52 protein-coding genes and 1 tRNA gene (2 of these 53 cut by a window edge) are annotated in these 57,671 nt (G+C 43.8%); 24 read left to right on the plus strand and 29 right to left on the minus strand.

Going from position 1 to position 57,671, the window contains the following annotated elements; translation table 11 throughout:
- A protein-coding gene (locus tag ACT3S4_RS04115) for an autotransporter assembly complex protein TamA (protein WP_444760510.1) crosses the window boundary here: on the minus strand, positions 1 to 1,859 show its 5' portion. 1,726 nt of this gene lie to the left of the window's left edge; only the first 1,859 of its 3,585 coding nucleotides appear in the window; its start codon is at positions 1,857 to 1,859; the stop codon falls past the left edge of the window.
- 464 nt (positions 1,860 to 2,323) lie between these two features.
- Here ACT3S4_RS04115 and ACT3S4_RS04120 point away from each other — a divergent pair, with 464 nt between their 5' ends.
- From ACT3S4_RS04120 to ACT3S4_RS04150, 7 genes are all read left to right on the plus strand, one after another.
- A complete protein-coding gene (locus tag ACT3S4_RS04120; RefSeq protein ID WP_201559860.1) occupies positions 2,324 to 3,655 on the plus strand; it encodes an MFS transporter in 1,332 nt (443 codons plus the stop codon).
- A 198-nt stretch (positions 3,656 to 3,853) separates the two neighbouring features.
- Positions 3,854 to 4,492 (plus strand): 2-polyprenyl-3-methyl-6-methoxy-1,4-benzoquinone monooxygenase, encoded by a 639-nt coding sequence (coq7, locus tag ACT3S4_RS04125; RefSeq protein ID WP_201559974.1) that lies wholly within the window; start codon positions 3,854 to 3,856, stop codon positions 4,490 to 4,492.
- Positions 4,493 to 4,771: 279 nt separating this feature from the next.
- Complete coding sequence (locus tag ACT3S4_RS04130) at positions 4,772 to 5,932, plus strand: tetratricopeptide repeat protein (protein ID WP_201559861.1); 1,161 nt, start codon at positions 4,772 to 4,774, stop codon at positions 5,930 to 5,932.
- Positions 5,933 to 6,252: 320 nt separating this feature from the next.
- Positions 6,253 to 8,727: an esterase/lipase family protein gene (locus ACT3S4_RS04135; protein ID WP_444760511.1), complete on the plus strand. Its 2,475-nt coding sequence runs from the start codon at positions 6,253 to 6,255 to the stop codon at positions 8,725 to 8,727.
- Between the two features lie 503 nt (positions 8,728 to 9,230).
- Entirely contained in the window at positions 9,231 to 10,727 is a 1,497-nt protein-coding gene (locus tag ACT3S4_RS04140) for a cytochrome ubiquinol oxidase subunit I (RefSeq protein ID WP_444760512.1), read from the plus strand.
- A complete protein-coding gene (cydB, locus tag ACT3S4_RS04145) occupies positions 10,727 to 11,743 on the plus strand; it encodes a cytochrome d ubiquinol oxidase subunit II (RefSeq protein WP_087814612.1) in 1,017 nt (338 codons plus the stop codon). Before ACT3S4_RS04140 ends, cydB begins: the two co-directional genes overlap by 1 nt.
- Before the next feature lie 91 nt (positions 11,744 to 11,834).
- Positions 11,835 to 11,951, plus strand: a complete 117-nt coding sequence (locus tag ACT3S4_RS04150; protein WP_372815413.1) for a DUF2474 domain-containing protein — start codon at positions 11,835 to 11,837, stop codon at positions 11,949 to 11,951.
- Between the two features lie 119 nt (positions 11,952 to 12,070).
- Here ACT3S4_RS04150 and murU read toward each other — a convergent pair whose 3' ends face one another.
- Both murU and ACT3S4_RS04160 read right to left on the minus strand, forming a co-directional pair.
- On the minus strand, positions 12,071 to 12,814 hold the full coding sequence (murU, locus tag ACT3S4_RS04155) for an N-acetylmuramate alpha-1-phosphate uridylyltransferase MurU (protein ID WP_444760513.1): 744 nt from the start codon (positions 12,812 to 12,814) through the stop codon (positions 12,071 to 12,073).
- 133 nt (positions 12,815 to 12,947) lie between these two features.
- Positions 12,948 to 14,060, minus strand: a complete 1,113-nt coding sequence (locus ACT3S4_RS04160) for an aminoglycoside phosphotransferase family protein (RefSeq protein WP_444760514.1) — start codon at positions 14,058 to 14,060, stop codon at positions 12,948 to 12,950.
- A 963-nt stretch (positions 14,061 to 15,023) separates the two neighbouring features.
- Between ACT3S4_RS04160 and ACT3S4_RS04165 the strand changes: the two genes are divergently transcribed.
- Together ACT3S4_RS04165 and ACT3S4_RS04170 are read left to right on the plus strand one after the other, a co-directional pair.
- The gene (locus ACT3S4_RS04165; RefSeq protein WP_413786812.1) at positions 15,024 to 17,597 is read left to right on the plus strand and encodes an LPS-assembly protein LptD; all 2,574 of its coding nucleotides are present in this window, start codon (positions 15,024 to 15,026) and stop codon (positions 17,595 to 17,597) included.
- A gap of 150 nt (positions 17,598 to 17,747) precedes the next feature.
- On the plus strand, positions 17,748 to 19,151 hold the full coding sequence (locus tag ACT3S4_RS04170; RefSeq protein ID WP_201559866.1) for a peptidylprolyl isomerase: 1,404 nt from the start codon (positions 17,748 to 17,750) through the stop codon (positions 19,149 to 19,151).
- Between the two features lie 494 nt (positions 19,152 to 19,645).
- Here ACT3S4_RS04170 and ACT3S4_RS04175 read toward each other — a convergent pair whose 3' ends face one another.
- On the minus strand, positions 19,646 to 20,770 hold the full coding sequence (locus ACT3S4_RS04175; RefSeq protein WP_444760515.1) for an endonuclease/exonuclease/phosphatase family protein: 1,125 nt from the start codon (positions 20,768 to 20,770) through the stop codon (positions 19,646 to 19,648).
- A 383-nt stretch (positions 20,771 to 21,153) separates the two neighbouring features.
- Between ACT3S4_RS04175 and asd the strand changes: the two genes are divergently transcribed.
- Positions 21,154 to 22,287: an aspartate-semialdehyde dehydrogenase gene (gene asd, locus ACT3S4_RS04180; protein ID WP_109590430.1), complete on the plus strand. Its 1,134-nt coding sequence runs from the start codon at positions 21,154 to 21,156 to the stop codon at positions 22,285 to 22,287.
- A gap of 163 nt (positions 22,288 to 22,450) precedes the next feature.
- On the opposite strand, the gene ACT3S4_RS04185 is transcribed toward asd, so the two are convergent.
- Positions 22,451 to 23,101 carry an SOUL family heme-binding protein gene (locus tag ACT3S4_RS04185; protein WP_444760516.1) on the minus strand — a complete coding sequence of 217 codons (651 nt, stop codon included), beginning with the start codon at positions 23,099 to 23,101 and terminating at the stop codon, positions 22,451 to 22,453.
- Between the two features lie 236 nt (positions 23,102 to 23,337).
- Between ACT3S4_RS04185 and tgt the strand changes: the two genes are divergently transcribed.
- A complete protein-coding gene (gene tgt / locus ACT3S4_RS04190; protein ID WP_193009500.1) occupies positions 23,338 to 24,489 on the plus strand; it encodes a tRNA guanosine(34) transglycosylase Tgt in 1,152 nt (383 codons plus the stop codon).
- Positions 24,490 to 24,585: 96 nt separating this feature from the next.
- Here tgt and ACT3S4_RS04195 read toward each other — a convergent pair whose 3' ends face one another.
- The 12 genes from ACT3S4_RS04195 to rimO form a co-directional block, all read right to left on the minus strand.
- Positions 24,586 to 25,938: a sodium-dependent transporter gene (locus tag ACT3S4_RS04195; RefSeq protein ID WP_087814621.1), complete on the minus strand. Its 1,353-nt coding sequence runs from the start codon at positions 25,936 to 25,938 to the stop codon at positions 24,586 to 24,588.
- Positions 25,939 to 26,248: 310 nt separating this feature from the next.
- Positions 26,249 to 27,028, minus strand: coding sequence for an acyl-ACP--UDP-N-acetylglucosamine O-acyltransferase (gene lpxA, locus ACT3S4_RS04200; protein ID WP_060490688.1), 780 nt, complete (start codon positions 27,026 to 27,028; stop codon positions 26,249 to 26,251).
- A gap of 202 nt (positions 27,029 to 27,230) precedes the next feature.
- Positions 27,231 to 27,701: a 3-hydroxyacyl-ACP dehydratase FabZ gene (fabZ, locus tag ACT3S4_RS04205; RefSeq protein WP_444760567.1), complete on the minus strand. Its 471-nt coding sequence runs from the start codon at positions 27,699 to 27,701 to the stop codon at positions 27,231 to 27,233.
- Positions 27,702 to 27,812: 111 nt separating this feature from the next.
- Complete coding sequence (gene lpxD, locus ACT3S4_RS04210) at positions 27,813 to 28,829, minus strand: UDP-3-O-(3-hydroxymyristoyl)glucosamine N-acyltransferase (RefSeq protein WP_444760517.1); 1,017 nt, start codon at positions 28,827 to 28,829, stop codon at positions 27,813 to 27,815.
- Positions 28,830 to 28,975: 146 nt separating this feature from the next.
- Positions 28,976 to 31,399 (minus strand): outer membrane protein assembly factor BamA, encoded by a 2,424-nt coding sequence (gene bamA / locus ACT3S4_RS04215; protein ID WP_193216919.1) that lies wholly within the window; start codon positions 31,397 to 31,399, stop codon positions 28,976 to 28,978.
- 262 nt (positions 31,400 to 31,661) lie between these two features.
- Positions 31,662 to 33,038 (minus strand): RIP metalloprotease RseP, encoded by a 1,377-nt coding sequence (rseP, locus tag ACT3S4_RS04220; protein ID WP_444760518.1) that lies wholly within the window; start codon positions 33,036 to 33,038, stop codon positions 31,662 to 31,664.
- A gap of 85 nt (positions 33,039 to 33,123) precedes the next feature.
- Positions 33,124 to 34,332 carry a 1-deoxy-D-xylulose-5-phosphate reductoisomerase gene (ispC, locus tag ACT3S4_RS04225; protein ID WP_444760519.1) on the minus strand — a complete coding sequence of 403 codons (1,209 nt, stop codon included), beginning with the start codon at positions 34,330 to 34,332 and terminating at the stop codon, positions 33,124 to 33,126.
- A gap of 153 nt (positions 34,333 to 34,485) precedes the next feature.
- Positions 34,486 to 35,295 carry a phosphatidate cytidylyltransferase gene (locus ACT3S4_RS04230; RefSeq protein WP_045451791.1) on the minus strand — a complete coding sequence of 270 codons (810 nt, stop codon included), beginning with the start codon at positions 35,293 to 35,295 and terminating at the stop codon, positions 34,486 to 34,488.
- Positions 35,296 to 35,496: 201 nt separating this feature from the next.
- A complete protein-coding gene (uppS, locus tag ACT3S4_RS04235; protein WP_444760520.1) occupies positions 35,497 to 36,255 on the minus strand; it encodes a polyprenyl diphosphate synthase in 759 nt (252 codons plus the stop codon).
- A gap of 316 nt (positions 36,256 to 36,571) precedes the next feature.
- The gene (gene frr / locus ACT3S4_RS04240; RefSeq protein ID WP_045451790.1) at positions 36,572 to 37,126 is read right to left on the minus strand and encodes a ribosome recycling factor; all 555 of its coding nucleotides are present in this window, start codon (positions 37,124 to 37,126) and stop codon (positions 36,572 to 36,574) included.
- A 154-nt stretch (positions 37,127 to 37,280) separates the two neighbouring features.
- Positions 37,281 to 38,006, minus strand: coding sequence for a UMP kinase (gene pyrH / locus ACT3S4_RS04245; RefSeq protein WP_045444979.1), 726 nt, complete (start codon positions 38,004 to 38,006; stop codon positions 37,281 to 37,283).
- A gap of 228 nt (positions 38,007 to 38,234) precedes the next feature.
- Positions 38,235 to 39,842, minus strand: coding sequence for a 30S ribosomal protein S12 methylthiotransferase RimO (rimO, locus tag ACT3S4_RS04250; protein WP_444760521.1), 1,608 nt, complete (start codon positions 39,840 to 39,842; stop codon positions 38,235 to 38,237).
- Between the two features lie 135 nt (positions 39,843 to 39,977).
- Here rimO and ACT3S4_RS04255 point away from each other — a divergent pair, with 135 nt between their 5' ends.
- From ACT3S4_RS04255 to ACT3S4_RS04265, 3 genes are all read left to right on the plus strand, one after another.
- On the plus strand, positions 39,978 to 41,387 hold the full coding sequence (locus ACT3S4_RS04255) for a two-component system sensor histidine kinase NtrB (protein ID WP_444760522.1): 1,410 nt from the start codon (positions 39,978 to 39,980) through the stop codon (positions 41,385 to 41,387).
- 83 nt (positions 41,388 to 41,470) lie between these two features.
- Positions 41,471 to 43,309, plus strand: coding sequence for a sigma 54-interacting transcriptional regulator (locus tag ACT3S4_RS04260; RefSeq protein WP_250163893.1), 1,839 nt, complete (start codon positions 41,471 to 41,473; stop codon positions 43,307 to 43,309).
- 215 nt (positions 43,310 to 43,524) lie between these two features.
- A tRNA-Leu gene (locus tag ACT3S4_RS04265) sits at positions 43,525 to 43,609 on the plus strand.
- A gap of 156 nt (positions 43,610 to 43,765) precedes the next feature.
- Here the strand turns inward: ACT3S4_RS04265 and ACT3S4_RS04270 are convergent.
- The 12 genes from ACT3S4_RS04270 to ACT3S4_RS04325 form a co-directional block, all read right to left on the minus strand.
- A complete protein-coding gene (locus tag ACT3S4_RS04270) occupies positions 43,766 to 44,905 on the minus strand; it encodes a tyrosine-type recombinase/integrase (RefSeq protein ID WP_444760523.1) in 1,140 nt (379 codons plus the stop codon).
- A 168-nt stretch (positions 44,906 to 45,073) separates the two neighbouring features.
- Positions 45,074 to 45,271 (minus strand): hypothetical protein, encoded by a 198-nt coding sequence (locus ACT3S4_RS04275; RefSeq protein WP_444760524.1) that lies wholly within the window; start codon positions 45,269 to 45,271, stop codon positions 45,074 to 45,076.
- A gap of 115 nt (positions 45,272 to 45,386) precedes the next feature.
- Positions 45,387 to 45,587, minus strand: a complete 201-nt coding sequence (locus ACT3S4_RS04280; protein WP_444760525.1) for a TraR/DksA family transcriptional regulator — start codon at positions 45,585 to 45,587, stop codon at positions 45,387 to 45,389.
- A gap of 12 nt (positions 45,588 to 45,599) precedes the next feature.
- Positions 45,600 to 45,746, minus strand: coding sequence for a hypothetical protein (locus ACT3S4_RS04285; RefSeq protein WP_444760526.1), 147 nt, complete (start codon positions 45,744 to 45,746; stop codon positions 45,600 to 45,602).
- Entirely contained in the window at positions 45,747 to 45,977 is a 231-nt protein-coding gene (locus tag ACT3S4_RS04290; protein ID WP_444760527.1) for a hypothetical protein, read from the minus strand.
- Complete coding sequence (locus ACT3S4_RS04295; RefSeq protein WP_444760528.1) at positions 45,949 to 46,161, minus strand: hypothetical protein; 213 nt, start codon at positions 46,159 to 46,161, stop codon at positions 45,949 to 45,951. Before ACT3S4_RS04295 ends, ACT3S4_RS04290 begins: the two co-directional genes overlap by 29 nt.
- Positions 46,154 to 46,405, minus strand: a complete 252-nt coding sequence (locus ACT3S4_RS04300) for a hypothetical protein (protein ID WP_444760529.1) — start codon at positions 46,403 to 46,405, stop codon at positions 46,154 to 46,156. Before ACT3S4_RS04300 ends, ACT3S4_RS04295 begins: the two co-directional genes overlap by 8 nt.
- Positions 46,402 to 46,929, minus strand: coding sequence for a hypothetical protein (locus tag ACT3S4_RS04305; protein WP_444760530.1), 528 nt, complete (start codon positions 46,927 to 46,929; stop codon positions 46,402 to 46,404). Before ACT3S4_RS04305 ends, ACT3S4_RS04300 begins: the two co-directional genes overlap by 4 nt.
- Positions 46,929 to 47,282, minus strand: coding sequence for a hypothetical protein (locus ACT3S4_RS04310; RefSeq protein ID WP_444760531.1), 354 nt, complete (start codon positions 47,280 to 47,282; stop codon positions 46,929 to 46,931). Before ACT3S4_RS04310 ends, ACT3S4_RS04305 begins: the two co-directional genes overlap by 1 nt.
- On the minus strand, positions 47,275 to 48,150 hold the full coding sequence (locus ACT3S4_RS04315) for a hypothetical protein (protein WP_444760532.1): 876 nt from the start codon (positions 48,148 to 48,150) through the stop codon (positions 47,275 to 47,277). The genes ACT3S4_RS04310 and ACT3S4_RS04315 overlap by 8 nt, the downstream gene beginning before the upstream one ends.
- Complete coding sequence (locus ACT3S4_RS04320; RefSeq protein ID WP_443559398.1) at positions 48,147 to 48,383, minus strand: hypothetical protein; 237 nt, start codon at positions 48,381 to 48,383, stop codon at positions 48,147 to 48,149. Before ACT3S4_RS04320 ends, ACT3S4_RS04315 begins: the two co-directional genes overlap by 4 nt.
- Positions 48,384 to 48,537: 154 nt before the next feature.
- On the minus strand, positions 48,538 to 49,284 hold the full coding sequence (locus ACT3S4_RS04325; protein WP_444760533.1) for an XRE family transcriptional regulator: 747 nt from the start codon (positions 49,282 to 49,284) through the stop codon (positions 48,538 to 48,540).
- Positions 49,285 to 49,409: 125 nt separating this feature from the next.
- Between ACT3S4_RS04325 and ACT3S4_RS04330 the strand changes: the two genes are divergently transcribed.
- The 10 genes from ACT3S4_RS04330 to ACT3S4_RS04375 form a co-directional block, all read left to right on the plus strand.
- Entirely contained in the window at positions 49,410 to 49,682 is a 273-nt protein-coding gene (locus tag ACT3S4_RS04330; protein ID WP_444760534.1) for a transcriptional regulator, read from the plus strand.
- A 41-nt stretch (positions 49,683 to 49,723) separates the two neighbouring features.
- Positions 49,724 to 50,224: a phage regulatory CII family protein gene (locus ACT3S4_RS04335; RefSeq protein WP_444760535.1), complete on the plus strand. Its 501-nt coding sequence runs from the start codon at positions 49,724 to 49,726 to the stop codon at positions 50,222 to 50,224.
- Positions 50,214 to 51,230, plus strand: a complete 1,017-nt coding sequence (locus tag ACT3S4_RS04340; RefSeq protein WP_444760536.1) for a primase-helicase zinc-binding domain-containing protein — start codon at positions 50,214 to 50,216, stop codon at positions 51,228 to 51,230. The genes ACT3S4_RS04335 and ACT3S4_RS04340 overlap by 11 nt, the downstream gene beginning before the upstream one ends.
- On the plus strand, positions 51,230 to 52,933 hold the full coding sequence (locus ACT3S4_RS04345; RefSeq protein WP_444760537.1) for a primase-helicase family protein: 1,704 nt from the start codon (positions 51,230 to 51,232) through the stop codon (positions 52,931 to 52,933). The genes ACT3S4_RS04340 and ACT3S4_RS04345 overlap by 1 nt, the downstream gene beginning before the upstream one ends.
- A gap of 348 nt (positions 52,934 to 53,281) precedes the next feature.
- A complete protein-coding gene (locus tag ACT3S4_RS04350) occupies positions 53,282 to 53,686 on the plus strand; it encodes a hypothetical protein (RefSeq protein WP_444760538.1) in 405 nt (134 codons plus the stop codon).
- A gap of 191 nt (positions 53,687 to 53,877) precedes the next feature.
- Positions 53,878 to 54,183 carry an HNH endonuclease gene (locus tag ACT3S4_RS04355; RefSeq protein ID WP_444760539.1) on the plus strand — a complete coding sequence of 102 codons (306 nt, stop codon included), beginning with the start codon at positions 53,878 to 53,880 and terminating at the stop codon, positions 54,181 to 54,183.
- 151 nt (positions 54,184 to 54,334) lie between these two features.
- Positions 54,335 to 54,796: a hypothetical protein gene (locus ACT3S4_RS04360; protein ID WP_444760540.1), complete on the plus strand. Its 462-nt coding sequence runs from the start codon at positions 54,335 to 54,337 to the stop codon at positions 54,794 to 54,796.
- A gap of 9 nt (positions 54,797 to 54,805) precedes the next feature.
- Positions 54,806 to 56,524 (plus strand): terminase large subunit, encoded by a 1,719-nt coding sequence (locus ACT3S4_RS04365; protein ID WP_444760541.1) that lies wholly within the window; start codon positions 54,806 to 54,808, stop codon positions 56,522 to 56,524.
- Between the two features lie 69 nt (positions 56,525 to 56,593).
- Positions 56,594 to 56,998, plus strand: a complete 405-nt coding sequence (locus ACT3S4_RS04370; protein WP_444760542.1) for a surface-adhesin E family protein — start codon at positions 56,594 to 56,596, stop codon at positions 56,996 to 56,998.
- A 548-nt stretch (positions 56,999 to 57,546) separates the two neighbouring features.
- A protein-coding gene (locus ACT3S4_RS04375) for an HK97 family phage prohead protease (RefSeq protein ID WP_444760543.1) crosses the window boundary here: on the plus strand, positions 57,547 to 57,671 show its beginning. Its footprint extends 523 nt past the window's final position; only the first 125 of its 648 coding nucleotides appear in the window; it begins with the start codon at positions 57,547 to 57,549; its stop codon lies beyond the right edge, outside the window.

Below are 57,671 nucleotides of genomic sequence, written 5' to 3' on the forward strand. Positions count from 1 at the left end.
GTGTTGGTTTCTTCATCGTATGTAAAAAACACAACGTCATCAAACTCATAACGATCACCAGTGTTGTAGACCAGCGACACATCCGCTGTATTATCTGGCAAGATAATATCAACGGATTTGTTGAGCCAATATTGATCAAAATAGCCATAAGTATTACTCAGCGACTCAAGGGCCGCCTTGCTATCTTTATAAACACGGTGATTGAAGATATCACCGACTTGTGGCGGCAAGTCTTTTTCAAGTGCTATATATTCTGGTTGTTCACCGCCTTCACCGCGAATCTCAACAATACGGCTATCCACACGTACCGGCTCGCCCAGCTCTTCAATAATGACATCGATCGTATCAGCATTGCGCTGACGTAGGCGTAACGTAATATCATAGTAACCCACTGCTTGGGCTGCCTCTAATGCTGTTTGGCGTAGGCGTGGCAAGGCGGCCGTAAAGTCGGTAACTGACTGAACCGTCGTATCATCAAGGGCAGCCTTGATGTTTTTCATGGGCTGAACGTCATTATCCGCTTTGGTGAGCTTTGGCTTACCATTGACAGTACCTTCAGCGGTCGCCTGCCGTAGATAAATTGTGGTATCTACATGTGGTAATGCCATCACACCTGCATTGAATAAACGGTTATAAAGGCGTTTCACGATATTGCCTTTATTACGCGCCATTGGCTTGGGCTTACTGGCTTGTTCGATACTCTGGTTTATTCCCTGAGAGTCCGCTTGATAGTCTGGCAAGTAGTCATCAGGATTGATGATATCTGACGTTGTACCATCTTCATTGGTCTCATCACTGGCATTGGCAACAATCTCATTATCGAAAGTACCGGTTCCATCCACGCGTCCACTACTGACAGAGTCGCTAACATCGATCGGACGCGACATAACTTCAGCCGTCTGTGCACTTTCAGCAGCGCTCTCATTCCTACCTAATGTCTCAAGATTGTTAGGAGCTGGCAGATTGGTCGCATCCAAATCCACATCTAAACCAATAGGCGGGGTTGCATCATCTAATGTAGCAATTGGCGCATCAAAATCGCGATCGTTATTAACGTTGGTACTATTAACGTCAGTACTGCTATTAACGTCAGTACTGCTATTAACGTCCGTACTATTATTGATGTCATCAATATCTTTGGCATTCTGCATGTCCATCGCAGCCAGCTCACGATCAATCTCCTCAGGCGTCATCATCTGATAACCCTGCTGCTGTATGGCTGCGGCTTGTTGCAACAAGTCATCACTGGCGCTATCGGAAAGATCGAGCTGAGCATCATTTGCGCCAGCCATATTATCCATGGCATTTGCCTGAGCATTAGCCATACCCTGAGGCTGAGCAGCTGGTTTTTTAGCGCTTTTATCTTGCGCATCAGACTTCTTAATGCCTAGGCTTTGTTCGCTGTACTCATCCAATACTGACTGATCGATAATGCCCTGCTCTACTGCCTTTTTTAGGCGCAATGCATCCAAAGCGATATCGAGCTGAGTATCATCATCTGACAGTGTGGTCGATTGAGTGTTTGTTGATTGAGTACTGGTTGGTTGAATATTTGATTGATCGACAGCTATTTGATTGCTCGTAGGTTGTTTAGGAGAACTGATATTATTTGTGGTATCAGCCAATGCAGCAGGTGCCAGACCGAAACCCACCAGGCTGGTCGCTAGCGCAGTGAAAAGTGCTGAACGCGTAAAATGAATGCGCGGCGTATTGCCATGAGTTGCCATAGCTGCTGTACGACGTGTTTTTTGAAAACGGTCACTCTGAAAATCTTGAATTTCAATATCCTCTTGAACATTATCTGTATCACACTGCATCATCGATACATTGCGCGCGAGCGTTGAAGGCTGGTGTTTCATGTGTATTTCCTATCACCTCACGCGGCACAATATTATGAACGATAACAATCGCCTAGTCTTACCGGTGAATAAACTTATAGCAGTTGGCTGAATTATGGTTTACTGTCTTGCTTTGGATAATGACCATTTATAACGCAAACCTTGGTGTCAGATTAGCACCATGTTTTTATCAAAAAATAGACATGCATAAGTGGTAGCAAGCCTTTGCCATTACTCACACCTCGCGACGCAACCATGCAAAATTTACAAATCATAACTTAGATAATTATGAAATCATAGCGTCGAGCGCATGTATTTTTACCAAAGCCTTGCTATTATACGGCTTAATATTGATAAAACCTATGCTATATTTCGATAAGTTTTTGATACTGTTAATAATTATATCGATAATTACTTTCACTTTAAAAGCGGTATTCAGCGCTTTTCTTTGATCTAGCAACCGCGACCCGTCTGTAGGAATGTTCATGGCCAATCAGTTTCAATTATTTAAGCACCGCCGTTTTAGCGCCATGTTTTTTACCCAGTTTTTGGGCGCGTTTAATGACAATATTTTTAAGCAAGCGCTCATACTGGTTTTGACTTACACCGCTGCGAGTCAGTTGGGCATGGAAGTCAGTATTTTGAATAACTTGGCCGCGATGTTGTTTATTTTGCCTTATTTTTTGTTTTCTGCGCTGGCAGGACAAATCGCGGATAAATTCGAAAAATCAAAACTCACACGATTGATTAAGCTGCTTGAGTTCGTAATTATGGTGATTGCGGCAGTAGGGTTCGTGTTTGAATGGTATGCATTGTTATTTGTTGCGTTGTTTCTCATGGGTACTCAATCTACTTTTTTCGGGCCTATTAAATACGCCTACTTACCACAAGCGATGAAAGAAGATGAATTGGTTGGTGCTAATGGTTTGTTTCAAATGGGAACATCGTTAGCGATCTTGCTCGGTATGATTATCGCGGGTGTTTTAACTCAGATAGCGCAGCCGCTCTATTGGATAAGTGTGACCGTATTGGTCATCGCCGTATTGGGTTATTTTGTCGCACGATTGATACCCCACATGCCAGCGATGCAGCCAAACCTAAAAATCAACTGGAACATTGTGACCACTAGTGTGGCGACGGTGCGCTACTTATATTCATTGCCTTTTTTGTTCTTTGTCATCCTTGGTAATAGCTGGTTTTGGTTTTATGGCGCGACGTTTTTGACCCAAACGCCAGAATTCAGCAAGGTCATCTTACATGGTGATGAATCAGTGGTTATTTTCCTATTAACCTTGTTTTCTGTTGGTGTGTCGATTGGCTCATTATTATGCAAATCACTAACCAAAAACCAAGTCAGCTTACGTCTTTTGCCCTTTGGTATCGCCGGCTTAAGTATTTTTGCGATTGACTTATACTTTTCGCTGTCAGGATTGAATATTAACGTTACTAGTGAGGCGTTACTTGGTATTAGCGATTTATTTGGGATGAGTGGCAGCTGGCGCGTGTTTGCTGATTTATTCTTTTTGGGCTTTAGCGGCGGTTTATACATCGTACCGTTGTATGCCTCTATGCAAGCCTATGCACCCAAGAGCCACCGCGCGCGCGTCGTTGGTGCCAACAATATCTTTAACGCGATATTTATGGTCACCTCAGCGATTTTCTCTATCGTGATCTTGAACGCTTTGGGATTCAATTTACCTCAGTTATTTTTGGTGACAGGACTCATAAACATTGCCTTCGGTGCCTTTTTATACAGTAAACTCAATAAACATATTAAAAATGCGGTCATCCAAACGCATGATGAAGTGGCTCCATAAGTAAGATTGACATGCTGCTATAGCAATCGGTGTGTTATCAAATGGATAATATTGGTGCTGATAATTTAGATTGTTTGCTATAGTAATGTCTATGCGTTAATCACTATCATTATTTTAGAAAAACAGACAATGTTTTTAGAAGAACAGATAAGTTTAATTTTTTGATCGTATTTAAGCCATCAGGAGTGAATCATGGCCCTGCGTCCCTTATCCAAAGTCGACCAATTATTACTTGGGGTCGATAAGGCATTACGAGCTGTCGTACCACATTCAAACCCTAGCACTCGTCCACTACCAGTCAGCAGTGACGAGATTCCTGAGCTCACTATCACCGAGGCGCGACATGTCGCAGGATTGATGCGTATCAATCATACTGGTGAAGTATGCGCGCAAGGTCTGTATCATGGTCAAGCATTTGCCGCCAAAGACAGTGGCGTCAAGCAAGCCATGCAGCAATCAGCCGAAGAAGAGGTCGATCATTTGGTCTGGTGCGAGACGCGATTAAACGAGCTTGGCAGTCATGCCAGTGTCTTTACGCCATTATGGTATGGCATGTCTTTCGGTCTTGGCGCAGTCGCGGGTGCCATCTCTAATGAATTTAGTTTGGGATTCGTCGCAGAGACAGAAGCTCAAGTCAGCGAACATTTACAAGACCATATCACCCAATTACCAGAGCACGATAAACGCTCAAAAGAGATACTGGCACAAATGGATATTGAAGAGTTGCATCATCGTGAGCTAGCATTAGCAAATGGCGGCGCAGCGTTATCACCACCTGTACGTCATACTATGCGCTGGATGGCCAATCGCATGAAAGCCACGGCATATCACTTGTAATTGCCATCTTTGATAGCAGATTTTGAGCGATAGGTTGTGATGGTAAGTTCGTTGTGAGGGTAATTACAGTGCGCTTTATTATTGATATTGCTTTCATTTACCCTGCTGTCGCTGGCATGACGTACACGCTATCGCGTTACTATTAACAATCCTACTACTGATAGCGCTCAGTTGAATTTGTTAGGGTATTAAAAATTTGTATGATTTTGCCGCAAAGACATGAGCTAATAACCATTCAATTGCTAAATAACAACTAAATAAATTAAGGTAACGATTTTTATGAAAGCCATCAACCAATCGACTCTCTCTGCCCGTTCGTCTAGCAAGTCGCCTAAACTGGCAACTCTGACAGCACTGGCAACAGCTTGTGCCATGCTATTATCAGCGCCTGTCAATGCGGCTGAAACCAATGCGGCAACAGATGCTGCAAAGACCGATACTACTGCCACATCGGTGCCTAGTGCCATGGATTCTAGCAAACGTGTGATTCGCCTTGCTCGACCGACTGCGGCTAGTACAGCACAAGAGGGTACTTTACCGACTGCGGCGGTGACAGCCAATACTCAACCAACTGACCTTCAAAGCACTAGCGTTCCACAAAGTGCTCCTTTACCAAATAATGCTCAGCCGTATCGTGCGCCAATGAGTACATTGCAACCACAAGATGTTGTACCAGCACCAAAAATACCTGAGTTCACTGGCACCACTCGAGTTTATGAGCCTGGTCCTTTGACCGCTACTGGTGTCGACCTGCGTAGTGGTCAGCTTGCCAATATACCAACGCCGCAAGTGCAATTGTCAGACGTAAGCTTTGTACCGACCGTGTTGATTCCTCAGCAAAACGGTAATAACAACGATCAGCTAGATGTGAGCTTGCTTGATGATTTCATCGAAGACGTCTCACCTAATGCCCGTCATTACCCACCAAACTTCCCTAACCGCTCACAGCGCCATTATACGCGTGAAAAAATCAAAGTATTGGCTGAATGGATACAGCCTTATGCTGAATCACCAAATGCCTCTTATGATGTACTGATTCGTGCTGCTAAACTTAATGGCATGGGACGTAACTTAGATTTGGGGTCAGACTATACGATACGTGGTGGAAAATATGTTGACCGTGCCATTAAACTGCAACCTGATAGCGGCGAAGCCAACTTCTTATATGGCATGATGTTGTCAGAAGGCGGCGGCTTCAAAGAAGGTCAAAAATACCTAGACCGCGCAGTGTCTCTTGGCTATACCGAAGCAGAGCAAAGCTTGGCACAGTCAGACTTGTTAAGTGATCGCCGCGATAACGCACTAGAGCGCTTACGTCGTCTTGAACAGAAAAACCCTAACAATGACATCATTCGTCAGCAAATCAAACTTATTGAAGAGGGTAAATTCTACATTTGGGATATACCTGCGCCTGACATCAATGTTAAGCCTAGTGCTTAACATTGATTAGGTGTTTAAATGTCATTAAGTAAGTTCACCAAATACTATGATTGCTCCATAAGCTAGATTGACTCGACTAAGCCCCTGACTTTATATGGAAATTACTTCAATATAGAGTCAGGGGCTTTTTTATGTCTAGCAAAACTCCATTGAACCCAACTTGCTGTCTACCTTAATTAAATGCGTGTTCGATTCGATTATCCAAGTTTAAACCGTATTTTTGAAATTTAAATAAAATAGTTTAATGCGAAAAGTTACGCTACACTTCTTCTTATAAATTACTGACTCAATCATGCTTTTACGACTAACTGGACTCACCTATGACTTTCGCTAGCCCTATCAAAAATATGGTGACGCATGCTAAGAAAACCCCATTTTCGATCACATCAGTCGCCTTGATAGCCGCGGTAGCATTACTACCTGCGTGCAGTACGGTATCAGTGAATAAGCAAGCGTCAGCGAAGACGATTACTGCGCAGCGCGGTAATATCGTCACCACCAAAAAACTCAGCAGTGACACGGCATCAGCGCTCTTATCGGCAGGGCTCAATGAGCAAGCCTGTATGCAGCAGTTTGATTTATGCCTCACTCAGCTTACTGACAGTATTTTGAATGAACACTACCGTCCTGCTTTGGCAGTTTTTGCAGAGTTACACTACGCAAAAGCGCGACAGCTTTCTGCCTCTCAAGACTGCCGCAATGCGCTGGCTCGCCCGCCACTTGATCCTTATTATGCCAACGCACCTTTAGAAGATACAGAAGCTAAAGTCCAGCAAGAAAACACCAATCGCTGTCTAACAGGTTATCAAGAGCGGCTATTCGATGCTATCAAATCCAGTTATACCTATTTATTTTATGACAGTTTGACGCATGATTTTGAGGGCGCAGATCAAGATAAAAGTCCCTCTCAGGCACAGAACCGTATTCCAAATGACACCGATATTCAAACCCAAGACATCTATAATGCCGCCAGTAATGATGTGATAACCCAGCTTTATAGATCAACCAACGGCTCAAATAAATTGATGGGCGGCACCAAAGTAGATTATTTGCCCACATCCGCTAGTAATCTTAATGACAGTAGCCAAGCCGCGATTGCCAATTATTCACCGCTCAAAGGTAAACCTACTGATCAAGTCAACGTCATGAAAATACAAATTGATGATTATGATCTTGGTGTTTATTTGCCTAATGAAAATAACTATTTGCAAAATGCACATAAGCAGACCTCTGCACTAGCAGACTTGGTTTCCACTTACGAATTACGCCTCTCTGGGCTTAACTCAATTAGCAAACGTCCAGGCTTAGGTATCAGCTTGGTGGCCTCACTAGATGACCGTTATACCACCACGATTCGCCAATTATTAGTGTCATCATTGTCAGGTCGATTGGCCAATGAGAAAGATGGAGACACAGATGAGAGCAAGCCAAGTTCGCGTATCTACCCTACTGGACATTTGCTATTAACAGGATTGATTGAACCAAGCGGCGATAGCGTATTGGATGTACTAAGCAGTCGCAAGCTCGATATTCATTTATACAACCCATACCAAAGCGAAAGCGTCAATATCCTTAATAGTGACTATCCACTGGCGGCTAACTTTTCTGCAGGTTATGGCTTGTGGCTGTCAGAGAACCAACTGGATGGCGTCGGTTATCTCAATTTAATCACTCGCCAGCCAGAGGCCAGACTGCCCAAATCATTCATGCTTGAGCCTTATGATCCCAATAAGCGCGTCCTGATTATGCTGCATGGTTTGGCTTCTAGCCCTGCCACTTGGGTCAATTTAACCAACGATATTCTCAACGACGATAAGTTGCGTGATAACTATCAAGTGTGGCAGATATTCTATCCAACCAATTTGCCCATTTTAGAAAACCGTTATCAAATACAACAGTTAATCAACAGCACCTACCAGCAAACTGATCCTAAAGGACAAAATCGTGCCAGCAAAAACAGCGTGATTATCAGTCATAGTATGGGTGCCATTATCGCCCGCATGATGCTATCTGATGAAAACTTGGTCGATGACCTAGATCGATTAGACGATCAAAATGTGCTGTCTGATAGTGAAAAACGTAAGATTCGTGACGCACTTAAAGCATCATTTGGCGAAGATCAGCTAAAAGAACGCTTTGAGCTAAAAGCCTTACCACAAGTAGATACGGCTGTCTTTTTATCAGCGCCTTTTCGCGGAACTGACTATGCAGATCGCTGGTTCACTCGGGCACTGCGCCGTATTGTCTATTTGCCAGTCGGTTTGGTAAAAACTGTCACGGACAATTTAGCAACTATTGCCACGCAGGGCGATTTGGCACAAAATCCTTTGGGTGCATTATATTTACAAAATGGCGCAAGTCAACTGAGCGACAAATCCTCTTTTATACAGCTGACGAAAGACATCACCATCAATGATCGTGTGACCTATCACTCTATCATTGCCAATAATGATGCCGACATTACCAAAGGACTGGCGCAAATGCAGCCAGCTGGTGCAAAGGTTGATTTGTCACAAGCAGTAGAAGAAGACATTGAAAATGAAACAGTCGGTACCAGTAGCCCTTCTGATAGCTCAAAGCTCTCTGCCCAACCACTGGTTGCAGCCGTCACTGTCAATGAAGATATCAGCCAGGCACTAACTGAACGTTTATCAGATGGTATTGTTCCTTATACCAGCGCTCATCTCGATGGCGCAGCTTCTGAGACGATTATCAGCGGTGGTCATAGCATTCAAACTAACCCGCAAACTATTTTGACATTACGCCAGATTTTACATAAACAATTGCAGGAATAATGATTGCTTATGTCATATAGCACTGCACTGGTCTTTGCACTTTAAAATTAAGAGTAAAGCAGATGGCTTTGCAACTTTGTACTCTGTTGGATATTTGTGCCTATACTAGGACAAAAATAAAACATTACTGTTATTAAGGTAAACTTGATAACACCTTGTTTTCCCAAGCGATTAGTCTGATATATCTGGGTTTATCTCAGCAGTTTTTAATGACTATCAGGTATGCGACCAATCTGTTGCGCAGCTTGCGTGTGTATCGAGGGAAGCGCATAATATATTGACAGCACCTGACAGTAATGTATTAATTTATAGGGATATAAATTACTTAATTCAGCTAAACAGTCGTTAGCTTAGCCGCACTCTATCCCTAAGATTGCTCGCTAATCAACACTGAGCCATTGCCCGTACTACTTTTTACCTTAATCTATAGACGATTGCGGGCAGTTACTTGAGCGTTTTATGGAAGCCAGCGCTATTCAGCTAACAGATAAGGGTAACCGTTTATGTTCGCTACGTTTATGATTGACCAGCTCGATGCGCTGATGCTCGCGCGTATCCAATTCGCTTTTGTTATCTCGTTTCATATTGTTTTTCCCGCCTTTTCTATCGGACTTGCCAGCTGGTTAACGGTGCTTGAATTCCGTTGGCTCAAAACAGGCGAGCCTATCTATGCTGAAGTCTACAAGCATTGGGTCAAAATATTTGCCGTGGTATTCGGTATGGGCGTGGTATCCGGTGTAGTAATGTCCTACCAGTTCGGTACTAACTGGGCGGTCTTTTCTGACAAAGCCGGTAACGTGTTGGGCCCACTACTCGCCTACGAAGTATTGACCGCGTTTTTCTTAGAAGCGTCCTTTTTAGGTATTATGCTATTTGGTTGGGGGCGCGTGAGCAAACGTATGCATTTCGCTTCCACTGCCATTGTCGCCATTGGTACACTGATTTCAGGCTTTTGGATTTTAGCCGCCAACAGCTTTATGCAGACGCCGCAAGGCTTTATGATGGGCGCAGATGGTCTTTTATATCCTACCAACTGGCTTGAGATCATTTTTAGCCCTTCATTCCCTTACCGCTATGCTCACATGATGACAGCGGCATTCTTGACGACTGCCTTTGTCATTGGCGGGGTTGGTGCTTATTATATTCAATCCAAAAAACACACCGAACACCGTCAACATGGTCGTGTCATGCTAGGTATGGCCATGATTATGGCGATATTCGTCGCACCCGCTCAAGTATTGATTGGCGATGAGCATGGTCTAAATACTTTAGAGCATCAGCCAGCCAAAGTCGCAGCGATGGAAGGTATTTGGGAGGATGAGCGCGGTGCAGCGTTACGCCTATTTGCTATTCCTGACCAAGAAAACCAGACCAATAAATATGAGATAAGCATTCCCTATGTTTCAGGCTTGATTCTTACCCATTCGTTAGATGGCGAAGTAAAAGGTCTAAAAAACTGGGCACCTGAAGACCAACCACCGGTCATGATTGTATTCTGGGCATTTCGCATCATGGTTGGTATTGGCATGTTAATGGTGCTGGTCGGCTTATTTAGTCTCTATAAATACTTTAAAAAGCAGCAGTATAATCCCGAAAGTGTCTGGTTCCACCGTGCTTGGATGATGATGACGCCACTTGGCTTTATCGCATTACTGGCGGGCTGGTTTGTGACCGAGACAGGACGTCAACCGTGGACTGTATATGGTGTGATACGAACCGCAGAAAGTATGTCACCGCTTGCAGCACAGCAAGTGGCAACTACGTTGATTGGTTTTATTGTCCTCTATATATTTGTCTTCGGTGCAGGCAGTTTTTATATTCTACGCTTGATCGCTCAGGGGCCAAAACCGTACGAAGATCCTGCCAATGATAATTTCTATGAGCACTCAGTGACCGAAAGCCAAGGTCGTGCGCTCAGTGGCGATAGCAATCCTGCTAAGAGTACTGAAGAAGATATAGATACTCCTGCAAACGACGTCGATGATGGAGGGTTACGCTAATGTTTAACTACGGTGATGTATTAGACTTACCTTTAATTTGGGGCGGACTGATCGCTCTATCCGTCTTTATCTATGTATTGCTTGATGGCTTTGATTTGGGCTGTGGCATTTTGTTTCCCTTTGCTGGCTCAGATAAAAACCGTAGCCGCATTATGAACTCTATTGCCCCGTTTTGGGATGGTAACGAGACTTGGCTAGTATTGGGCGGTGGCGGCTTGTTCGCTGCTTTCCCAGTGGCTTATGGCATCATTATGACGGGGCTTTATCTGCCTGTTACTTTTATGCTATTCGGTCTAATAATGCGCGGTGTGGCATTTGAATTTCGCTTCAAAGCATCGTCACGTCGTCACGTATGGGACACTTTCTTTTTTGTTGGTTCAGTCGTTGCTACATTCTCTCAAGGTATTATGCTTGGGGCGCTTGTACAAGGTCTTGAGGCAAGCAACCGTCTCTATACTGGTGGGCCATTTGACTGGCTCACACCTTTCTCGATTGTCTGCGGCTTTGCCATGATTATCGGTTACGCCTTGCTTGGCTCTACATGGCTCATTATCAAAACTGAGCATACCTTACAAGTCTGGGCACGCAAAGTGTCTGGCTGGATGCTGTCTGCTTTGGTAGTGGCAATGATCGTCGTCACAGCGTTTATGTATTTTTCAGACATTAATGCTCTCGAAGGCTGGTTTGGTTTCCCAGGTCTATTATATCTAGCACCTATGCCAATTATAGTTTTACTATTATTTTTCTTGATGCGTAAAGACTTAGGTGGCGAGCGCGAATATCGTCCTTTCTTGTTGACTGTGGCACTGTTTTTGATGGGCTATATCGGGGTTTGTTTTGCCATGTTCCCATACATCGTACCGTATCAGATGACGATTTATGAGGCAGCCGCAGCTGACACCTCACTATCCTTTATGTTAGTTGGTGCCGTCATAATGCTACCAATTATCCTGAGTTATACCGCTTTTGCCTATTACACCTTTAAGGGTAAAACTGGACATGAGCATATGTACTAAGGGTAAACAAAGGATATAAAAATGTGGCGACTGCAAATATTAGCAGTGGCTACACTTTTTAAAGCGCATTAACACGTAGTAGGAGGCGAGCATGAAGAAGCTCAGTAAGAAACAGTCACAATGGGCATGGTTCATTGGGCTATATATAGCAGGGTTTGCAGTTATTTTTACGATTGCTCAATTGATCAAGTTGGCTATGGGCATCTAGCAATCATTTGCAGCCCACTTAGCCATGGCTATATCACATAAAAAAGCAGCGCCGATTCATCGACGCTGCTTTTTTATGTGATTACTTATATAAGATTAATAAGAATTAGGCATCTTAATCTAAGCGCCTTTATGGTGATCAACACCGTTGCTTTTGATAAATTCATTTACCTGCGCCAAGCGTTCAGGCGTGCCCACATCTATCCAATTATCAGAAATGATTTCAGCCGTGATTTGGAACTTTATCATCGCTTGCTTGAGCAATGGTGCCAACGCCGCTGGCTGACCTGATACCAGCCCATCGACCAATCGTGGTGACATCACACTAATGCCAGCAAAGGTGTCTTTGTCTGCATCACCAATCGGCTGCTCGCTGGCTAAACCATTATTGATGGCAAAATCACCGCCGTTATTATGCTCTGGATTGTCAATCAATAACAGATGTGCGCGCTGATCAGCGCCAAGCTTATAATCTCGCAACTGCGCAAAATCATAGGTCGTCCATACATCTGAGTTCACTAAGATAAATGGCTCGTCGCGCAGCTTGCCAGTTTGTAACGCTTGAAAAATACCGCCTGCGGTCTCTAGAGGCTCATCATCCTCTACTGACCAATGTAATTTAACACCGTATTGACTGCCATCACCCAGTGTATCCATCAGCTTATCAGCCAGCCATGACGCATTAATGGTGATATCAGTGATACCAGCTGCTTGTAGCGCTTTAATGTGCCAGACGATAAGCGGTTGCCCACCCACCTCCACCAGAGGTTTGGGTGTATCCAGTGTTAACGGACGCAGACGCGTGCCCTTACCAGCAGCCAAAATCATTGCTTGGGTAATCATTGCTCGGTCAATCTCAGACATGTGCGCTCCTTTTTTTATTTTATTGGATTATACATTCAGATTAAAATTTGCTAATGTTTTAACGTAACTTATCAAATGAGCATTACTTATCAGATGAGCATTCGCGTCAAATGAAGCTCGCAAGTGATTCACCCTAAATATATTGCTGTACAAACTTACTTTGATAAGCTGGCAGTATATTATCCCTAAGACTCTCATTAAACGGCGCTACTGCTCGTTGCATATGCGGTCTACCGTGCGCCTCTAACCATTCTAACTCGAACATTAAATCACGCATCACCTTAGGAATATCCGCCAAATAGCGGTCTTTGCCATCTCGCTCAGACAAGCGAATAAAAATTCCCAACACTTTTAAATGTCGCTGTACACCCATGACATTCATATCGTTTTCGAGCTGATCTATGCTATCTACCGTAGTCAAGCTCGTCTGCTTTTGCAACTGCCAAAAATCATTAATCCATGCAGAGACTTGACTCTCTGGCCATTCTACATAAGCATCTCGCAGCAATGACACCAAATCATAGGTATAAGAGCCGATGACGGCGTCTTGAAAGTCAATCACGCCTAAGCGCGAGCGATCCGCTTGGTCCTGCATCAAATTGCGACTGTGATAATCACGATGGACGATGACTTGTGGTTGCTGCAAAATCTCTTTTATTAAGGCTTCTTTTAAAGTATTCCATAATGCTTTATCAAGCTCGACACCGATATAAGGTATAAACCAATCGCTGAATAAATCCATCTCACGATCTAATAACTCGGTATCATAATCTGGCAGTTGATGTTGCGACTTGGCTGTTTCAACTGGCACGGTCTGTAGCGCGACCAACGTCTGCATTGCCAACTGATAATGCTCATCTATCTGCGCAGGCGTCGCATCAACGAGCAGATGGGCGAACTCTACCGCACCAAAATCCTGTAACACCAAAAATCCTTTCGTCACGTCTTGCGCGATGAGCGTCGGCACATTGATCGCCGGTGCCATCAGCTTAGTCACATTGATAAACTGGCGCATGGCGTCTTGTTCGTCCGCTGAATCCATGACAATATAATGTGCGACTGTCGTGTCATTACTGTCTGACAGCTGGATTCTATGGTATTGGCGAGCACTTGCGTCACCGGGTAGACTATCGAGTTGGAACGTTTGACCAGCAAATACTTGCTGCAACCAGCTCTCTAATTGTTGTAGACGGCTATTGAGTTTGGTATCGATCATATTAGGCTCTAAAAGTATTTTATCAGTCATAATGGGCATCGCAGGTTAAATATAAGTCATAAACAATTAAAGTAGTGATAAGTCAGGCAAAACCTTGTTAAAATAGCAACGTCTTGAGCCAAAAAAACTGCGATAGCAGGCGTATTGGGATATCATTCGACATCTAGCGCTGAGCATAACCTCAGCAACCATTCAAAAAACAGCTTGGCTATATTATAAATTTTGGTAAATAGTGTAGCTGATTTGGTTTTTTTTGACTATGATTAGTCGTCATTATATGTAAAACAGCCAAATTCTTAAGATAGCATTATCAATCAGTGATTTTTTAGTCGTTTATTAACCGCCATACATGATTAATAATATGGTTACTAAATTCAGTATCGCAATTCAATAGGCTCTGCAATCATAGGTGTGCCCTTGTTATATTCTCCGCTTTACCAAAGCATCCGTTTGATCTTATTTGGTGCCTTAGGCTTGTCCAGCCTAACCGTTAGTGCTGCGCCCAGCAATGCTAACACACAGCAAACTGAGTCGCTAATCACTGACAGTAGCACCCGCTATATCTCTGATGTTACACCTGATGCCAATCGCAGTAGCGTCCAAAAAGACAGCGACTATAATGATATCCGCTATCAAAATAGCAATAATCAAAAGACTGACTTTCAGCGTAATACGTCTCAAAAGGCTGCTACTGATGACAATGCGTCAGACAATAGTTTTGACAATACTTTTAATGAAAGCGCTTTTAATGAAAGCACCTTCAACGACAGCATCTCTAATGAGAATGCTACTAATGAAAGTCCTTTAGACAACCGCCCTCTAGAAATTACCGCCATCAACGAGAGTGATGATAAAGGTTTTGTACCAGCATCAGATACGATTGCGACCACTCAGAACAATAGCACTGCCCAGCTTGCTGAAACCACTGCACCTAAAGCCGCACAGAAGACTGGTAAAGTTGATGTGAGTGATGAAAGTATTCAAGATAGTCTGATGCGTTTAGCAGAATTTTATGAGCTGACACCTGATACAGATGCCTCAACGTTAAACAATGGTGATAATGCTAACCAAAATGTCATTCAAAACGAGCTAACACCTACCCCGCAAACCATTCCAAAAGTGGGTAAAAACTTACAGTTATTACCGAATGCTGTAGATAGCGCCCAACGCTGCGAAGGTCAATGGGTTTATCCAAAGAGCAACCCCAACTATCAACGCGCGGTCAATGAGGCAGGAGCAACCAATGGGCAGCCTGCGCCAAACTTAAATGGTCTCCCGAATAATCAAGCGCCGCTGTTTTCAGAATCAGATTATGGTTATTATGACAATGTCGACTATGCAGAGCTGTCGGGCAATGTCATCATCAATCAGGGTACCCAGCAGATAGAAGCAGAAAAAGTCTTGTTAGATTTGAGCAATGGCGTTGCCGCCGCTCAAGGCAAAGTCATGTTTACTGACCAAGCGACAGGTCAGCAAGTATTACGCAGCAACGCACTAGATAGCAATGCAACAAACCGCTCATCGAATAACCCCCAAGCCAATTTCACTGAGAAAGCATCAAAAGACGGGCTTATTGGGGTCGCCGATAGTTTAAATTATAATACTGAAACTGGACAGTCGACAGCCAATGATGTGGCTTTTGCTAGTGTAGAACTGCAAGCTCATGGTTATGCCAAGCGCTTGAACAGACCGAATGACAGTCAATATGAGCTAGATGACGTCATGTTTAGTACCTGTCCACCAACCAATCGTAAATGGCAGTTTGATGCCAAAAGCATTGATTTGGATACCGATACAGGTCGCGGCGAAGCCTATAACACTACTTTCCGTATCGCTGACGTGCCTGTGTTCTATTTGCCTTATTTCAACTTCCCGATTGATAATCGTCGCACCAGTGGTTTTTTATTGCCGAATGCCAGTATCAGTAGTGAAAGCGGTCTTGAGGTTGATATACCCTACTATTTCAATTTGGCACCCAATTATGATGCCACGCTCAATACCCATATTTATACCGATCGTAATCCTATGGTGTCAGGCGAGTTTCGCTATCTGACCGAAAGTTATGGCGAAGGTATTTTTAATGGTTCATATTTGCCTAATGACAAAGAGTACAATGACGAAGACCGCTCTAGCTTCTTTTATGATCATTATTGGTCATCTAAGAGCATTCCACGCTTAAGCGGTGATGCAAAATACAGCTATGTGTCAGATTCAGATTACCTCAATGATTTTGACACGCTGGGTCTATCAGACAGCACCATAAACTTACCACGCCGTGCGCGTGTCAATTATTATAATGACTATGTTGATGGTGAATTAAAGGTAGAAACCTTTCAAACTCTAGACGCTTTTACCAGTAATGGTAAACCCTTAGAAGACAAAGATAAACCTTATTCAAGATTGCCGCAGCTCAAGCTCGATTATCGACTGCCTTGGGCGAAGAGCTTCGATATCACTGGTGTACATGATTCCGCTTATTTCAAAAAATCCATCGACGATGGCTCTGAGAATGAAAAAAGTGGCGGGCGAATTTATAATAAACTCAGCGCCGTTTATCCAATGGAAAAATCTTGGGGTTATATCAAGCCCAAACTGAGCTTACAACATCTCTATACTTCTTATGACGAGGACAGCTTAGCCGACAACCAGTTGAGTGATAAAGACGGTAGCCAGTCGGTATTTGTACCTCAAGCCAGTATCGATGCAGGTCTGAATTTCTATCAAGCAGGCTCGCCTTTTGGCGCATTCGACGATACCATGGGTGGCTATCGCTTGCTAAGCCCACGATTGAAATACACCTACTCGCCATATGAAGACCAAAACGATATTCCGAACTTTAATACGCGTATTGCCTCTATTAACTATGAACAGCTGTTTTCTGACAGTTGGTTCTTAGGGCATGATCGCTTGCAAGATTTGCATTCGATTACTCCTGGTATCAATTATCGTTACATCGACGCAACGGGTGTGACACGTTTTGATGGTAGCATTGCAGAGCAGTTTTATATCGATAATGGACGTGTTACGCTTGATGATCAGCAACCTGTCTTCACCTCTTCATCTTCAGGGATGGTTTGGGATACCAGCACGCAACCTTACAACAACTTTTGGGTTGATGTTAGTGGCGCACTGACCAATGATTATGATTTAAATTATATTACGACTGAGCTGCGTTATCAGCCGTCTGACAACAGCTTGTTTAATGTTGGATTTGTCAAACGTCAACGTGATGAAAACACCGATCAGCTGCCACTCTCTGCTTTTACCGCATCGGCTGTCTTTCCAATCAATAACAGCTGGCGAATCTTGGCTCAAGGTCAATACGATTACAATCGTGATAAAGTCCTTGATTCGTTGGTCGGCGTTGATTACGAAGATTGCTGCTTTGGTTTTGCAGTTTATGGTCGTCGTTACTATAATGACTTAAATGTCAAAGACAAACCAACGCAAGCTATTATGGCAGAGATTAGATTGAATGGTTTGGGTAGTGGTAGCAGCCGCCTGACTCGCTTACTCTCTGATAAAATCTTGGGCTTTGAACCTGTCCAGACTGCTTGGAAAGATTAAGACCGTGCTTGTATAAATATTTTTGCTATATATTTCATAACCCTGTTTGTAACCCTATTATGGTCAATCCTGTCTAATATTTGACTGTTAAAAGTATTAAACAGTGTTGACCAACTACCATCCGATGCGATGACATTGATGAGGAGCATCATGAGATTTTTTTCTTTACGTCAAACCAGCCGTGCTGTATTGCTAGCTATGAGTGCCAGCCTTGCGCTTACATTGAGCGCCCAAGCTGCCACCGTTAAACCTGCAAAATCACAAGCGCCTCAGGCAAATGCCGTGACCGCGCAGAATAACGTCAATCGTTTGACGCCAGCCAATAGCACCGATGGCATTATTGCTTTAGTCAATGAAAATGCTATCTTAAAGAGCGATTTGATCGATGCTACTACCCAAGCACAAGCACGTGCACAAGCGGCTGGTGAACCAATAGCAAACTCAGCACAACTACAGTCTGAGGTGTTAAATGCGCTCATATTGCGTGAGTTACAACTGTCCATGGTTAAGCGAGTCGGTTTAAACCCTGATGAAGCGGCTATTAATCAACGCCTTGGTCAAATCGCGCAAGCAGAAGGGCTGACGAGCATCTCAGCTTTGCAACAGCGTTTGGACGCAGCAAAACCTGGTAGCTATGCGGCGCTACGTGCGCAATTAATCGAAGACGCAGCCATTCAAGCCTTGCAACAGCGCCAAATCGGTAACCGCGTGCGCATTAGCGAACAAGATATTGATGCATTTTTGGCCTCGCCTGAAGCCAAGCGCTTAAACCAGAGTGAGTATCAAACGATTCATGTACGAGTGCCTTACATGGATGACTACAGCCGACTCTCAGAAGCCCAACGCAATGAGGCTTTAAAGGTAGCAGAAGCTCTGCGTACTCGCCTGCTTGCACCAAACGTTGATGTCGCTGAAGCGGTCGCTGCCAGCCAAGGCAACTATCCTATTCCGCTACAAGGTGGCGATATGGGCTTTCATAAAGCCGCTTCTCTACCTACAGAGCTATCAAGTGAGATTACCAAACTTGAGGTTGGTGCGGTCAGCGCACCACTAATAACGCCTGAAGGCATCGACATCATCAAACTTGCTGACAAAAAAGCCAGCGACACTATGCTGATACCACAGTGGCGTACTCGTCACATATTGGTAAAAGTTGATGAGCTACAGACAGACGCGCTTGCTGAGCAAAAGATTAATGATTTGTATGAACAGCTACGCAGCGGCGCTGATTTTGCTGGTTTAGCATCGACCTATTCAGATGATCCCGGTTCCGCTGGCCGCGGTGGCGATCTTGATTGGGTGAGCGAAGAAGATATGATTGGTCCATTCGAAGCCATGATGAAAAATACGGCGGTTGGTGACTACTCTGCTCCTTTCAAAACCCAGTTTGGCTGGCATATATTGAAAATAGACGGCAAACGCCAACAAGATATTAGCGATCAATATCGTCGCAACATGGCACGTCAAGCGCTTTATCAGCGCTTAGCACCGCAAGCCAAAGAAGACTGGCTACAAGAGCTACGCGCAGGTGCTTACATCCAAGTACTTGGCTAACTGATATAGGCATCGATAAGTCAAATCTAATAATGCTTTGTCAAAAAGGGTATATGCTAATGCATGTACCCTTTCTTTATTGACATTTATTTATGCGCTAAAAATAATCAGAAGGTCATCTTAAATATATTGCAGCATATCCAAACACAAGAATATCGAATAAAATAAATGTAAGCATTACGCACACAAAGAAAAGCCCCGAACCTAGGGCGATTGGTTCGGGGCTATGGCGCTTCATATTGTTGTTATTATTTCTTCCATGCTGACTCATCCTAAGTCATAAACAGTATCCTATAAGACAGCGGGCTGACCTGTGTTTTATTGATACTGTCTCAACACTGCATCCATGCGTATCCTTGTGTTGATGCAGGTATTGTAGGGTAATCAGTTTAATGCGACTAGAGGCTAAAGACCTTATTTAACGTAAGCATATGCTTACAGCCTCTTTTAACATTGCATCATACGATGGCTATAGTATTGGCAGGCTATCAACCCTAACTTCTCTGCTCTTCTGCATGTTCCTTTGAGACTTTTTCACCTTCTTTTTTACCTTCTACTATTTTATTATCAGTCTCTTTTATATCTTCCGCTTCTGCAGTAGGGGCATTTTGCGCTTGATTGCTCTCCTCTTCTGGTTCGTATTGTAAAGTCGTCATAACAGGAAAGTGATCCGAACCTATCGACGGCATACGCCGAATATCTACCACCGTAAAGCAAGCACTATGGAAAATATGATCCAGCGCCCAACGTAAAAATGGATAGCTGACATGAAACGTATTGATAAAATGTCGACCAATACGCGGATCCAACAATCCCGAGATACGTTGAAAGCGTCGCGTGGTCTTTGACCATGCTACATCATTGAGGTCGCCTGCCAATATCGCCGTTTGCTTGTTTTCTTTGATGTGCTTGCCAACCATCAATAGCTCAGCATCGCGGGTAGTAGACTTATCCGCTTCCGTCGGACTCGGCGGCATGGGATGCAAGCAATACAACCAAATCACGCGACCACTTTGCAGGCGCAGTTGGGCATGAATAGAAGGTATGTCATCAATCATCAAGTACTTAACTTCAGGATCAATCAACTCAAGCTTAGAATAAAGATGCATCCCATACAGATTGTCTAGTGGCACTTTTACGGTGTAAGGATAATCAGCCTCGATTTGATGCAGCGCTTTTTCCCATTTTTCATCACTCTCTAGCGTAATTAAAATATCAGGCTGTCTTTGCTTCACCAAATCCACCAATTTTTGGGTGTCATCATTGGGCGTTAGTACGTTTGATACCATTATTTTTAGTTGATGCACCTGCCCTTCTGGCTTGTCTTTTGCCTTTTGAACTTCTTTTTTCCATAGCTTGGTATAAGGCAATACCATCCTGAGCTGAAAGGCTAATGTAATGCTTAAAACGGTAAATAACAGCCATTGTCCCAGCTGCCACTCTGACCAAAAAATCAGCATACCAATCCAAGCGATGACACCCAACACCATGATCTGAATACGCGGAAATTCAACACCGCGCACCCACCAATTATCCAGTGGTATCCAGCCCCAAATCGTCACAAATGCGATGAACCCTGCTAGCCACTGTATGCTGTAATATAATAGTGAGAGATCCATAGTATGTATTAGCCGTCTATTAAATGATGAATATCGCCATGGTTTTAACTGAACTGACGTTAGCTGTTTACTTTAGCATTTCAGAAGGTTATCGCCTACTGATGAGCATGGATTATTCGTTAACCGCTATAAAACATTACACTTTTAATTCGCCCACCATAACGAGTACTACGGACAAACTTTATTTTTAGGGCCATCTACTTGTGGCGAGTGAGACATCGCTACTATCGCCATTAGGTTAATAACTTAAAGTTATACTGAACATCATTAATAGTGTATGAAAAACCACTAAAAACGGCCAAAACGCCTTGCTTTTTATGGCTATTCACGGCATTGTTATCGGCTGGCAATGCAACAATTTATGGTAAAAAGGATTGAGTTTCATGAGTAATTTAACAGTAGGCTTGGTAGGCTGGCGCGGCATGGTCGGTTCAGTATTAATACAACGTATGACTGAGGAAAAAGATTTTGACGGTATTACACCCGTGTTTTTCTCAACCAGCAACGCAGGTGGTGATGCCCCAAGCCTTGATGGTATTCATACCGGCCAATTAAAAGATGCTCATGATATTGACGCGCTAGCAGCTTGTGATGTCATCATTACCTGCCAAGGCGGCGACTATACCTCGCAAGTCCATCAACCGCTACGTGATAGTGGCTGGAATGGCTACTGGATTGATGCGGCAAGCACCTTGCGAATGGAAGATGACAGCATCATCATTCTCGATCCAGTCAATCGCGCCGTTATTGACAGCGCCCTAGCCAATGGCAAAAAAGACTTTATCGGTGGTAACTGTACCGTGTCATTGATGCTTATGGCGATTGGTGAGCTGTTTAATAAAGGCTGGGTAGAATGGGTCAGCGCCATGACTTATCAGGCTGCTAGTGGTTCTGGTGCTAACAACATGCGCGAATTAATCGCTGGCATGGGCGTGCTACACGATGCGGTCAAAGACGAATTGGCTGATCCTGCCAGCGCCATCCTTGAGATTGATAAAAAAATCGCTCAGACTCAGCGCTCAGATGATTTTCCTAAACAGTACTTTGGTGTACCACTAGCAGGTAGCTTGATCCCCTATATCGATGTTCAGTTAGAAAACAAGCAATCCAAGGAAGAATGGAAAGGCGGCGTCGAGACCAATAAAATCCTTGGTAACGCAGAAGCCGATAAGATTGCTATCGACGGCATGTGTGTGCGCGTTGGCGCGATGCGCTGTCATGCGCAAGGCCTTACCATCAAGCTCAAAAAAGACATTCCGCTAGAAGAAATCGAAGCAGCACTTAAAAACAGCGGCAATGAATGGTTGGACTTGGTCGAAGACGACAAAGAAGCGACTATGAACCGCTTAACGCCAGTAGCCGTGACTGGTACATTGACAGTTGCACTAGGTCGCTTGCGTAAGCTCAATATGGGCCCTGAGTATCTAGGCGCATTTACCGTTGGTGATCAACTATTATGGGGCGCAGCCGAGCCGCTACGTCGTATGCTGAATATCATCCGTGAGCAAAAAGACTAAGTTTATTTTCTTAAAAGTCAGTACAAAAAAGACAGCATTTGCTGTCTTTTTTTATAGGCATATCATTTCCAAAAATTTGAATAGCACGGCAAACAAATGCAAGTCTTACTTATAACAAGCTCAGAAAATATGACAACGCTCATCTTATACTTTGAGGCTAGAATTACTTTGGCTTGTAAGCAATCATCACTTCATTACGGCGCAAAAAAGGCAGCGTCCAAGGCGGATTATAACGTGCCAGTTCAGGCTCGCCCGTTATAGTCAAATTTTGGGTTTGCATCCAAGATTGTAGCTCTTCCGTTTTAGTCGCTACTTTTTTACTGCCTGCCAACCCTGAGAACTTAATCACACCGTACGTCTGTGCTGGCACCTCGGTAATCGTGATGTTTGGATTATTAGGCTTTGGCAGTGTTTGCATCGTATATTGACTGGGCATAGTAAATTGTACACGCCACTTACCATCGTCTTGCTGCATACTTACTGGTGCTGTCATCGCAATTTTTTGTGATTCGCTATCACTCTTTTTGTTATTAGGCTGCATTGTAACGGGCGCAGTCATGCTAATTTTACTACTACCGCCAGTTGGCGCTGTATTATTGCCAAAGATATAGTCGGCTAATACTTTAAACCCTTCGCGACTCGCTGAGTCTTGGTCACCACTTACCAACGTTTGTGACACTAGCTGCTTATCGTAACGACGCAGCTCAAAGTCATCTATTTGCGACAACACTGTATAATTCGGCTCTTCGGTCGCCATAGCTGCTCCTGAGGTTAATAATGAACCACTTAATAATAAGTAGGTTACCTTTTTCATAGTATGTCTCCAGCAGTTGAAACATCGCTTAGCAATAGTTACTGTCTCGCCATTATGATTTCCACTTTACCAATTACTCATAAGTACTGTCTGTGTCTTTTGGTTATGACAAAATACTATTAACCAAAAGACCCATTTGTCAGATATATCAATACCACATAAACATCCATGTCCAAAAAAACTGCTAACAATGCTATAATTATCACCATTTTCATAGCTTACATAGCGGTTATCATATGCAATTTGTCTTACATAAAACGGCCAGCGGTGACACGCGTGCGCGCCGTGGTACGGTTCATCTCAATCATGGCGACGTGCAAACACCAGCGTTTATGCCTGTTGGCACTTATGGTACGGTCAAGGGCATGCTGCCACGTGATATTGAAGCCATTGGTGCTGATATCATTTTGGGCAATACCTTTCATTTATGGTTACGCCCAGGTACCGAGGTGATTGATAAGTTTGGTGGCTTGCATAAGTTCATGCATTGGGACAAGCCTATCCTGACTGATTCAGGTGGTTTCCAAGTATTCAGTCTGGGTGCCATGCGTAAAATCACCGAAGAAGGGGTCGACTTTAAATCTCCTATCGATGGTGCGAAAGTTTTTCTGTCTCCAGAAAAATCGATGCAGATTCAGTACAGCTTGAACTCAGACATCGTCATGCAGTTCGATGAGTGTACGCCCTATCCTGCGACTCACGACGAAGCAAAAAAATCGTTAGAGCTGTCATTACGTTGGGGACAGCGCTGTGTTGATGAGCACAACAGACTGGGCAGCACCAACGCATTATTTGGCATTATTCAAGGCAGTATGTATCCTGATTTGCGTCAGCAATCACTTGAAGGCCTGCTCGATATCGGCTTTGATGGTTATGCTATCGGCGGTCTGTCGGTTGGTGAACCAAAAGATGAAATGATAGATGTCCTAGACTACCTCCCTGATGATATGCCAGCAGATAAGCCACGCTATCTAATGGGCGTTGGTAAGCCTGAGGATTTAGTTGAAGGTGTACGTCGCGGTGTCGATATGTTCGACTGTGTGATGCCGACGCGTAACGCGCGTAACGGTCACTACTTCGTCACAGGCGATGCAGACAATGCTGGTGTGGTACGTATCCGTAACAGCCAATATCGCAATGACGAAGGTCCACTAGATCCTGAGTGCGACTGCTATACTTGCCAAAATTTTAGCCGTGCTTATCTCTACCATCTTAATAAGTGTAAAGAGATGCTGGGCGCTCAATTAGCGACTATCCATAACTTGCGCTATTATCAGCGTTTGATGCAAGGTATTCGTGATGCCATTGAACAAGACAAATTTGATGAGTTTGTCAGCGAATTTTATAACAAACGTGGACAAACAGTACCTGAGTTAAATCTACGCTAATCATATTTTTGCAATTGTCATAGCTATAAAAAGGGCTTAAGAATTATCTTAAGCCCTTTTTAATGTGTTGCTTTTATTATTTCTAGTTAATCAGTACTAGCCCATTAACGAGGTTACAAATACCACGAGCACGGCAATTGGTGCTACAAACTTAGCAACGATTTGCCATAATTGCCATGCACCATTAGACAGACCAAGCTCTTGCTGAATACTGCGTTGATCCATTTGCCAACCAACGAAAATAATTGCAGCAAGACCAGTTAGCGGGAGAAGAAATTTACTAGTAATTTTATCCAATGCATCAAAGATGCCATTACCCATGATAGTAAAGTCAGACCATAGGTTAAATGATAATAATGCAGCAACACCTAATAGCCAAATCACCGTACTGGCAACGATGGTTGATACCGTACGACTCATCGGTGTACGTTCTTCTAAAAACTCAACGGTTGGCTCAAGCAATGAGATTGATGAGGTAATAGCAGCAAAAGTAATAAGTAAGAAGAACAATGTACCAATGATCGTCCCTGCACCCATGCTACCAAAAGCGATCGGTAGGCTGACAAAGATAAGACCAGGGCCTGAAGCAGGGTCTAGACCATTGCTAAAGATGATTGGGAAGATTGCTAGACCAGCAGCCAAGGCAATAACCGTATCTAAAATTACAACGGTACGGGCGGTTTTTAGTAAGTTCACTTCACGACCCAAATATGAGCCATAAGCAATCATAATACCCATACCAATAGATAGAGTGAAGAAGGCATGACCCAATGCTGCAAGCATCACATCGCCAGTCAACTTGCTAAGATCTGGTGTGAATAGATAAGCCACTGCTTCGCCAAAACCACCGTTTATCACGTTATAACCAACGATGACGAACAAAATCACGCCTAGTAGTGGCATTAAGACTTTAGCCGTGGTTTCGATACCTTTGGTCACACCAATACCGACAATCAAAGCAGTAATAGCCATAAAAACGGTATGCCAAATCGTCAACGTCCCTGCTGAAGCCAACATAGCATCAAAGGTCGCAGCAATAGAATCACTGTCTTGACCAATAAAACTGCCTGTACCTGCTTTAGTAATATAGTTGAGTGCCCAACCGCCAATCACACTATAAAACGATAGAATTAAGAAACCACCTAAAATACCTGACGCGCCAATGATGCCCCAACTGCGCGACTTACCTTCACTTGCTGCAACATCCGCAAAAGTGTTGACTGGGTTCTTTTGCCCACGGCGACCAATCAGCCATTCAGCGACTAGAATCGGAAAACCTACCAGCGCGATACAGAATAAATAAGCAATAACGAAAGCTGAACCACCGCTTTCACCGACCATATAAGGAAACTTCCATATGTTTCCCAAACCAACTGCTGAACCAACCGCTGCCAATACGAAGCCAAAACTTGAGCTCCACTGTGCATGTTCTTGTTTATTAATAGCCATTTTTTCCGTCCTCGTGCTTCAATTAACATCACTGATAATCTTCCTTGATTATCATAAATAGCCATGAGAAATATCAGGCTATTCAATAAACACCTCAATGTGAGGCGTCCAGCAACATTAAGAAAGAATTGTTTACAATATCGTAAAGGCTCAGTTTCTGCTAAGCCACCAAAAAAGTCAAGCGCTCATAAACATAAAAAGCCATAACAATTGGTTATGGCTTCTGGTAATTTCATCTATAACTGACAAGAGTTTGGCTAATTAAAAAAGGCATACTATATATGATTTTCAGCAAAAGCCAATCGCCGTTCTAGCGCACCACACCACGACGGCTTTTTTGTAGTGAATCAATGAGCAACTGGATTTTCGGCTCTTTTGGTAGCAGCTCATTATTCAAAACTTCAAGCGCTTGCACGGTCGTCAGACCAGATCTAAAAATCATACGGTAAGCTTGACGCAATACCTCAATTGTCTCTTTTGACCATCCTTTACGACGCATGCCTTCCACATTGAGACCATGAGTCGTTGCTGGATTGCCAGATACCATGGTAAAGGCTGCTACATCTTTTAGGATCAGACTTGCGCCTCCAATCAAGCTATAGTCATCAACCGTACAAAACTGATGAATACCTGAATTACCGCCAATGATCGTGTGATTACCAATAGTCACATGCCCTGCAACGCCAACATTGTTGGCCAATACATTATGATCGCCAATCACACAATCATGAGCCACATGAGTGTTCACCATCAGTAGATTATGGCTGCCTATCTTAGTTAGCTCACTATCTTGTGCGGTGCCGCGGTGTAAACTACAGGCTTCTCGAATAGTATTATGATCGCCAATCTCAAGCCAAGTACGCTCACCAGCATACTTCAAATCCTGAGGATCTTCGCCAATGCTCGCAAATTGATAAAACTCATTGTGTTGACCAATACGAGTCAATTTGGTAACAACTACATGGCGATGCAGAACCGTGTGAGCGCCAATAGTGACCTCATCACCGACGATACAATACGGACCAATGATAGCAGTCTCATCAATTTGGGCGGACGGTGAGATGAGTGCTGTTGGATGGATCTGACTCATAATGTGGGCCTTTGTATGATCTGATGCGAGTAAATGGTAAAACAAATACAGCCAATTTAGTTTTATGAGAAAACCTAAGCATGGCTCTGCTGTTAAATGCGAGTGTCAATTATAATGCTTATGACCCGCTTTGACCTAATTCTTTAGACGCTTTGTTTAAAGAATTAGGGCGGCTACGAGGCACAATGGCTATTAGTAAACGTTATTGTTCTTGGCGAGCAATCATTATTTGCGCACTGGCAGCTAACTCATCGTCAACATGTACAGTGCAGTCAAATTTATAAATACCGCGCTTCTGCATCACTGTTTTAGCACGAATAGTCAGCTGATCACCAGGAATCACTCGACGCTTAAAACGGACTTTATCAACACCTGCAAACAGATATAAATAACCATCTTCTGCGGTTAGACCGGCACTGATAAATCCGAGCACGCCTGAGACCTGAGCCATGCACTCAACCATAAGTACCCCTGGCATAATCGGCTCATCAGGAAAATGACCATTGAAAAACTCTTCATTGATAGTCACATTCTTAATACCCATAATGCACTCACCAGGTGTGCAATCAATAATCTTATCCACTAAAAGAAAAGGATAACGGTGTGGCAAATAATGCTTTAACGTATGATAGGTTAATGGCAGCGTAAGACCTTGCTCAGCTAAGCTTTTCATTTCTTTATCATTCAAAATATCGATATCGGTGCTGCTCATAATGGTGCTTCCTTGCTATGTTTCAAATCGCTATGATTTTACTGTGTTTGTATATATGCATTGATATTTGCGCTAATCACGCCCAAGCTGACGGAAGCGTACAGCTGCCCGTCGCCAGTTAGCGGTCGGCATAGCAGCCGTTCCAGAGGAGTATGAACCAGCGGTTTTGATAGATTTGGTTACCATGGTCATCCCAGATAAAGTGACATCATCTGTAATCTCGATATGACCTGTGATACCGACGGCACCGCCGATAATACAGCGCTTGCCGATACTAGTGCTGCCTGCGATACCCGTTTGAGCCGCGATGGCTGTGCCATCACCGATACGCACGTTATGAGCAACTTGTACCAAATTGTCAATAATAACGTGATTGCCAATGACCGTATCATCAATGGCACCTCGGTCAATGCAAGTTTGACTACCAATTCGCACATGGTTGCCAATTACGACCCGTCCTAACTGAGCAATACGCTCCCAGCCAGTGGTACTAGGATCTTTGGTTGGTGCAAAACCAAAACCTTCTGCACCCACACTGACACCCGCGTGTAGCCTCACATGATCACCAATGACACAATCATGCCCAATCACCACTTGTGATTTGATAACGCCATCAGTACCAATAGTCGTATTTTCTTCGATCACTACATGCGCCGCAAGTGAGCTACGCGCACCAATTTGCACATAATCGGCAATCACACAAAAAGGTCCGATATTCACCTGCTCACCAATGACAGCACTATCAGCAATCACAGCGCTAGGATGAATACCACCAGACAGTGACTCACGAGCAAACAACTGGCTAGCACCAGCATAAGCTAAGTATGGGCTTGCGACGACTAACGCTATCGCTGTGGCGGGCACTTGGTCGCGATATTCTGCAGTAACCAATACAGCCCCTGCCTCGCTGATAGCCAGACTAGAAATATAATGAGGATCGGCCAAAAAGCTTAACTGATTATGACCCGCCGTGGTCAAACTACCAATACTGCTGAATTTTTGACGTAACTGTTCAGCGCTGATTTCAGCCTTATTGGTGACGGGCTGACGCTGCTCAATCCGAGTGATAAGTTGCTCAATCGTTATCATAGTGACTATTAATATAAATATTATTATGAATAAGACAATCGCCAAGCTGAACAATCACCTTGGCGATCTACTAATATCTAACAGATGCTGCGTTCATTTAAGTAACTGCTATGGTTAACGACATGAACGCAAACAATCATGCTACGTTAGAACGTATTACCAATCTGGAACTGAACTTTTTCAGTTTCATCGCCTTCTTTATCACCAATAGGTACAGCATAACTTAATGAAATTGGACCAATTGGTGTATACCAGGTTATACCTGCACCCGCACTAAAGCGCATACTATTGTCTTGCGTCAACAGTGGTACGCCCGTATCAGTACCGTCATTAGGATTGATAAAAGTGCGATCTTCCTTATCAGTCGTATCAAATACTTGACCACCTTCAGCAAACAATACGGGACGCACTTGATCTGCCCAATCGCCCTTAAACGGCATTGGCAAAATTAGCTCACTACCGAAGCTGACTAACGCATTACCACCGATGTCTTCGTCTTTGTAACGCACATCATCATTTATGGCATCATAATACGTTTGTGATTTTGGCCCAAGTGTTGAGGCCTCATAACCACGTACAGAGCCATAGCCCCCAGCATAAAAGTTTTCATAAAATGGCAAATCATTACCATAGCCAAGCTTAGTATAACCGCGTGCTACCCAGTCTTTGTAGAAGGGATAATAGATGTTGCCGCTATAAACAAGTTTTTGATAGTTGGTATCACCCAAGCCAATGGTGGCATCGACCGTATGGCTCATACCTTTGGTCGGGAACACTGGACGATCTAAGGTGCTATAGTCCCAGCCGAATAGTAGGTTATAAGTATTGTAATCATTTTTGAAGCCTGTGCGTCCAGAAGCTTCATTTTCATCATTGACAAAGTTCTCAAACGTACCGCCATCATCAATAATTTGCTGAACGTTTGATACACCCAAGAAGCGACCACCACGTACTGAAGTGTTATCAACGTTCAAACCGGCACTAACGCGTTTGGTTTCGTCAACAGGATAACTATAGTTCAGCGTAGCACCATAAGAATCGGTGACATAGTTACTGACGTTTCTATCATCGTATTTCGTTTCACGATAATAGGCACTAAGACCTTGTGAGACGCCGTTTTCGGTAAAGTACGGATCGGTATAACCCAAGCTATAAGAATCACGGGTTTCTGAGCGTGATAGTGCCGCTTTCACACGGTTACCTGTACCCATAAAGTTGTTTTGTGTTAGATCTAACTGGAAAGTCACACCGCCGCTTTGTGAGTAACCCGCGGCAATCGTTGAGCTACCAGAAGGCTGCTCTTCAACCGTATAATTGATGTCTACTTGGTCTGGTTGGTTCGGTACTGGTTTTACATCAACGTTGACAGCTTTAAAGAAGCCTGTACGCATCAGACGTGTCCGTGACAACTGGATTTTGTCACTAGTTGCCAATGCGCCTTCTAATTGACGCATTTCTCGGCGCAGTACTTCGTCTTGAGTTTTGATGTTACCAGTAAAATTAATACGACGAACGTAAATAGGACGTGCAGGGTCGATGAAATAATCGATATCTACTACTTTGGTCTCGTCATTGATACGTGGTACTGGTCTCACCTGCGCCAAATAATAGCCTTCATTACCGTAACGACTCTTAAGTGCTGCGGTGGTTTCATCGAGCTTGGCTTGCGAGTATTTTTCATTGGGTGCAAAAGTCACCAACTCTGTTAGTTCATTGTTCTCAAAAGTCGGCTTACCTAAGAAATTCACTTCACCAAACTGATATTGCTCGCCTTCGCTTAGACTCACTTCGATAAACACGCTGCTCTTATCTTCACTGATGTTGAGCACCGCATTATCTACTGCAAAACGCACATAACCATCGTTTTGGTAAAGCGCTTTTAAATTCTCTAAACTGGCAGCCAGCTTTTCTTTGGCATAACGATCAGATTTAGATAACAGGCGCGTCCACGAAGACTCTTTTACCGCAAAAACGTCTTTGATTTCTTCATCACTAAAGTGTTTATTGCCAATGATATTAATATCGACCACTTTGGCAGGTTTGCCTTCGACAAAACGCACGTCGAGCTTGACGCGATTGCCATCAAGTAACGTTTGATCAACCTCAATATTGCTGTTGTAATAGCCTTGGCTGATATATTGCTGCTGTAGCTCATTGGCGACGCCTTGTAGCGTGGCTTGTTTCAGCACATTACCGGCAGACAGACCAGCATTGTCTAGACCTTGCTCTAGCCCTTCTTTTGGAATGAGCTTATTGCCCTCAAAATTGACTTCAGCAATCGTTGGGCGCTCAACGACATCAAACCGTAGCTGTCCACCTTCGATACGGCTTTGAATATCAGCAAAATTTTCGGTCGCATAAAGCGCCTTAATACTGGCTGCTAAACTACTGTCATTTACCGTATCCCCTACCGAAATAGGTAGAACCGGATAGAGGCTATCGGGGGTTAAACGTTGCAAACCATTGAAACCGATGTCAGTGACTACAAATTCTGCAGCCTGTACTGGCATACTCATCATCGCTACAACTAACGGCAACCCTGCCGCGCTCATAAATAAAGGCGTACGCATAAACACTATCCGTCAATAAAAAACTTGCTTAAGTTAAGTTAAAAAGCCCATATTGTCTAGCGCATCTCGCATGAAATTTAAGCGCATACGCAGCAGACTCAGAACACTTTATATAAAATGCATCACAAAATAAACTAAAAATTACGATTAGTACAGAGGCCATGATACAAAGCATGCTACCTATCATGGTCATAATCATCCCATAATAGGCGTAAAACCATTAGTATCTCGTGCCTTATCGATCATATTAGCGATTCGCTGGTCAAAACAGCCGACTGATATCATTACCAATTGCTAACACCATGAAACCTGCCAGCAAGAGTAAGCCGATATTTAGTCCAATCATTTGCACCCCTTCCGAGAGTGGCTTACCACGAATCAATTCAATAAGATAATACACAATATGACCGCCATCCAATACAGGAATGGGTAAAAGATTGAGTACAGCAAGACTCAAACTAATCAAAGCCGCCGTCGATAACACCATCTGCCAACTGATATCAAAACTCTGTTTGGCCACTTTGGCGATGGTAATCGGACCTGACAAATTGTCCAAACCAATCATGCCTGATAGCATCTTACCCATTGAGCTGACAGTCATCACTGCAAGCTGTTCAGTTTTCTCAAATGATTTCACCAATGACTCACCAGGGCCATAGACTACAGTGGTCTTGTAAGCGTCAGGAATAACAATTTCGGACTGTGCCACCATAGCACCAATTTGCCCATAATCGTTACCCAAATTGTCTTTTTTACCTTGCGGCATAATCTGAAGCTGTACGGTTTTACCATCACGCAATACTGTGAAGTTAAGCAAAGTTTCAGGACTGTCGCGGATGATACGAGTAGCACTGAGCCAATCTTTAATTGGTTGATCATTGATAGCAATAATACGATCGCCTACTTTTAGTCCTTGGCGACTGGCGGCACCATCAGCGGTCAAGTCACCTACTATCGGTGCAATATCTGGTTGCCATGGCAGCATGCCAAAGCTGGTCAACGCATCTTTACCTTGCGCGCTGCCTTGCATAAACTGAGTTACGGGCGCTTGATAAGTTTTGATCGCATTATCAGCTTGTGCCTCTGATTGCAGAGTAATACTGACATTGTCCGTCTCGCCCATCCGTCCAGCAAGCCGATAGTTGATGCCTTCCCACGTTTGTACCTCATGCCCATCAATCGCAACGATTTTATCACCAACTGGCAACTGTGCCATAGCAGCAGGCGTATCAGGTAATACCTGCCCAATCTTCGTCGCCAGCTGCTCTGATGGTGTCATAAACAACACCCAAAACAGCGCAATAGCAATGATAAAGTTCATGATAGGGCCAGCGGCAACAATCGCAATCTTTTTTAGCGGATGCTGACGATTAAACGCCAAATGTTGCTCAGCTTTTGCTACCTCGCCTTCGCGCTCATCGAGCATTTTGACATAACCACCAAGTGGCAAAGCAGAAATACGATAATCAATACCGCTTTTTTTGCTCGTCCAACCAAAGAGTTTGGGACCAAACCCGATAGAATAGGTCAAGACTTTAACGCCGCAAAGACGAGCGACGATATAGTGTCCCCACTCATGTAAGGCAATAAGCGGACCTAAGACAAATATTGCCGCAAGGAGCGTTAATAAAAACGTCATGATCTTTTCTCAGTATGATTTCTCAGCATTCTTTCTTTGCATCTTTTATTAACATCGTTTTTTAACGACGCAGTTGTTGATACATTTACACCAACTTTGCCACAAGTTTTTCTGTAAGGTGACGTGCTATTTTATCAATTGCTAGTATATCTTCTATGTCAGCCGTTTCGTTTAACGGTGGCAGCTGTATGTCATTTAATGCTTGCTCATTGATATCAGCAATGTCGGTCAGGCGAATTTCCCCAGCCAAAAACGCCGCCACAGCAATTTCATTCGCCGCATTTAAGACAATCGTCGCTTGTGTGCCCGCTTGCATCGCCTGTCTTGCCAAACGCAAACACGCAAATTTTTGCAAGTCAGGCTCAATAAACTCTAAGCCGCTGAGCGCAAATAAATCCAAAGGCTGCGAGCCACTCTCAATACGATCAGGATAACTGAGCGCATGGGCAATGGGCGTTTTCATATCGGGACTGCCGAGCTGCGCCAAAAAGCTACCATCGCTATATTCTACCATTGAGTGAATGATACTTTGTGGATGAATCACCACATTTATCTTATTTTCAGGCAAATCAAACAAATGGCAGGCTTCGATTAACTCTAAACCCTTATTCATCATCGTAGCTGAGTCGACAGATATCTTTTGACCCATTGACCAATTTGGATGTTTGACCGCTTCAGCGACGCTCGCTTGCTGCATCTGCGCAAACGATTTTTGCAAAAACGGTCCACCAGAGGCCGTTAACCATAACTTGCGCACGCCGTGATTTGGCTGATGAATTTGAGTATTGTCCTGCTGAATAGCCAGTGGTAAACACTGAAAAATAGCATTGTGCTCAGAGTCAAGCGGCAGCAAAGTAGCGTTATGCGTTTTGACCGTATTAATCATCACTTGCCCTGCCATCACCAGCGCTTCTTTATTCGCCAGTAAAATACGCTTACCTGCACGAGCAGCGGCTAAAGTAGAAGGCAGACCAGCTGCGCCTACGATCGCAGCGACAACGGTATCCGTCTGCGAATCAGTGGCAATATCAACCAGCCCTGCTTCGCCGCCTACCACATCGATGTCAAGACCTGCCGCACGGAGTCGCTGGGCAAAATCATCGACTGCAGCGGTCGGTACGCTCACGCGCTTTGGCAAAAACTGCTGGCAAAGTGCAAACAGTTTGTCTAAACGGTGATAGCCTGACAGAGCATAGACCGTGTAAAGCTGTGGTTGCGCCGCTAATATTGCTAACGTGCTATCGCCAATCGAACCTGTCGCGCCTAGTACGGCGATGCGTTGCGTCATAACCATCGGTGCCTGTAAATGATACTCTAAAAAATTAAATAAGAAATCGATAAAACGTCTGATAAATAAGAGATAGACAATATCCAGTGTATTGACTAGTCACTCATCTTAACTACTATATTTAGGGCGTATCATCGTCTATGAATTATTTTTTCAGTCCTAAACCACTATCAAACCTAACTGCTGTATCGCCCAAAAACCAAGCGCAAATATCGGTGTGGCAGAGAGCAGTGAGTCGATACGGTCAAGCACGCCGCCATGCCCCGGTAAAATCGTTCCTGAATCTTTGACATCAGCGCGGCGCTTAAGCATCGACTCAAATAAATCACCAAGTACCGAGGCTAAAATGGTCAAGGCTGATAATGCTACAAATGCGACTAACGGTACACCCGTCAATTGCAACTTAAATACACTGATGGCAATGACCACGAGCAGACCGGTAACAAGGCCACCTGCCAGCCCTTCCATGCTTTTATTGGGTGAGACATTTGGCGCCATTTTGCGGCGACCAAGCTTACGCCCCACAAAATAAGCGCCACTATCTGCGCACCAGACCAAAAGGAACACATAGAGCAACCACCATGCTGACAATTGCCACAAATAAAACATCGCCGTAATCGATGCGGTCAATATCACCGCACCCATCAATGCCAGTTTTTTGCCATACCAATTGGTATGAGTCGGGAACACTCGCACCCAAGACAGCGCCATTAACCATATAGCCAGTGAAGCCACCCACCAAAATAACCATGTCACTTTAAACATGAGTGATACTAGGGTCAGCACCAAAACCAATAGCACAAACAGCGCAGGATGACGCCACTTGGGCATCAGCTTAGTCCATTCGTGAGCGGCGATAATGACGCCAATCGCTAACAGCGGTGCAAATAAAATAGGGGTTTGGCTCGCAAACATTGCAATACCAACGATAATAACGAGAACAACTGCCGTCTTAATTCGTTGCCACATACTTATTGAGCCTTATAATAATGAAAAACGCATGGTCAAAACATGCATTATAGCAGCTAATCTACAATAGCCCACTAATAGCAGTTGACGCTTATTGACGCGGTTTATTATTTCACAAACAAGCAATATTAACTACTTATACGATAGCGGCTTTGTAAGAGCTTTTTCCTTTACAAAATAACAGGTAAATGCTTAACACCATTAACGACTTGCTTGCTCTATCACTATCTGCTCACTGGTTTTGCCAAAACGGCGCTGCCGCTGAGCGAACTCTTTTACCATTGCTGCCAGCTCATCGGCTGCAAAATTCGGCCATAATGTCTGGGTAAAAAATAGCTCAGCATAGGCTGACTGCCACAATAAAAAGTTAGAAATTCGGTATTCACCGCCTGTGCGTATCAACATATCGACTGCTGGTGCATCTGCTAATTGCACATAGTTACCGAGCAATTCTTTATTAATATCATCAGCACGTAACTGACCAGCCTCTACTTGCTGCGCCAGCTGTTTTGCCGCATGGGCAATATCCCATTGCCCACCATAACTGATAGCGATGACTAGCGTCATGGCTTTAAAGTCTGCTGTTTTTGCTTCAGCGTCCGCCATTAATGCTTGCAAATCATTACTCAGCTGACTGCGGTCACCAATAAAACGCAGACGAATACGATACTCATTCATGCGTGGTATTTGCTCATGAATGGTGGAGGCTAACAGTTGCATGAGTAGTGCCACCTCACTGGGCGGGCGTTGCCAATTCTCACTAGAAAATGCAAATACCGTTAATACTTCGATACCCGTATTGACGCAATACTCGACGATAGGATCGAGTGCATCTTTGCCAGCCACATGCCCTTGGCCTTTGCCCAAATCATTGGCTTTACCATAACGATTATTGCCATCCATGATGATAGCGATATGGCGTGGAAGAAGATCAGGAGCCAAAACGGCTGAAGTGGACATAGGCGAAAGTGCTTATTGTTAAGGTAAAATAATAATAATAACGGCTGCGATAACGATTAGAAAGCGTCATAACCACAATTCACAAACTTATCATAAACCCATCTATAGGCATGATTTAGTTTGCAAGATAGCGCTTATAAAATACAGTTTACAAATCTGAGCAAGCCTATTGCCGTATCCGATTGATATAACATTGACGCTATTATCGGTACCGTCTACACAATAATAAGCAGCCAATAGTATTGACAGATTGGCTGCTTATTATAAGGATATGACATAACGGATTTTTGTCTTACACGATCGAAAAACCAGTGCTTTACACGTCCATCAAGTCAGTTTCTTTTTTGCTCAAACGTTTATCGATGGTTTCGATATACTTGTCAGTGATTTTTTGAATGTCATCACTAGCACGGCGCTCGTCGTCTTCTGAGATCTCTTTTTCTTTGGCCAATTCTTTGATGTCATTCATCATGTCACGGCGAATATTACGGATAGAAACACGGCTACTTTCTGCTTCTCCACGCGCAAGCTTTTGCATGTCGCGGCGTGTTTCTTCTGTCAATGCAGGCATTGGCACACGAATCACATCGGCGGTCACTGGGTTGAGACCCAAATCTGCTTCGCGAATGGCCTTGTCAATTGCTTGTACCATGGTACGGTCAAACGGCTGAACCATGAGCGTACGTGAGTCTTCAACGTTGACACTCGCCACTTGATTCAAAGGTGTAGGCGACCCGTAGTAGCTAACCATCACGCCTGACAACATACCCGGATGTGCGCGCCCTGTACGGACTTTGCTAAAGGTGCTCTCAAGCGCTTCCAAGGTTTTTTGCATACGCGCTTCGCCGTCTTGCTTAATCTCTTTGATCATTAGATATCCTTATTTATCGCTATCGATAAATCATTCATTTGTTAGTAAATATACGGTTGTTCACTATTAATTATTAGCGACTGGTAGTTATTAACGACCAATCTAAGTTTAATGACTGGTATTCTCGTATTAATATTTAGAGTATTTAGGCAAATCAGTGATAAACGCGTGTGCCTTCATTTTCGCCCATGATGACGTTTAATAACGCATTAGGCTTGGTCATATCAAACACTTGTAGCGGCACGTTGTGCTCACGGCATAATGCAATGGCAGTTAAATCCATTACGCCAAGTTTTTGCTCTAATACTTCATCAAAAGTTAAACCATCATATTTAACTGCATCGTCATGTAAGCTTGGGTCTTTGTCATAAACGCCATCAACTTTGGTGGCTTTTAGAATTAAGCCCGCTTCAATTTCAATACCACGTAAGCAAGCAGCAGTATCAGTGGTAAAGAAAGGGTTGCCCGTACCAGCAACAAAGATACATACTTCGCCATTTTTGAGATAGCGAATGGCATTGCGACTGCTATAGCTTTCGGTCACTTCACCAATTGGCAAGGCTGACATCAGGCGAGTTTTAATATTGCGGCGCTCAAGCGCATCACGCATCGCCAGACCATTCATAACGGTTGCTAACATACCCATTTGATCACCAGTCACACGGCCGACTAAGCCTTCTTGTTGCAACTGCGCGCCGCGATATAAGTTACCGCCGCCGACCACGATACCGACTTGAACACCAAGACCACGCAAATGGGCGATAGACAAGCTCATCTTATCGAGCACTTCGCTATCAATTCCCATCTCTTTGCCACCAGCTAAGGCTTCACCAGAGAGTTTCAGCAAGATACGAGAGTAACGCGGGTTTTTGTCAGACATGAGGTCACCTTGTTAGCATTAAATTATAATTAAAATGAGCGGTAAAACACAAATAGAGTTTGCCTTCGAATTTACTCGAAGTGTCATCACCGAGGTACTATATAGGAAGCACCGTAACTGATGACAAACGTGTAAAAAGGCTAAATTGCGCTAATTGTAGCAAAAACTGCCCGCGATTGGGCAATTTTCACTCGTATATTGTAGTGACTAATCAGCTACAGTGACTGCTTAGCCTTTGTAACTGGCAAACAAATCATACTCGCTAGCGTCGTCAATCGTAACCGTTAGGAATTGTCCGACTTTAACTTGAGCAGTAATGTCATCGACATAGACATGACCGTCAATCTCTGGTGCGTCAGCATAGCTACGACAAATCGCAACGCCCTCTTCACTATCAATTTCGTCGACCAATACCATCAAGGTTTTACCGACTTTCTCTTGTAGCTTTTGCGCTGAGATGTCTTGTTGCAGCGTCATCAAACGCTCATAGCGTTCTTGCTTGATCTCTTCTGGCACATGATTTGGCAGGTCATTAGCCACTGCGCCTTCGACTTCTGAATAGGTAAACGCACCAACACGATCAAGGCGAGCTTCTACTAACCAATCAAGCAAGCATTGGAAATCTTCTTCTGTCTCGCCAGGGAAGCCCACCACAAAGGTTGAGCGAATGACGATATCAGGGCAAATCTCACGCCATGCATGGATACGCGCCAAGGTGTTTTCGCTATGCGCTGGGCGTTTCATCGCTTTTAGGATGCGATGGCTGGCATGTTGAAACGGAATGTCGAGATAAGGCAGTAGCTTCTTCTCGCCCATTAGCTCAACCACTTTATCGACATGCGGATATGGATAGACATAATGCAAGCGCACCCAAATGCCTAAATCATTTAAGGCTTGGCACAAGTCATAAAACTTCGACTTCAGCGGCATGCCATTCCAAAAACTGGTCTTATATTTCAAATCCAGTCCATAAGCAGAGGTATCTTGCGAAATAATAAGCAATTCTTTCACGCCAGCATTTTTCAGCGCCAGCGCTTCATTCATCACACTGTCAATCGGACGTGAAACCAAGTCTCCACGTAAGCTTGGAATGATGCAGAAAGTACAACGATGGTTGCAACCTTCTGATATTTTTAGATAAGCATAATGGCTTGGCGTCAATTTGATACCCGCCTCATTAATCAAATCTATCTTTGGATCATAACCAGCGTCCTGACTGCGGTCAGGCTTGGGCACATGCAACGCAACGGCTCTAATGACTTCTTCATAAGCATGAGCGCCAGTTACAGCTAGCACGGCTGGGTGCATTTCACGGATTTTGTCCGCTTCTTTACCCAAGCAACCAGTAACGATTACTTTACCGTTTTTGCTAATCGCTTCGCCGATGGCATCAAGCGACTCTTGTACTGCTGACTCAATAAAACCGCAAGTATTAACGACAACTAAATCTGCACCTTCGTAATCACTCGCCACTTGATAACCATCACGGCTAAGCTCAGTGATGATGCGCTCACTATCGACCAAGGCTTTTGGGCAACCTAGTGACACAAACCCAATCTTTGGCGCTGCGTTCACTGGCGCATTTTCAGTCGATAAAGCACCTGAAGTCACATCGCTGCTTTGCTCAATGCTACGGTTTTGATTGTGATTGGCTTTATGATGGTAAGGTTGGTTAGTGTTTGCTTGACTAACATCTGCCTGATTGTCTTGTGCTATATTTGGTTTGGCAGGATTAAAAACGGTGGCAGTGTCTTTTAACATAGAATCTGTTGGCGTAGAAGTTGACGGTGAGGTAGTAACAGTCGTATTAACCGACTCGGTAGAAGTGTTGGGCATGGCTGACCTTGCTAGAGATAAATTGGCTGTGCGCATTGTACGTTTTTTTTGCAAAAATCGCCAGTTTTGCCGCTCTATAGTGTTGATTTATGGTTAAATATTATATCGCGTCTTTTTTTATTCTAGGCAATAGCCATGACAACCCATTTGACAACCGTAAAACCGACACCTGACTTAGCATTCATGTCACAGCATTTGTTCACCGCTATTTTATGGATCAATGATGATTTATCGATCACTTGGCTAAATGCCCAAGCCGAACAACTACTTGCTATTAGTAGTGGACGCTTACTGGGTCAGTCTATATTGACACTGCTTGCATCCAAAGCATTGAAATCAGCCGATAGCAATCATGACAGTGATAACCATATAACTGTCGATAAAAGTAGTGGTGAAGATATCCATGAACAAACTTGCTCTTTAAAAGAACGATTTCAGCAAGCAAAGCAGTATCAACAACCCTTTATCGATCATGATCACCTTATCAGCACACCGCTAAATGGTAATTTATCATTCTCAGTCGATTATAGCGTGACCCCTGTCATTTATGAGCAGCAACCTTATTTTATTATTGAGATGTGGGGCAAGGATCGCCAAAGTCGCATATCAGAGGAACAACGCCAGCAGCAACAATATAATGTTGCCCGTCATATGCTGCGCTCGGTCGCTCATGAAATCAAAAATCCGCTTGCCGGTATTCGCGGGGCGGCGCAATTATTACAGCGGCAATTCATCAAATTCAGTGACGCCTCGCCTCTTAATAGTGCTCCTCCTGCTATTCTTGGCACAAACCCTATGGTAAACCCGAATAGCCATCTGCAAAAAACGGCTGAAAAACTGCGCACTTATACTGATATCATCATCTCAGAAACGGACCGTCTAACCCATCTTATTGGGAAATTCCTTGGCTCCAATCAATTACCAAATTGGCAAACGCTAAATATCCATGAGCCACTGGAGCATGTTTTATCTTTGGTCGTCAATCAATATCCGCAAGTGACGCTACAGCGCGATTATGACTTGTCATTGCCTGAGTTATGCGCTGATAAAGATCAGCTGATACAAGTGTTTTTAAATCTGATTAATAATGCCTGTGAATCGATGACTGAGTTTGAGCAAACGCTGCAGCAAAGAGAGTTGTCCGAGCCTACTAAGGTGCAACAACCTGTCACTTCACAAACGAGTAATAAGGACAGCACCAGTTATAAGCCAACACTGCACATTCAAACCCGCATTGCCTTTCAACATACCATTGCTGGGCAACAGCACAAGCAAGTGCTACAAATCAACATTACCGATAACGGTTCAGGCATTGATCCAGCATTGATCGGACAGATATTTTTCCCAATGGTGACCAGCCGTGCCGCAGGGACGGGGCTAGGATTGTCTATCGTGCAAGATATCATCAGTCATCACCATGGTATGATTGACGTGAGCTCCCAACAATCAAAAAACCTTAACGACAGTGTCAAAAATGACTACAACCACCAACACACCAGTTTTACGCTGTACTTGCCTTTCAATCAGCCAGCGCACCATGCTTAAAATAGCCAGTACCCAAGGCTTAGAAACCATGACCTAACCTATGAAACAATCACCCTGAATCACTTGCTTATTAGGCCTGATAAATGACTGCATATAATGACCACGCCACATCTAACAGCGACAATCAAGGCTCTGCCCAAACATCAGACAATCAAGAGTCTAGTAACCGAGAGTCTGATAAACGAGAACCTGATAACCAAGCTACAAAAGTAACGGTCAATAATGCACCTAATACTAACCCTGCAACGTTATGGCTCATCGATGACGATGCAGCCCTGCGTTTGGTGTTGGCAGATACTTTTGAAGACGCAGGATTGACGGTTATCAGCTTTACCCAAGCGCAAGCGGCGTGGACACGCCTCAACGATATTTTGCAACAGCAGGAATCAGCCGCTCAGTTGCCCGATGTGATATTGACTGATATTCGTATGCCCATGATGGACGGGTTGTCTTTTAGTGACTGGGTACATGAGCATTTCCCTAAGCTGCCTATTGTCATTATGACGGCGCATTCTGACCTCACCTCTGCTATTAATAGCTATCAAACAGGTGCTTTTGAATATCTGCCAAAACCTTTTGACTTAGATGATGCAGTCGTCACGATTTATAAAGCCATTAATTATCAGCCCAATATGCTGGCAGCGGCGGCAGCAAACTCTACTCCTGAACCTACTCCGAAGACCGTTACCAAAAATTCATCAAGTACTTTGCCCAATATGCAGGTAAAACCTGATACCAGACCCAAGCTTGCTAGCAAGGCTACTCTGGTCAGCAAAACCAATAAAACATCCAGCCCTAAAATCAAAGTTAAACCTGCCATCAGCGCCAATGACAATCCAAGTGGCATCATTGGACAATCTCAAGCGATGCAGACGGTGTTTCGTGCCATTGGCAGACTGGCACACTCACCCATTACTGTCCTGATTACTGGTGAATCAGGTACGGGTAAAGAATTGGTCGCCAGTGCGTTGCACCAGCATTCACCGCGTCACCAGCAACCTTTTATTGCCCTAAATATGGCCGCCATTCCACATGATTTGATTGAATCTGAATTATTCGGTCACGAAAAAGGGGCGTTTACTGGTGCGACGACGACGCGACAAGGGCGTTTTGAGCAAGCGGATGGTGGGACATTATTTCTAGATGAAATTGGCGATATGCCTTATAGCACCCAAACTCGGCTGCTACGAGTACTGGCCAATGGTGAGTTTTTTCGCGTCGGTGGACAGCAGCCGGTCAAAGTGAATGTACGCATCATTGCCGCTACTCATCAAAACTTAGAAGAACTGGTCAAACAAGGCAAATTCCGTGAAGATCTGTTTTATCGCCTCAATGTAATTCGCTTGCCGTTGCCGCCATTACGGACACGACCTGAAGACATTCCAGCATTAGCCCATTACTTTATGCAGCGGGCTGCTGAACAGATGAACAGTGCAGAGAAACAGCTGCATCCGACAGCGCTACACATCATGCAGGCTTTTGAGTGGCGTGGCAATGTCCGCCAACTTGAGAATGTCTGCCTTTGGTTGACGGTGATGGCCACAGGCGACACCGTGATGGTGGATGATTTGCCACCAGAGCTGCTTGAAAATATCTCGTCTGATTTAGAAGCGTATCAAGAGCAAAGTCAGCCTACACAAGCTATGACTCACAATGAGCAAATACGCCCTCATTCCCACAGTTCAAGTTGGCAACAAGCATTGGCTGCTTGGGCTGAGCAATCTCTACAAACAGGAGAAACCGATATCTTGCAGACGGCAACCCCTGAGTTTGAACGCGTTTTATTGACGGCAGCGCTCAACCATAGTGGTGGCAAAAAGATCGCTGCTGCTAATTTACTCGGTTGGGGGCGCAATACCCTGACACGTAAATTACAGCAATTAGATATTTCTTCAGCAGAAGGGCAAAATAATCGTTATTAAAGGCGCAAACTCATAAACATGAATACCATTCATATCAATAGCTTATAAAAATAAGTGAAAATAAATGATAAATATTTAAAAATAATTGCAAATAGGGGTTGCCAAACGTTTCAAACTCTATATAATAGCCAACCACTGAGACGCACTACCGAATCAGTTAACTGTCTATATTGTGTTTGAGTTTAAACGCTAATAATGATAGAGTAACGGAAAATGGGGCTGTGGCGGAATTGGTAGACGCACCAGATTTAGGTTCTGGCGCCGCAAGGTGTGAGAGTTCGAGTCTCTCCAGCCCCACCATTTTCGGATAGTGAATAAATAGTCTCAAACCTATACTAAACCTGCCTTCGGGCAGGTTTTTTTATTGCCTAAAATTTGACAACTATTTATTAAAGGTATTGTTGTCGCAGTTTTGTCGCAGTTTCTGCCATTCAACTACCGAGCAACCCTCGGCAGTTAGTCACCATAATCAAGTTTCATCATCTCAGCTTGCATACGCTCGGTATTAATCCACTTTGCATAGATTTTGGTGAACGTAATAATATCATGGCCCATCTGATAAGCTGCTGCAGAAACATCGATCATACTATTGAGCATTGTAGTCGCGTAAGTATGACGACAATTATAAGCAGGTCGCATTCTTATACCGATCACTGGTAGCACTTCCTGAAACTTCTCAGACAATTTGTCCGGTCTTGTCCATGGCTCATCGGTATGCAAGCTGATAAACAGCCGCGACTGGTGGCCAGTTAGTTGCTTGAGTCTATCCAATACGACCAATATCTTATCATTGAGATAGATATTACGGATCTCATTAGTCTTAGTTGATAGCTGAACTTTACCACTGCTCAACGTCTTGCTTATTTTCGCTAATCGATTGGTTATATCTATGTCAGCCCAGTCTATGGCCAATGATTCGCCAGGGCGACAACCGGTCCAAAACTGCCAAACGAAATACAAATACCAAATCTCTTTATCATCCCTCCAATGGCTTTGCATATAATCAAGTATGGCCAAACGCTCATTAGGCAAAAAAGGATCTGGCTCATCCTTTTGGGTTTTCTTATTACGTATACGTTTAGTGGGTAACTCTTCAATAATTTCATCAATAAACGCTAAATCAAACACTCCGCGCAGTGGCGTGAGTGCGTCATTAGCAGTTTTAGCGCTGCTAAAATCATTCTGTGCGAGTGCAGTTCGTACCATTGCCGGGGTTATATCTGCAATTGCCATAGATGCAAAAAAAGGCATCCACTTATTTTTGAGGATGCCTTTATATTTACGTCTAGTGCCTGTATTTCCGCTATCTAAGCTATCAAGATAAAGCTGCGCATAGTCTGCAAAAAGTGGTCTATCATCTGCTGCCGTCTCATCGATAATATTACAAGCCAACTCAATATCTTTTACCGTCAAATTCTCCCACTTTCTACGAGCCATCAAACTAGCTCGTAGCTTTCCCGCTTGGGCAATATTTTTTGGCGTCGCCGTGTACGGGAGGACGAAGTACCTGCGCCCTTCTCCTTTGATTGGGATATTAATTTCGACGCTGCCGCTTCGCACTCTAACGCCTTTTGGATACCCTGTTGGTCCAGCCATTCATTCCACCCGTTTAGACTAAAGTAAATCTTATTATCAATCTTTTTCCACACCACACCCTCAGGCCATTTATCTTTTGCCATGTATAAGCGTTCGTGTGGTAGACCAATAAGTTTACCAAATTGCGGAAGTGTTACCCAGTCTAACGGAACATTTGATTTGATAATTTCAATAACGTCCACAGCTATTCTCCTCACCTCGCTTATCTAAAACACGGTAAGCAACATCGATTCTGGTTACCGCTTCAAATACTTCTTCACATTCATCACATTCATGCTCAAAATCATCACCATCATGGCCGCCATACTCAAGCCAATCATCTGTATCTTGCACAGCGTCGCAATAAGGACATTTGACATCACTCACACTCACTCTCCCTTGCTTAATTCAATCGACAACAACCAAACCACTGCCACTACCAACATACCAAGCAAGATAGCCATGCCGGTAATTACTAGTAATTGCTCATTATTGGTTAGCATCACCGTCCCCTTCTCTCAAACACGCTTTGGCAGTCTACACAGAGCGTTACCCCACCCACTGCTTGGCGTCTAGTCGGTATATCTTCGCCACATTCCAAACATTCTGTCAGTGACGGTTTATCAAATTTTGGCGCGCGACTTAGGCAGTGAGCCAGTGTTAAATCAACATAGTCGTTTGCGCGATCAGCATCATCAGCCATAATTATTTCCCATCAAGCCATATTAAAAGAAACACTTGCTTCAACATCAAACTCAGTTTGGCAGTTGCGGCAAGTAGCTGTTACTACTTCTTGATCCTCAACTGAATCTTGGCAGGTATAACCACCGCCACATTCAGGACAATTAGCATCTCCCATCATTTACCCCATCTTCTCAACATTCGCTTCTATACGCTTGTAGCCGATACCGTAGCGATATTCAATTTTATTGCCACGGTCAGCCAGGCGACACGCCCGACCGATTAAGTGGCTGCCAGTACCGCAAGCGCCTACAATTTCCCAGCTGCGCGTGTCTACTTCCAACCAACTGAAACCATAGCCGTTTGCTGCAAAGGTTATTCTTTTAATCTGCTTTGCCATTACTCGTCTCACTCTCTTTAATCATCTTATCGATCCAGTCGCGGATATCTTTTAAGCGTTCTAACCCAAATTTTTTAACGATGTAATAATCATCGCGCTTTGGGTCTCTTTGGTTTTGACGCTGCAACTTAATAAATAGCTGACCGTCTTTGATAAATAGATGTGTACGGCGGCTAAGGGATAATGTTTTACTCATCGCTAACTAACTCCTTAAACTCAAGCTGAATTTCGAATTGCAACTCACACTCCCAACCAGATAAAGCCTGTTTGACCTCTTCTGAGCCTAAAGACTCATAATTGCAGTTAAAATCAGCTTTACTTATCTGCTTAATAGCAAAACCTTGCACTTCCATATCAAAGTTATGCTCTAACACACGAATGCGATCTTCCATAACCTGACCAATGTTTTGATCAGCATTTAATACAAAAGAGACTCTCATCGTTTCAACTCCTTCAATATCAAACTCTTAATTGCACCTGCTGCATACAGATGGCCATGTTTCCCGTCTACATCCAGCACGTGATGATTAGACGTGCCGTAGTGCGATTTAACGCATGACAGATATGCTTCGTGATGTCCTAGTGCTGTGCGCTCATCTTCATTTGACCTGATAAAGCGTTTGTACACATTGCTATGACAGCTAAGCAGTACGCTAAGGCTAGGTATTACGCTATCTTCTTGCCAAACCCAAAGCGGATGATGCAGCCGACGCTTGATAGCAGACGCTGTATAGTGATGACGGTCTAACAAGATCACATCGAGATGCTTATATTTATCGAGTATGTAATCATCTTCAAACTCAACAGCATTGATACCACGCGGTACGTTGATCACATCGGTCATGATTGCTTGAGCGTTCAAACACATCGCCACACGATGACATGCCGTAGTCACGCCAATGTGCGATGCGCCATTGATATTGACTAATAAGGGATGATTTTTAGTTGATTGAGTCAATGACATTACGCCACCTCACTGTGTTCGCTGTTGGCGGCTACGGTGTCAAGTAGCGGCTCAAGGTTGATGTTTTGAGCAAACGCATTGCGTAAGTCAGCCTCTAAATGCACCAATGCTGCCCAATGTGTTGGGGTAATGCGACAACGACGCTGAGACACTTGCACGATGATTAGCCGCAATTGTTCAGCGACATTGAGCAGTGTTTGCTGGTCGCGGATACATCTTGGCTTAGTGATGTGAGCGCACCACTGTTTGTTTGCATCACGGAGGGCAATACGGCTAACAGTGTTGCTGAGCTTGGCGTTTTGAATGAGCGATACTAAGATAGCACTCGGCTTGATGTTGGCGATATTACGCATAGCAAGCCTCCAGTGCAGCACGAAACTCGGTCAATTGTGCTTCGGTGATTGTTTGAGTAACCTTGCCTTTTAAACTATCGACATGAAAATTATTGTTTCCCAAGCCGCACTCACGTTTTGGGAAAAACACAGCACTAACTGTACTGTTAGTATGAGTATTAGTAATCACTCCAAATGCTTTGACGCCTCTATCAAAAACAATATCCCAAGGCATCAACTCAGCACCACCAATCGCATTGTCGGCTTCACTAAAGCGGTCCATGCTATGCATGCGCTGGATTAGGCATTCAGATAGGTTTTTGATAAAGATAAGCTGCATATCAGCTTGGGTGATTTGTGGTACTGGTTTATCTGGCCACAGCTCATCAATGATAATTTCGCGGGCATCCATGCCTTGTATTTCAGGTACATATTCGCTTAGGTAATCGACATCATTGACCGTTTCGCGATCGATGGCGCTGTTTTCCCAGTTTGTGGCATCAAAACCCTCACCTATTCGTTGGGTGTAAAAACCAATATCACCATAAGAAGTACCCCAATGCTTTTTTTTAGGCACTAATTTAATTTTATTTAGAGAGCAAAAATAGCCAACCCCATTCCAATCTACATGAGCACTTACCCACTTATTATCCTGCCCTTCAAACACCCACTGCCCCATCTGTTTAAGCGCGGGCTGTGGCGCATCATTTGCTGCGGTGTCTTGCGTAGCTGCCAATAATCCGCCAACCGGCATAACATTGCCAAACCCAAAGCGGAGTGGTACTGCATCTAACTTGTTCTTTAAATCAGCAATAGAGGCTTTTGTTTCGTCGTCAAAGCCTATCGTAAACCGACCGATTACTTTAACTGGCTTATTTTGATTGCTCACGCTGCACCTCCCATCACTAAAATAGCGATGAGCACAAGTAAAGCGCCCACGACGATGCCAAGCACTTGACGATAGCCACGTACTTTGATTTTTAGTTGCTGTTCGGATTGGCTGAGTCGTTGCTCAGTTTGATGGAGTTGCTGATTCCGCATATCCAAAACGGCGCATGTGAGCTCAAGCTCAGCTTCGGCACGTGATAAATGGACAGGGGCTGTTGATTGATTCTGAGACATGACGTTATACCCGTTTTGTTGGTTACGGGTATATAATTACATTTGTAATTCGTACTGTCAATTACTTTTGTAATTTAAAATGGAAATATGTATTTTTATTAATTACAATCCATCTATTTCTATACGATATTTTCTGTAATTGTTTGTAGATGTATCAATGCTTAGTAAAGGTATGTCTTACTCTCGCTTCAAGTTTGAAATCATCGAATTTATTTTTATCAATAATCTGATCTGGATATCTACTCTTATCAGCATTATCAGATACCAACGTCACTGTACCATCTAGATTTTTGAAGGCGCGCTTACATATCGATTCACCATCCGCATTAAAGACATAAATTTTATTACTGATAAAATTGTCATATTCGCTCTCGTTGGTATTGACCAACATCAGTGTGCCATGAGGGATTGTATAACCCATGCTATCTCCACATGCATGCATCAGCATCAAGCCTTTGCCATCTATAGGTAAGTCATTCTCACGCAAAAACTCAACTGTAAAGGCAATCATCCCGTTCTGTTCTGGATGTTCTAAGTTGACATATCCATCACCGCAGCTAGCCTTTAAATCTCTATAAGGCACATCGACTAGCTTATAGTCAGTCTTGCCACCAATTACTACGTACTCAGGTTGTTTGACCTGACTGTCTTCGACCTCTTGCCCTTCCTCATTATGCTTATTACCCAACCCTGACATCAGCCAAGATAAGTTAACACCGAGAGCGGTTGCTAATGCCTCAGTGTAACTGCTGCTTTTACCATTGCGACGCTCTAAATTACCTATGACAGATGGATCAGCTCCTATCATCTCACCCAGTTGGGCTTGAGTTAGCTTTTTTTCTTGCCGCACAAACTTCACACGTTTGGCCAATGTATCTAATGTCTCTGTAGCTGATTCCATATATACCTCCCATAAATATAAACATAATAATTACAAATGAAATGATAAGCTACTTACAAAAGTAATTGACAATATGAATTACAAATGTAATTATATTGCTAACTTATAAAGACAAAGGTAATTTCATGACACACTTTAAACAGCTACCGCCTACACTGATAGCTCTACAAAAAGCAATCGAGATCGCAGGTGGTCAAGCAGAATTATCAGTAAAAATAGGTCTTGTTCGTACATCGTCAAATGTTGGTGTTATGGTTTCTAGGGATAAAAAAGCTAGTGCTAAGTATGTTGCAAAAATTAGCGAAGCTACTGGCGTCCCATGTCATGAATTACGTCCAGATATATTCCCAGCTCCCGAACCAGCCAACGATTCAAGTAATCAACAATCAATAGCATAGCAACACCACTGCAATAAAAGAACGACAATAACGGGGGCAATATGTCGAAGCAAAAATACACAGCCGCAGAGCGTGCTGAAAACTGCGTATTAGATTTGGAAGCAGCGGTCTATCAAGCTGCGATGAAACCACGCGGCACACTTGGCGGTATCTGTGAGACATTTGGTCTGACGTATAACACAGCAGTGCTGCAAGTTAATCCAAAGCGCACCTGCCACACGCTCTCCCCAATTCTGATAGAGCAAGTGTTAAGCGCAACCCAGTCGTCGTTAATCATGGATGCTATATGCTGCGCTCATGGTAGTGCTGGATGGTTTCGGCTGCCTGATGCGGATAATCAGTGCGATGATATGTTTGATATTGCCATGCTGGGTCAAAAGTTTGCTGACTTAAATAGCACTGCTATTGACGCTTATGCAGACAAAGTTATCGAACCTGATGAATACGCGCGTATGCAAAAAGACGGGCAAGCTTTATTACGCCATATTCAAACGATATTAGAAAATGCGCGGATAAATACGCAGAAGAATAATGACAGATAAACGCACCCCACTTAACTTTGATGCTATCGCTAATGCTGCGGTCGGCAAGTATGTCAATACCATCTTTCCTGCTGCGGGCATTTCTTTTAGCCAACCAGCACATCAGCATCAAGCTTGCCCGATGTGTGGCGGCTCTGATAGATTTCGTTGTGATGACAAGCGCGGCGAAGGCACATGGATATGTTCACAGTGCGGTGCTGGTAAAGGTTTTACATTGGTCAAGGAGTTTACTGGACTCGACGCTTATGAAACTAACAAGCTTATCGCAGGTGCAATTGGACTTGATGCGACTAGCGAAGTGACTGATGAGCAACGCGCTCAGTGGCAATCACAGCAAGTCGAGCGTGAAGCGGTTGAAAAAGCTGAGAAGCGCCAAGCACGTATCGATGCCGCCAGTCGTGCTCAAAGCATTTGGAACAACTCAAAACCTGCTACTGACGATCACCCTTACCTGTTACGTAAAAATGTCAACGCTATCGGGCTGAGTAAAGATGCTAACGACAACCTCATTATCCCTATGTATTACTACAACCCTGATAAACAACAAATCACACTGGTTAATGTACAAACCATTGCACCTGATAGCGAAAAGCTATTTTTGAAAGGAGGCTTGGTCAGTGGTGCTTACTTCACGATTGGCAATACCTCTATGTTTGCAGGCGGCATCATATTAATCTGCGAGGGTTATGCCACTGGCGCAACTGTATTTGATGCAATGAGCTATAGTTTGCCTGTGATTGTCGCATTTAATGCGCACAATCTAATCCCAGTCGCTCAATCTATACGTGCTCAATACCCCGATCACCGCATTATCATTTGCGCTGATGACGATACCGCGACCGCTCATAAGATGCGCAATAAGGACATATCAGAGGGCAAGGAACCGAAACCACTTGTTGAGTACAACGCAGGTATTCGTGACAGCACTGCTGCCGCATTGGCAGTTGGCGGTGAGGTGGTTATACCTAGTTTTGAGTTATTAGACATAGATAAGGACGCAGCGTAATGCAAGGTAAACAACATACAGACTTTAATGACCTACACGCTGCGGCAGGACTCAACGAAGTAGCACGGCAAATCAAGCATGCACTAGCAAATCAGTCAATAGTGACGCAAGCTGCAAATGACGATCACAGTGCATCGACTACTCCAACGGGTCAGCACAATGGCAATATACCCGCTGACGTCGAACAAGAGATGCGTCTTGCTAATATGCTTAAGCGCTATGCTCAAATCACTGACATTGGCAAAGTAACCAATAAAGCCTATGACACTGAACAAAAGATTGAATATACCAAGACCCAATTTGCCAATGAGATTGGTAATAAGAAGCTAGCGGATCTGTGGTGGAAGACGCCACACCGTAAGATTGCTAAGTCTGAAGTCGCAAAAGACCTTGATGTCATGCTTGCTGTCGAGGCACAGTCGATGTTTCAGCGTTACTTTCTTATATATGGCACCAAAGAAGTATGGGACGATGTGGAACGCATTCGTTTGCCAGTCGATACTATCAAGCTAGCACGCCCTAATGAGTATGAAATTTGGCTCAAGTCCGAGGCACGCATTACCATCAAGGCAGATAATATCTGGTTTGACCCTACCCGCACCAAGTCACCCAAGCACGACAAAGATATCGCTATCAATACATTTGATGGTTTGCCGCTTAAGCCTATTGAAACCACATATGACGATGCAGCAACAATGTGCAAACCTATCACCGACCTATTACTACATCTATGCGAAGGCAATAAAGAAGTATACGAATGGGTGCTTAGATGGCTAGCTATACCTTTACAGCAGCCTGGTACCAAGCTCGATACGGCATTGATATTTCATGGCGAAGTACAAGGTGCTGGTAAGTCGCTCTTCTTTGACCGCATCATGTCCCGTATCTATGGCGACTATTCTGTAACGCTTGGTCAAGGTCAGCTTGACTCTCAATACAACGATTGGGTATCTAATAAGCTCTATGCACTGTTTGAAGAAATATTTAGCGGAAGCGATAGCTACTCACAAATGGGTATGGTCAAGCAATTGGTAACAGGTAATACAATTTATATCAGTAAGAAGTTTATGAGCGGTTGGCAGCAAGATAACTTTGTTAATGCAATATTCTTATCGAACAACATGAAACCCTTAGCTCTTGAGCAGAATGACAGACGGCATGTAGTCTGCTATCCACAACAAAAGATTCCCGAACCCATTCTAAATAAAGTCGCGGCTGCACTATCTGATACCGACGACAAGATACTGCGCGCTTTTTATACTTTGCTTCTAATGACAGACTTAAAAGACCAGACAGCGCATACACCAGCGATCATGACCCAAAGCAAGAGAGAGGTGATTAGATTAAGCCAGCCAAACTGGGAGGTTTTTTACGATGATTGGTCAAAAAATAACCTAGAGATACCTTACTGCTGCTGCCTTAGTGGCGATTTGTATTTCGTTTATCGTCAGTGGTGCCAAAGAGGCGGTGAACGCCCAACTACCGAAACCAAAGTTATGACATATATTGGTAGACGCGAAGCGAAATCACGGCTAAAATACAAAACGCCCAACATGAATACCGCAAAACAAGCCATGGTCTTAGCTATAGCCTTGCCGTCAACTTATCCAGCTGATAGGTTTGACACTCAACAAGATTGGATCGGCGGACAGATTCACCGATTTAAGCTCGCAATCAACAGTGTTTACGACCCAAAACAATAATTAGGTGCAGGGTTTAAGGGTTAGGTTCATAGTTGAAAACAAACCCTTAACCTCTACAAGCCAATAATACCAAGTGATACAAGACCCTGTAGCAGACGTTGCAGGGTTTTTTCTTGTGCGCGCGCGGAAATAAATAAATAACTTAAATATATCTAATATTAATCAATATATAATTTTTTATCCCGTGCGTAAATATAACCCTTAAACCCCTTAAACCCTTAAACTTTCGCCTACAAGTATTGCAAATAAAGAGGTTTAGAGGTTCAGGGTTTAAAGAACAACCCTGAACCTTTGACACAACCCTGAACCTATATATATATTGGCTATAAATAACGGGGGATATTTATCATGCGCCAAGAATACTTAAGAGCAGCTGCTGAAGCTTTTGCAAACATCACACCAACGCAGGCTGATTGCTATCACTATTTGAACGATGGCTTTGATACAATAATTCAAGAGCGTCTATCTGCAACCTATACATCCCAACTTGCTAATAAAGCTATAAGAATCAAATATATCGATAAGGTTGTTCGCACAGCATTGGCTGAATGCCAGTACCCAATCAATGAAGTAACTGGCTATGCTTGGAGTGATATTGAACGCTCAGCATTTGCTGGTATCGCGAAACAAACTTGGTCGGACAACAAACTATCAGATCATGTTAATTTTATGCTAAATGATATGACGCAGAACGCAAACACAGTAAGGGCTGAGATAAGATTACAATTACTAGGCTACTCAGAGGCTTCTTGATTTTTCGGACAGATTCACATAGTATTTCTCATATTCGAAGTTCCTGCCTAATCACAAAGCATTTGGATTCTTTACAGACTATCGGCGTAAGGTGAGCCACTAAACCGTAAATCGACAAGACTCACATCCATCTTTACCAGTTAAGCCCATTGCCCCCCAGCAGTGGGCTTTATTTTTGGAGGTAATAAAGCATGGTATTAAAAACACTCCGCCCACGTCTCCTAACCATCGGCACTAAAGCAGTCAATGATACTCATCAGCCAAAATCAAGATGGGGTCACGGACGCGGTGGTAGACCTTGGCGGCGTAAGCGCGATGAGATATTTTTGCGCGATAAATATACTTGCCAAGTTTGTGGCCGTGTTGGTGGTGAGCTTGAGCTTGATCACATCATCAACGTCGCCCGTGGTGGCACTGATGACGATAGCAACTTGCAGACTCTTTGCAAATCACCCTGTCATTCTGCGAAAACACATGCCGAAAGCCAAGAAATTTAAGATATTTTCTTGAAAAAAAGGCGGGGGGAGGTATTTTTATTTCTGGGCAATCCCAGCGGACACCACTCCCCATTAAATGCGCAAAAAAAATCCTATATCAAATTTATTTTTCCATTTTTCCGAATACATTTAATTGAGAAAGGTTCTCATTATGTCTCTAACTAAAAGACAAGAGGCGTATTGTCAAAATGTCGCTGAAGGTCTCGATGACTTAGAGGCAATGTCAGACGCTGGTTACAAAGCTAAGAATCAGGCGAACGCAGAACGCTCGCTGAAGAATCTAAAAGACAACGAAGCTATTCAAAGTCGTATCATCGAACTCAGGGCAATCAAGCTTTTAGAATCAGGTGAAAGTCCTGAGGGCGAAACTGCTGAAGTCACCGAGCTGGTTAATGCGCTGCACTTTTTTCAAACCGTTTATAAGAACCCAGCCAAGTCAATGAAAGACCGTATTAGCTGCGCCACCATTGCTATCCAATACGAAGAGCCGAAGCCTGCACCAATCGGCAAAAAAGAACAAGGCAAAATCGACGCCAAAACAGCTACCAACTCCGGTAAATTTGCAACGCTTAATAACCAACCGGATCTATACACTTCAAAAACTACTCAATAAGAGTCCGCCATGATAGACACCTGGTCAACAGCCTTGCCTGACTGGGAAAAGCGCATCGTCGCTGGTGAGTCTCTCATGCCATGCAAGCCGCTCAATCAAGATGTGGCTGATATTGCGCTTAAGATATTCGATCAATTGATATTGGTAGATATGATTGGCAGCCCTGCTGCTGGGGACGTAACCCGTGAATGGGCTCGTGAGTTTATCGCCGCTATCTTTGGCGCTTACGACACCGAGAATCAAGAACGCTTAATCACTGAGTTCTTTTTATTGATTAGCAAAAAGAACACGAAATCGACGCTCGCTGCTGGAATCATGATGATTGCGCTAGTGCTCAATGAGCGATTTAGTGCAAGCTTGGCTATTATTGCACCGACCAAAGAAGTCGCCAATGCTAGTTATGGCCCCGCAAGCGACATGATTAGCGCAGACCCTGAATTGTCAGCCATGTTTAACGTATCGCCACATACACGAACTATTACTCATTTAGGTACCAACGCTACTCTAAAAGTCTATGCTGCTGAATCTGACACTCTTGGCGGTAGTAAATTCAGCTATGTGCTCATCGATGAGCTATGGCTATTTGGCAAACGCGCCAATGCCGCCTCAATGCTACGTGAAGCAACAGGCGGTCTAGCATCGCGACCAGAAGGTTTTGTCGTATATCTAAGTACGATGCCCGATGAGCAGCCTGCTGGTATCTTTAAACAAAAACTAGACTATGCTCGTGGTGTGCGTGACGGCAAGATTATCGACCCTCAGTTTTTAGGTTTACTCTATGAGTTCCCACAAAAGTACATCGACGATGAGCTTTATCTAAACCCAGACAATTGGTATATAACCAATCCCAATCTTGGCGCGTCTGTCAGTGTTAAGTTTTTGGAACGTGAGTTTAAAAAAGCAGCAGACGAAGGTAAAGAGGAGCTGCAAGATTTTACCGCCAAGCATCTTAACGTGCAAATCGGTATATCGATGAGAGCTAACCGCTGGGCGGCAGTGGACTTTTGGGAACCCGCAGCGGCTCCCATACCATTTACTTTAGAAGAGCTGATTGAGGCGTCAGAGGTCATCACAATCGGCATCGATGGTGGTGGGCTTGACGATCTATTAGGATTTGCAGTGGTTGGTCGATTACCCGTGGTACTAAGAGAGTATGAAGACAGCATCACAAAACAGAAGGTACAAATTAAACCGTGGTGGGTCTGGACGCGCGCTTGGTGCCACACAATTGCATTAGAACGCCGCATGTCTATCGCTCCCACGCTAGAAGGGTTTGCGAAAGATGGCGACCTTATCATTGTAAAAAACATCGGCGATGAATCAGAGCAAGTCGCTCAGTTGTGCAAGCAAGTATTTGACAGCGGCAAGCTTGACCAAATCGGACTCGACCCACTCGGCATCGGCACACTGATAGAAGAGCTGGATGCGGTAGAGATACCCAGTGATAAAATCATCGGCGTCAGTCAAGGTTTCAAAATGTCAGGCTACATCAAAACTGCTGAAAATAAGATTGCGCGTAAGCACTTGATACATGCAAGTCAGCCATTGATGGCATGGTGTGTTGGTAACTCGCGCACCATAGTACGAGGCAGCGGCACGATGATTAGTAAGGCTGAGTCTGGCACCGCCAAGATTGACCCTGTGATTGGCATGTTGAACGCTGTCGCTCTAATGAGCCTAAATCCAGAGCCACCGAAGACCGGTGCACCTACTATGTTTTTTGTTTAAGAATTTGCTGAATTATTGTTGATGGCTTATAGTTATATCTTTGTTTGTTTATTAGGGATAACTATAAAAATGAAATGGCCATTGTTAGCTGCGACCTTACTACTCTCTTTCGCTTCATTGGCGGCAGTCACTGTTGATAACTTTACTGATGAAGTTGATCAGTGGGTGTTAATCAGCGACGATCCTAACGGTAAGGTCTATATGCTGCCCAGCACCATCACTGAAGATGAGATAGGTAATCGATTAGTATGGCTTAAAGCTGTCAATGAAAAGCCACTTAAAAACATTAAGACGTTAAAAACATTATATGTATTTGATTGTAAATTCAAAAAGATTGGTATCAGTCATTACATAGAATTAGACAAGAATGGCAAAGTTATTGGTGGTGAAAGCATGAGCAGTACTGAAGCGGCACTTTATACTCGCGACCCTGACAGCCTATCTTATGAGCTGATGCAAGGAATATGCAAATAACGCATAATACTTTATGTGCTAAAAAAGCCCCGTCATCCGATGGGGCTTTTTATTATCTAGGATTTAACTATGTGCATCTATCTAAGTGATAACGCTATCCACATTATTATTTTTATTATCGGATTGCTCATCGGTTCTATTATTACTCGAATAATCATAAGAAATATACTTGGTATTAGTGACCATGAGCGATACGAGCTTAGTCAATTAAAGCTTGAGGCTGCTATAAGTAAATATGAACTATCTCATAAAAAGTCGCCACCAAAACCACTACATAATCCTCATAAGTGAGCAGATGCCATGACAAAGAAATCACGTTTACTCAGAGCCGTTTTGTTGGCGATTGACATAGCAATTGTAATTTACTCAAAGCGACGTAAAAAAGATGATATCGAGGTATCTACGCTCGAGCTTGATATAAGTAGTAATGGAGTCAAGACCCGTGCTAGACCTCCACAGAATTAAGCCAAACGAATTACGAATTTAACGCCGCCAACTAGGCGGTTTTATTTTGCCCAAATTTTATATATAGCCAATCGAGAATCACTATGACCAAAGCCTATAGCGTACTAAAAGTCAAAGCTATCAATGAGGACGATGGCAGTCGCACCATCACTGGCACTGCATCAACACCCAAGCAAGACCGTGACGACGATATCATGGATATGGCTGG

Source organism: Psychrobacter sp. AOP30-A2-5, from assembly GCF_052378115.1.
In the GTDB taxonomy this organism is placed as follows: Bacteria; Pseudomonadota; Gammaproteobacteria; order Pseudomonadales; family Moraxellaceae; genus Psychrobacter.

Coding starts and splice junctions, on each gene's coding strand:
- ACT3S4_RS04295 (WP_444760528.1), bottom strand. CDS start 46,161: ATGAGTAAAACATTATCCCTTAGCCGCCGTACACATCTATTTATCAAA.
- fabZ (WP_444760567.1), bottom strand. CDS start 27,701: ATGAAAAGCTTAGCTGAGCAAGGTCTTACGCTGCCATTAACCTATCAT.
- ACT3S4_RS04340 (WP_444760536.1), top strand. CDS start 50,214: ATGACAGATAAACGCACCCCACTTAACTTTGATGCTATCGCTAATGCT.
- ACT3S4_RS04135 (WP_444760511.1), top strand. CDS start 6,253: ATGACTTTCGCTAGCCCTATCAAAAATATGGTGACGCATGCTAAGAAA.
- lpxD (WP_444760517.1), bottom strand. CDS start 28,829: ATGATAACGATTGAGCAACTTATCACTCGGATTGAGCAGCGTCAGCCC.
- ACT3S4_RS04185 (WP_444760516.1), bottom strand. CDS start 23,101: ATGAAAAAGGTAACCTACTTATTATTAAGTGGTTCATTATTAACCTCA.
- ACT3S4_RS04370 (WP_444760542.1), top strand. CDS start 56,594: ATGAAATGGCCATTGTTAGCTGCGACCTTACTACTCTCTTTCGCTTCA.
- ACT3S4_RS04195 (WP_087814621.1), bottom strand. CDS start 25,938: ATGGCTATTAATAAACAAGAACATGCACAGTGGAGCTCAAGTTTTGGC.
- ACT3S4_RS04300 (WP_444760529.1), bottom strand. CDS start 46,405: ATGAGAGTCTCTTTTGTATTAAATGCTGATCAAAACATTGGTCAGGTT.
- ispC (WP_444760519.1), bottom strand. CDS start 34,332: ATGGTTATGACGCAACGCATCGCCGTACTAGGCGCGACAGGTTCGATT.
- frr (WP_045451790.1), bottom strand. CDS start 37,126: ATGATCAAAGAGATTAAGCAAGACGGCGAAGCGCGTATGCAAAAAACC.
- ACT3S4_RS04260 (WP_250163893.1), top strand. CDS start 41,471: ATGACTGCATATAATGACCACGCCACATCTAACAGCGACAATCAAGGC.
- rimO (WP_444760521.1), bottom strand. CDS start 39,842: ATGCCCAACACTTCTACCGAGTCGGTTAATACGACTGTTACTACCTCA.
- ACT3S4_RS04285 (WP_444760526.1), bottom strand. CDS start 45,746: ATGATGGGAGATGCTAATTGTCCTGAATGTGGCGGTGGTTATACCTGC.
- ACT3S4_RS04350 (WP_444760538.1), top strand. CDS start 53,282: ATGCGCCAAGAATACTTAAGAGCAGCTGCTGAAGCTTTTGCAAACATC.
- ACT3S4_RS04325 (WP_444760533.1), bottom strand. CDS start 49,284: ATGGAATCAGCTACAGAGACATTAGATACATTGGCCAAACGTGTGAAG.
- murU (WP_444760513.1), bottom strand. CDS start 12,814: ATGTCTGAGATTGACCGAGCAATGATTACCCAAGCAATGATTTTGGCT.
- bamA (WP_193216919.1), bottom strand. CDS start 31,399: ATGCGTACGCCTTTATTTATGAGCGCGGCAGGGTTGCCGTTAGTTGTA.
- ACT3S4_RS04270 (WP_444760523.1), bottom strand. CDS start 44,905: ATGGCTGGACCAACAGGGTATCCAAAAGGCGTTAGAGTGCGAAGCGGC.
- ACT3S4_RS04140 (WP_444760512.1), top strand. CDS start 9,231: ATGTTCGCTACGTTTATGATTGACCAGCTCGATGCGCTGATGCTCGCG.
- ACT3S4_RS04120 (WP_201559860.1), top strand. CDS start 2,324: ATGGCCAATCAGTTTCAATTATTTAAGCACCGCCGTTTTAGCGCCATG.
- ACT3S4_RS04255 (WP_444760522.1), top strand. CDS start 39,978: ATGACAACCCATTTGACAACCGTAAAACCGACACCTGACTTAGCATTC.
- lpxA (WP_060490688.1), bottom strand. CDS start 27,028: ATGAGTCAGATCCATCCAACAGCACTCATCTCACCGTCCGCCCAAATT.
- ACT3S4_RS04310 (WP_444760531.1), bottom strand. CDS start 47,282: ATGCGTAATATCGCCAACATCAAGCCGAGTGCTATCTTAGTATCGCTC.
- ACT3S4_RS04355 (WP_444760539.1), top strand. CDS start 53,878: ATGGTATTAAAAACACTCCGCCCACGTCTCCTAACCATCGGCACTAAA.
- ACT3S4_RS04360 (WP_444760540.1), top strand. CDS start 54,335: ATGTCTCTAACTAAAAGACAAGAGGCGTATTGTCAAAATGTCGCTGAA.
- tgt (WP_193009500.1), top strand. CDS start 23,338: ATGCAATTTGTCTTACATAAAACGGCCAGCGGTGACACGCGTGCGCGC.
- asd (WP_109590430.1), top strand. CDS start 21,154: ATGAGTAATTTAACAGTAGGCTTGGTAGGCTGGCGCGGCATGGTCGGT.
- ACT3S4_RS04330 (WP_444760534.1), top strand. CDS start 49,410: ATGACACACTTTAAACAGCTACCGCCTACACTGATAGCTCTACAAAAA.
- ACT3S4_RS04165 (WP_413786812.1), top strand. CDS start 15,024: ATGCGTTTAGCAGAATTTTATGAGCTGACACCTGATACAGATGCCTCA.
- rseP (WP_444760518.1), bottom strand. CDS start 33,038: ATGACGTTTTTATTAACGCTCCTTGCGGCAATATTTGTCTTAGGTCCG.
- ACT3S4_RS04150 (WP_372815413.1), top strand. CDS start 11,835: ATGAAGAAGCTCAGTAAGAAACAGTCACAATGGGCATGGTTCATTGGG.
- ACT3S4_RS04175 (WP_444760515.1), bottom strand. CDS start 20,770: ATGGATCTCTCACTATTATATTACAGCATACAGTGGCTAGCAGGGTTC.
- ACT3S4_RS04130 (WP_201559861.1), top strand. CDS start 4,772: ATGAAAGCCATCAACCAATCGACTCTCTCTGCCCGTTCGTCTAGCAAG.
- ACT3S4_RS04230 (WP_045451791.1), bottom strand. CDS start 35,295: ATGTGGCAACGAATTAAGACGGCAGTTGTTCTCGTTATTATCGTTGGT.
- cydB (WP_087814612.1), top strand. CDS start 10,727: ATGTTTAACTACGGTGATGTATTAGACTTACCTTTAATTTGGGGCGGA.
- ACT3S4_RS04305 (WP_444760530.1), bottom strand. CDS start 46,929: ATGTCATTGACTCAATCAACTAAAAATCATCCCTTATTAGTCAATATC.
- ACT3S4_RS04160 (WP_444760514.1), bottom strand. CDS start 14,060: ATGACTGATAAAATACTTTTAGAGCCTAATATGATCGATACCAAACTC.
- ACT3S4_RS04170 (WP_201559866.1), top strand. CDS start 17,748: ATGAGATTTTTTTCTTTACGTCAAACCAGCCGTGCTGTATTGCTAGCT.
- ACT3S4_RS04335 (WP_444760535.1), top strand. CDS start 49,724: ATGTCGAAGCAAAAATACACAGCCGCAGAGCGTGCTGAAAACTGCGTA.
- ACT3S4_RS04345 (WP_444760537.1), top strand. CDS start 51,230: ATGCAAGGTAAACAACATACAGACTTTAATGACCTACACGCTGCGGCA.
- ACT3S4_RS04365 (WP_444760541.1), top strand. CDS start 54,806: ATGATAGACACCTGGTCAACAGCCTTGCCTGACTGGGAAAAGCGCATC.
- pyrH (WP_045444979.1), bottom strand. CDS start 38,006: ATGTCTGACAAAAACCCGCGTTACTCTCGTATCTTGCTGAAACTCTCT.
- ACT3S4_RS04280 (WP_444760525.1), bottom strand. CDS start 45,587: ATGGCTGATGATGCTGATCGCGCAAACGACTATGTTGATTTAACACTG.
- uppS (WP_444760520.1), bottom strand. CDS start 36,255: ATGTCCACTTCAGCCGTTTTGGCTCCTGATCTTCTTCCACGCCATATC.
- ACT3S4_RS04320 (WP_443559398.1), bottom strand. CDS start 48,383: ATGTCTCAGAATCAATCAACAGCCCCTGTCCATTTATCACGTGCCGAA.